General features: G+C 70.3%; 46 protein-coding genes and 2 tRNA genes. 13 read left to right on the forward strand and 35 right to left on the reverse strand.

The annotated features are described in order from the left end of the window. Nucleotides 1-370 precede the first annotated feature (370 nt). Both AB4039_RS24685 and AB4039_RS24690 read right to left on the reverse strand, forming a co-directional pair. On the reverse strand, nucleotides 371-1,150 hold the full coding sequence (locus AB4039_RS24685) for a TIGR03936 family radical SAM-associated protein (protein ID WP_266838992.1): 780 nt from the start codon (nucleotides 1,148-1,150) through the stop codon (nucleotides 371-373). A gap of 126 nt (nucleotides 1,151-1,276) precedes the next feature. Next, nucleotides 1,277-2,422, reverse strand: coding sequence for a hypothetical protein (locus tag AB4039_RS24690; protein ID WP_442271843.1), 1,146 nt, complete (start codon nucleotides 2,420-2,422; stop codon nucleotides 1,277-1,279). 214 nt (nucleotides 2,423-2,636) lie between these two features. Between AB4039_RS24690 and AB4039_RS24695 the strand changes: the two genes are divergently transcribed. Then, the gene (locus tag AB4039_RS24695) at nucleotides 2,637-4,211 is read left to right on the forward strand and encodes a recombinase family protein (RefSeq protein WP_442271844.1); all 1,575 of its coding nucleotides are present in this window, start codon (nucleotides 2,637-2,639) and stop codon (nucleotides 4,209-4,211) included. A 406-nt stretch (nucleotides 4,212-4,617) separates the two neighbouring features. Continuing rightward, entirely contained in the window at nucleotides 4,618-4,977 is a 360-nt protein-coding gene (locus tag AB4039_RS24700) for a hypothetical protein (RefSeq protein WP_351202927.1), read from the forward strand. 582 nt (nucleotides 4,978-5,559) lie between these two features. Here AB4039_RS24700 and AB4039_RS24705 read toward each other — a convergent pair. Beyond that, nucleotides 5,560-6,150, reverse strand: a complete 591-nt coding sequence (locus tag AB4039_RS24705; protein WP_442271845.1) for a hypothetical protein — start codon at nucleotides 6,148-6,150, stop codon at nucleotides 5,560-5,562. Between the two features lie 163 nt (nucleotides 6,151-6,313). On the opposite strand from AB4039_RS24705, the gene AB4039_RS24710 reads away from it, so the two are divergent. Further along, nucleotides 6,314-7,147 (forward strand): recombinase family protein, encoded by an 834-nt coding sequence (locus AB4039_RS24710; RefSeq protein WP_442271846.1) that lies wholly within the window; start codon nucleotides 6,314-6,316, stop codon nucleotides 7,145-7,147. A 50-nt stretch (nucleotides 7,148-7,197) separates the two neighbouring features. Here AB4039_RS24710 and AB4039_RS24715 read toward each other — a convergent pair whose 3' ends face one another. The 15 genes from AB4039_RS24715 to folC all read right to left on the reverse strand — a co-directional run bounded on the left by AB4039_RS24715 (nucleotide 7,198) and on the right by folC (nucleotide 23,279). Further along, nucleotides 7,198-7,674, reverse strand: coding sequence for a hypothetical protein (locus AB4039_RS24715; protein WP_442271847.1), 477 nt, complete (start codon nucleotides 7,672-7,674; stop codon nucleotides 7,198-7,200). An 80-nt stretch (nucleotides 7,675-7,754) separates the two neighbouring features. Further along, nucleotides 7,755-7,979: a DUF397 domain-containing protein gene (locus AB4039_RS24720; RefSeq protein WP_100107149.1), complete on the reverse strand. Its 225-nt coding sequence runs from the start codon at nucleotides 7,977-7,979 to the stop codon at nucleotides 7,755-7,757. A 268-nt stretch (nucleotides 7,980-8,247) separates the two neighbouring features. Further along, nucleotides 8,248-8,466 carry a hypothetical protein gene (locus AB4039_RS24725; protein WP_442271848.1) on the reverse strand — a complete coding sequence of 73 codons (219 nt, stop codon included), beginning with the start codon at nucleotides 8,464-8,466 and terminating at the stop codon, nucleotides 8,248-8,250. A gap of 285 nt (nucleotides 8,467-8,751) precedes the next feature. Beyond that, the gene (locus tag AB4039_RS24730; protein ID WP_442271849.1) at nucleotides 8,752-9,600 is read right to left on the reverse strand and encodes a helix-turn-helix domain-containing protein; all 849 of its coding nucleotides are present in this window, start codon (nucleotides 9,598-9,600) and stop codon (nucleotides 8,752-8,754) included. 18 nt (nucleotides 9,601-9,618) lie between these two features. Then, a complete protein-coding gene (locus AB4039_RS24735) occupies nucleotides 9,619-10,143 on the reverse strand; it encodes a DUF6879 family protein (protein ID WP_442271850.1) in 525 nt (174 codons plus the stop codon). Between the two features lie 567 nt (nucleotides 10,144-10,710). Next, on the reverse strand, nucleotides 10,711-12,636 hold the full coding sequence (locus AB4039_RS24740; RefSeq protein ID WP_442271851.1) for a TIGR03960 family B12-binding radical SAM protein: 1,926 nt from the start codon (nucleotides 12,634-12,636) through the stop codon (nucleotides 10,711-10,713). Between the two features lie 73 nt (nucleotides 12,637-12,709). Further along, the gene (locus AB4039_RS24745; RefSeq protein ID WP_266838998.1) at nucleotides 12,710-14,260 is read right to left on the reverse strand and encodes a CYTH and CHAD domain-containing protein; all 1,551 of its coding nucleotides are present in this window, start codon (nucleotides 14,258-14,260) and stop codon (nucleotides 12,710-12,712) included. A 78-nt stretch (nucleotides 14,261-14,338) separates the two neighbouring features. Next, entirely contained in the window at nucleotides 14,339-15,538 is a 1,200-nt protein-coding gene (rodA, locus tag AB4039_RS24750; RefSeq protein ID WP_266839000.1) for a rod shape-determining protein RodA, read from the reverse strand. A gap of 7 nt (nucleotides 15,539-15,545) precedes the next feature. Next, entirely contained in the window at nucleotides 15,546-17,723 is a 2,178-nt protein-coding gene (mrdA, locus tag AB4039_RS24755; RefSeq protein WP_266839002.1) for a penicillin-binding protein 2, read from the reverse strand. 13 nt (nucleotides 17,724-17,736) lie between these two features. Continuing rightward, nucleotides 17,737-18,441 carry a rod shape-determining protein MreD gene (gene mreD / locus AB4039_RS24760; RefSeq protein WP_266839003.1) on the reverse strand — a complete coding sequence of 235 codons (705 nt, stop codon included), beginning with the start codon at nucleotides 18,439-18,441 and terminating at the stop codon, nucleotides 17,737-17,739. Nucleotides 18,442-18,453: 12 nt separating this feature from the next. Next, a complete protein-coding gene (gene mreC / locus AB4039_RS24765; protein WP_266839004.1) occupies nucleotides 18,454-19,395 on the reverse strand; it encodes a rod shape-determining protein MreC in 942 nt (313 codons plus the stop codon). 167 nt (nucleotides 19,396-19,562) lie between these two features. Continuing rightward, nucleotides 19,563-20,582, reverse strand: a complete 1,020-nt coding sequence (locus tag AB4039_RS24770) for a rod shape-determining protein (protein WP_008738981.1) — start codon at nucleotides 20,580-20,582, stop codon at nucleotides 19,563-19,565. Nucleotides 20,583-20,901: 319 nt separating this feature from the next. Then, a complete protein-coding gene (gene ndk, locus AB4039_RS24775; protein WP_266839005.1) occupies nucleotides 20,902-21,312 on the reverse strand; it encodes a nucleoside-diphosphate kinase in 411 nt (136 codons plus the stop codon). 64 nt (nucleotides 21,313-21,376) lie between these two features. Next, nucleotides 21,377-21,733: a DUF4233 domain-containing protein gene (locus tag AB4039_RS24780; RefSeq protein WP_266839007.1), complete on the reverse strand. Its 357-nt coding sequence runs from the start codon at nucleotides 21,731-21,733 to the stop codon at nucleotides 21,377-21,379. Between the two features lie 7 nt (nucleotides 21,734-21,740). Next, entirely contained in the window at nucleotides 21,741-23,279 is a 1,539-nt protein-coding gene (gene folC / locus AB4039_RS24785) for a bifunctional tetrahydrofolate synthase/dihydrofolate synthase (protein WP_266839009.1), read from the reverse strand. Between the two features lie 117 nt (nucleotides 23,280-23,396). Between folC and AB4039_RS24790 the strand changes: the two genes are divergently transcribed. Continuing rightward, nucleotides 23,397-24,434, forward strand: a complete 1,038-nt coding sequence (locus AB4039_RS24790; RefSeq protein ID WP_442271852.1) for a rod shape-determining protein — start codon at nucleotides 23,397-23,399, stop codon at nucleotides 24,432-24,434. Nucleotides 24,435-24,508: 74 nt separating this feature from the next. Here the strand turns inward: AB4039_RS24790 and AB4039_RS24795 are convergent, their stop codons facing one another. Together AB4039_RS24795 and AB4039_RS24800 are read right to left on the reverse strand one after the other, a co-directional pair. Continuing rightward, entirely contained in the window at nucleotides 24,509-25,657 is a 1,149-nt protein-coding gene (locus tag AB4039_RS24795) for a sensor histidine kinase (protein ID WP_442271853.1), read from the reverse strand. A 210-nt stretch (nucleotides 25,658-25,867) separates the two neighbouring features. Next, nucleotides 25,868-28,489 (reverse strand): valine--tRNA ligase, encoded by a 2,622-nt coding sequence (locus AB4039_RS24800; protein WP_442271854.1) that lies wholly within the window; start codon nucleotides 28,487-28,489, stop codon nucleotides 25,868-25,870. Between the two features lie 98 nt (nucleotides 28,490-28,587). On the opposite strand from AB4039_RS24800, the gene AB4039_RS24805 reads away from it, so the two are divergent. Both AB4039_RS24805 and AB4039_RS24810 read left to right on the forward strand, forming a co-directional pair. After that, nucleotides 28,588-29,211, forward strand: coding sequence for a hypothetical protein (locus tag AB4039_RS24805; RefSeq protein WP_442271855.1), 624 nt, complete (start codon nucleotides 28,588-28,590; stop codon nucleotides 29,209-29,211). A gap of 96 nt (nucleotides 29,212-29,307) precedes the next feature. Beyond that, the gene (locus AB4039_RS24810) at nucleotides 29,308-30,249 is read left to right on the forward strand and encodes a hypothetical protein (protein ID WP_442271856.1); all 942 of its coding nucleotides are present in this window, start codon (nucleotides 29,308-29,310) and stop codon (nucleotides 30,247-30,249) included. A 54-nt stretch (nucleotides 30,250-30,303) separates the two neighbouring features. Here AB4039_RS24810 and AB4039_RS24815 read toward each other — a convergent pair whose 3' ends face one another. The 6 genes from AB4039_RS24815 to AB4039_RS24840 form a co-directional block, all read right to left on the reverse strand. After that, nucleotides 30,304-30,576 (reverse strand): hypothetical protein, encoded by a 273-nt coding sequence (locus AB4039_RS24815; protein ID WP_442271857.1) that lies wholly within the window; start codon nucleotides 30,574-30,576, stop codon nucleotides 30,304-30,306. A gap of 167 nt (nucleotides 30,577-30,743) precedes the next feature. Continuing rightward, complete coding sequence (gene clpX, locus AB4039_RS24820) at nucleotides 30,744-32,030, reverse strand: ATP-dependent Clp protease ATP-binding subunit ClpX (protein WP_031145485.1); 1,287 nt, start codon at nucleotides 32,028-32,030, stop codon at nucleotides 30,744-30,746. Between the two features lie 154 nt (nucleotides 32,031-32,184). Further along, on the reverse strand, nucleotides 32,185-32,865 hold the full coding sequence (locus tag AB4039_RS24825) for an ATP-dependent Clp protease proteolytic subunit (RefSeq protein WP_266839021.1): 681 nt from the start codon (nucleotides 32,863-32,865) through the stop codon (nucleotides 32,185-32,187). Nucleotides 32,866-32,938: 73 nt separating this feature from the next. Beyond that, complete coding sequence (locus tag AB4039_RS24830) at nucleotides 32,939-33,556, reverse strand: ATP-dependent Clp protease proteolytic subunit (protein WP_030229632.1); 618 nt, start codon at nucleotides 33,554-33,556, stop codon at nucleotides 32,939-32,941. Between the two features lie 291 nt (nucleotides 33,557-33,847). Next, nucleotides 33,848-35,236, reverse strand: coding sequence for a trigger factor (gene tig, locus AB4039_RS24835; RefSeq protein ID WP_266839022.1), 1,389 nt, complete (start codon nucleotides 35,234-35,236; stop codon nucleotides 33,848-33,850). 179 nt (nucleotides 35,237-35,415) lie between these two features. Then, nucleotides 35,416-35,492, reverse strand: a tRNA-Pro gene (locus AB4039_RS24840). 180 nt (nucleotides 35,493-35,672) lie between these two features. On the opposite strand from AB4039_RS24840, the gene AB4039_RS24845 reads away from it, so the two are divergent. After that, nucleotides 35,673-35,743 (forward strand) — tRNA-Gly (locus tag AB4039_RS24845). Between the two features lie 237 nt (nucleotides 35,744-35,980). Here AB4039_RS24845 and AB4039_RS24850 read toward each other — a convergent pair. The 4 genes from AB4039_RS24850 to AB4039_RS24865 all read right to left on the reverse strand — a co-directional run bounded on the left by AB4039_RS24850 (nucleotide 35,981) and on the right by AB4039_RS24865 (nucleotide 39,658). Further along, nucleotides 35,981-36,175: a hypothetical protein gene (locus AB4039_RS24850; RefSeq protein WP_030229627.1), complete on the reverse strand. Its 195-nt coding sequence runs from the start codon at nucleotides 36,173-36,175 to the stop codon at nucleotides 35,981-35,983. 176 nt (nucleotides 36,176-36,351) lie between these two features. Further along, on the reverse strand, nucleotides 36,352-36,807 hold the full coding sequence (locus AB4039_RS24855) for an HD domain-containing protein (RefSeq protein ID WP_266839024.1): 456 nt from the start codon (nucleotides 36,805-36,807) through the stop codon (nucleotides 36,352-36,354). Further along, a complete protein-coding gene (locus AB4039_RS24860) occupies nucleotides 36,804-38,198 on the reverse strand; it encodes a pyridoxal phosphate-dependent decarboxylase family protein (RefSeq protein ID WP_442271858.1) in 1,395 nt (464 codons plus the stop codon). Before AB4039_RS24860 ends, AB4039_RS24855 begins: the two co-directional genes overlap by 4 nt. Nucleotides 38,199-38,515: 317 nt before the next feature. Next, entirely contained in the window at nucleotides 38,516-39,658 is a 1,143-nt protein-coding gene (locus AB4039_RS24865; RefSeq protein WP_266839026.1) for a PP2C family protein-serine/threonine phosphatase, read from the reverse strand. Nucleotides 39,659-39,775: 117 nt separating this feature from the next. On the opposite strand from AB4039_RS24865, the gene AB4039_RS24870 reads away from it, so the two are divergent. Further along, entirely contained in the window at nucleotides 39,776-41,014 is a 1,239-nt protein-coding gene (locus AB4039_RS24870; protein ID WP_266839027.1) for a GNAT family N-acetyltransferase, read from the forward strand. 33 nt (nucleotides 41,015-41,047) lie between these two features. Here AB4039_RS24870 and AB4039_RS24875 read toward each other — a convergent pair whose 3' ends face one another. Together AB4039_RS24875 and AB4039_RS24880 are read right to left on the reverse strand one after the other, a co-directional pair. Further along, nucleotides 41,048-41,854, reverse strand: coding sequence for a DNA-formamidopyrimidine glycosylase family protein (locus AB4039_RS24875; protein WP_266839029.1), 807 nt, complete (start codon nucleotides 41,852-41,854; stop codon nucleotides 41,048-41,050). A 66-nt stretch (nucleotides 41,855-41,920) separates the two neighbouring features. Further along, nucleotides 41,921-42,409, reverse strand: a complete 489-nt coding sequence (locus tag AB4039_RS24880; RefSeq protein ID WP_266839030.1) for a ribose-5-phosphate isomerase — start codon at nucleotides 42,407-42,409, stop codon at nucleotides 41,921-41,923. Nucleotides 42,410-42,627: 218 nt separating this feature from the next. On the opposite strand from AB4039_RS24880, the gene AB4039_RS24885 reads away from it, so the two are divergent. Continuing rightward, nucleotides 42,628-44,088 (forward strand): amino acid permease, encoded by a 1,461-nt coding sequence (locus AB4039_RS24885; protein ID WP_442271859.1) that lies wholly within the window; start codon nucleotides 42,628-42,630, stop codon nucleotides 44,086-44,088. A gap of 76 nt (nucleotides 44,089-44,164) precedes the next feature. On the opposite strand, the gene AB4039_RS24890 is transcribed toward AB4039_RS24885, so the two are convergent. Then, entirely contained in the window at nucleotides 44,165-44,749 is a 585-nt protein-coding gene (locus AB4039_RS24890) for a biotin transporter BioY (protein ID WP_266839032.1), read from the reverse strand. Nucleotides 44,750-45,033: 284 nt separating this feature from the next. On the opposite strand from AB4039_RS24890, the gene AB4039_RS24895 reads away from it, so the two are divergent. Next, nucleotides 45,034-46,455: an amino acid permease gene (locus AB4039_RS24895; protein WP_442271860.1), complete on the forward strand. Its 1,422-nt coding sequence runs from the start codon at nucleotides 45,034-45,036 to the stop codon at nucleotides 46,453-46,455. A gap of 97 nt (nucleotides 46,456-46,552) precedes the next feature. On the opposite strand, the gene AB4039_RS24900 is transcribed toward AB4039_RS24895, so the two are convergent. Then, nucleotides 46,553-47,335 (reverse strand): SDR family oxidoreductase, encoded by a 783-nt coding sequence (locus tag AB4039_RS24900; RefSeq protein ID WP_266839035.1) that lies wholly within the window; start codon nucleotides 47,333-47,335, stop codon nucleotides 46,553-46,555. Nucleotides 47,336-47,526: 191 nt separating this feature from the next. On the opposite strand from AB4039_RS24900, the gene AB4039_RS24905 reads away from it, so the two are divergent. Then, complete coding sequence (locus tag AB4039_RS24905; RefSeq protein WP_442271861.1) at nucleotides 47,527-48,954, forward strand: amino acid permease; 1,428 nt, start codon at nucleotides 47,527-47,529, stop codon at nucleotides 48,952-48,954. 184 nt (nucleotides 48,955-49,138) lie between these two features. Next, nucleotides 49,139-49,795 (forward strand): superoxide dismutase, encoded by a 657-nt coding sequence (locus AB4039_RS24910; protein WP_266839038.1) that lies wholly within the window; start codon nucleotides 49,139-49,141, stop codon nucleotides 49,793-49,795. A 117-nt stretch (nucleotides 49,796-49,912) separates the two neighbouring features. Here AB4039_RS24910 and AB4039_RS24915 read toward each other — a convergent pair whose 3' ends face one another. Further along, entirely contained in the window at nucleotides 49,913-50,560 is a 648-nt protein-coding gene (locus AB4039_RS24915) for a mycothiol-dependent nitroreductase Rv2466c family protein (RefSeq protein ID WP_266839040.1), read from the reverse strand. 127 nt (nucleotides 50,561-50,687) lie between these two features. Here AB4039_RS24915 and pepN point away from each other — a divergent pair, with 127 nt between their 5' ends. Beyond that, on the forward strand, nucleotides 50,688-53,234 hold the full coding sequence (pepN, locus tag AB4039_RS24920; protein WP_266839041.1) for an aminopeptidase N: 2,547 nt from the start codon (nucleotides 50,688-50,690) through the stop codon (nucleotides 53,232-53,234). Nucleotides 53,235-53,258: the final 24 nt, after the last annotated feature.

Raw genomic sequence — 53,258 nt, forward strand, 5'->3', positions numbered from 1 at the left:
CCTCCGGGGCGGCGGCGGTGCCGCCGGGCGGGCCGGCCGGCCGGGAGGCGGCGCGGCGACGCCTGCGCGGGGGCAGGTTGTCGCTCGGGCTGCCGTTCTCGGCGGCGGGGGTGTTCTCGTTTTCGGTGTTGAGCATGCGGGCGGTTCTCCCGTCACGCTCCCGGGCGCCGCGGCTGACATCCGGTCCGGCACGGCTCCGCGCGGGGAGCGCGGAGCCGGCCTCCGGGGCGCGTTCGCCACACGGGAGCTGTAGTCCATGGCCGCCGGTTCCGTACGTCTTGTCCGTACGGCCTGGCGGAAGTCTTCAGGTCAGTGCGCTGCCCGACCCAGGTGGCTCCCGAGTGCCAGGGCGGCGCGACGACGACGATCCCTACGCGGCGGGACCTTCCGGCGCCTTCGCGTCGGCGGGCACGGCGGCCGTGGGTGGGGCGGCCGTGACAGCCTCGCGGTCGGGCGCGAGCGGGTCGGTCACCGTGCCGGACTCCTCGTCGAAGAGCCCCTGCGCCAGCCTGGTCACCGCAGCGGGGACCGGCGGCGCCAGGTCGGCCACAGCGTGGAGACCGGACAGGACGTCGTCGGGTCGCACGGCAGGTGTCAAATGCCGAACAACCAGCCGCAGTATCGCACAGGCATTGTCCAGCGGCCTATCAGCCTGGAGGGGAAGAGCTTCCAGGCTGACGACCGCGGCGCGGGTGTCGAAGGTGCGCACGCCGTTCTTGGTGCGGCGCTGCACCTCCACGGTCTCGGCGGTGAGGAAGGTCTCCACCGCCCGCTCGGCGTCGGCGGGGTCCACGCCCTCCAGGCGCAGCTCCCACACGGAGGCGGTCAGCCGGTCCGCGAGCCCGGAGGTGCGGGCTTCGACGGCGTCGATGATGTCGAGCCCGACCGGCATCGACTCGTCGAGGAGCTCACGGAGCTTCTCGGGGTCGCGGGGCGCGGCGAGCCCGATCTCCAGGTACTCGGCCTCGCTGCCGGTGCCGGTGGGCGCGGCGTTCGCGTACGAGACCCGGGGGTGCGGGGTGAAGCCGGCCGAGTACGCCATGGGTACCTCGGCGCGGCGCAGGGCGCGCTCGAAGGCGCGCTGGAAGTCTCGGTGGCTGGTGAACCGGAGGCGGCCACGCTTGGTGTAGCGCAGTCGGATGCGCTGCACCACCGGTGCGGGAGGCGGGCCTTCGGGCTGTCGCTTGCCCAGTGGTTCTTCTCCTTGTGCGGGGCGTCGCGGCTCGCGCGCCGCCCTGAGTGTCCGGGGGCCGGGCGGTCACGCCCCGCCTCCGGCTCACCCCTGCCGTTCGTGCAGGGAGATCTCGGGAGCGGGCGCGCTGCCTACGGCTGTCGTACTACCCAGAGTACGCGCCCGTGACCGCACCGGTTCCCGGGGCGGGGCACCGAACAGGGCGCGCCGCACCTCGGCACGGGCTTCGCGCACGGCGGCGCGGGCGGTGCGCCAGATTTCGCGGACGACGTGCCCGGCGGGGGTGGCGACCTGCCGGTAGGCCCAGGCACAGGGCCGCGCGACGCATCCGCGCCACAGGCGCACCAGTCCGCGCCCGAGAGCCCGGCTGATCCGGCCGGCGAGGTGCCATGCGCCGACGAGCAGCCGGCCGAGGGGTGCGAGCAGGTACGCGCACGCTCCCCGGCCCAGCGGTGCCAGCAGGTACCGGTACGCGGCGCCCGCGGCCGGCACGACGACGTACCGCCACAGCCGGGCCCACGGCCAGACGAACAGCGCCCGGAGCAGCCACACGAGCGCGACCCCGGTGGCGTGTGCCAGCCGGGCGCTTCCCCGCCCGACGGGCACGAGCGCGGAGCGCCACAGCCAGGCCCACGGCCAGACGAACAGAGCCATCCCCAGCGCCCATCCGACCAGGGTGATCCCCCTGGCCAGCGGCGCGAGCAGCCGCCGGCCCACCGCGCGCAGGGCCCGGCCGACCCCGTCCCCGAGCGGCCGCAGCAGGTGCGTCAGCAGCGCGGCGCCGACGGGGGCCAGCACCTGGCGCCACAGCGTCACCCAGGGCCACACGAACAGTGCCCGCGCGACGAGGGCGAGGCCCCGGCCCAGCGGGCGGAGCAGGTACGCGGCCACCGCGCTCCCCAGCCGGGCCAGCCACCGCCCGACGGGGCTCAGCACGTACCGCCACAGGCCCGTCCACGGCCAGACGAAGACCAGCATCAGCAGGGTCGCCGCGACCCGGCCGAGCCCGCGCAGCACCGGCCGCACCACGGCGTCGTGCAACCGGCGCAGCCCCCGCCCGGCCGGACCGAGGACGTGCCGGTTCAGCAGCCGGGCGACGGCGGCGAGCAGGTCCCAGACCACCCTCACGGGCAGCACCACGAGGACGGCCACGATCTTGACCGGGACCCGCAGGACCCCCACCAGACACCCGTCGCCGGCGCTCGCGGGCGGCGGCTTCTGCATTTCCATGCCGCTAAGGACACCAGACGGGCCGGACCCGTTGCGCCGCGCGCACATGCGCGTGCCCCCGCCGTTGACGGCGGGGGCACACGGACGCGGCCTCAGGCCGGGGTCACTTCACGACCGACAGCGGCAGCAGCTTCTGCCCCGTCGGAATCTGGATGTGGGTGTCGAGCTGCGGGCAGATGGACACAGGGCTACATCCATACATACGCTCCGGCCCATGAAGACGTATGCCGTCGAGACCGAGTGGACTGCCTCAGACCTGGCCCTCTTGGAGGACCTGAAGAAGGCGGAGGCTCTACTCCCTGCGGACGCTCCGCGCGCCCTGCTGTCCATCCGCCTGTCGGTTCTTACAGAGGACACGACGTCGCCGGTACGGCAGGAGCTGGACCTCCGCCTCCTGGCCAGAGAGAAGGGGTGCCGCGTCGTCGGCATCGCCTCTGATCTCAACGTGTCGGCAACGAAGGTTCCGCCGTGGAAGCGGAAGGAGCTGGGCGAGTGGCTCAACAACCGGGCCCCGGAGTTCGATGTCCTGCTCTTCTGGAAGCTCGACAGGTTCATCCGCCGCATGTCGGACCTCTCGACCATGATCGAGTGGTGCGAGCGGTACGGGAAGAACCTCGTGTCGAAGAACGACAGCATCGACCTCGAATCGACTGTCGGCCGGATGATGGTCACGCTCATCGGTGGTATCGCCGAGATCGAGGCGGCAAACACGTCGACACGGGTCGCGTCGCTGTGGGACTACACGCGGACTCAGGACGCGTGGTTCGTCGGCAAGCCTGCGTACGGTTTCGTCACCACGAAGGCGAACGGAAAGCCCTCCCTTGCCATCGAGCCGAACGCACACAAGGCACTGCACTGGGCTCGCCGCATGGCACTTCGGGGAGTGTCCGCCCGGCGCATGGCTCTGTGCCTCGTCCGCTCCGGGCTCGTGTCCCCAGGGCTCACTACCTCGACTCTCCTCCGGCGCCTCCGTAACCCAGCACTCATGGGCTACCGGGTGGAGGAGAACAAGAACGGCGGCGTACGCCGCTCGAAGCTGATACTCGGACACGACGGCAAGCCGATCAGGGTGGCCGATCCCATCTTCACCAAGGAGGAGTACGACGAACTCCAGGAGGCCATCGACCGGCGCGGCAAGAACCAACCCCAGCGCCAGACGCACGGCGCGACGCAGTTCCTCGGAGTCCTCACCTGTGTCGACTGCACGTCGAACATGACCGTGCACGTCACGACCAACAAGTTCGGCCAGTACCAGTACCTCCGGTGCCAGAAGTGCAAGAGCGGGGGGCTCGGCGCACCCGATCCACAGGGTGTGTACGACGTGCTCGTGAACGACGTACTGAGAGTCCTCGGCGACTTCCCCGTACAGGTTCGGGAGTACGCGCAGGGGGCGGAGGCTCGGGCCGAGGTGAAGCGACTCGAAGAGGCCATCGCCTACTACATGACGGGCCTTGAGCCGGGAGGCCGCTACACGAAGACGCGGTTCACTCAGGAGCAGGCGGAGAAGACGCTCGACAAGCTGACCGACGAGCTGAGCGCGATCGACCCCGAAAGCACGCAGGACCGCTGGACGCTCGTCCACAACGGGAAGACGTTCCGCGAAGTATGGGAGTCGGGAGGCATGGAAGCCATGGCCGAGGATCTGCGCCGCGTCGGCGTCACGTGCGAGGTGACTCGAACCAAGGTCAAGGGCGTGCGCGCTCCCTCCGTGCGCCTGCGGCTGAAGATCCCTCGCGATGTGCGCGAGCGTCTCGTCATCAAGAGCGACGAGTTCGCCGCCAAGCTCTGACGGACCCATGCCCCTGCCCTGTCTCGCCCGCCGCGCGCAGGGCGGGGGCTCCTCCGATCAGGTTGACGACCGAACAACCTGCCGTGTAAGAAGATCCTCCCGCTCCTTCGAGGAGCGGACACCGTAGCTCCCGCCGTGTGACGGCGGTAGAGCTGGCCACTCCGCGAAGGGGCCGCCATCCCAAGGGGCTGGCAGGGGAAGCCAAGGGCACCCCGAAGCGCAGGACGGTACTGCGCGACTTCCACTCACCCGCCGAGGTACAGCTACGCGCTGCCTTGGCCGCCGCCAGGAGGTCGCCGCCCTTGAACATCACCATCGAGATCGTCTGGACCTGTGAGGTCTGCGCCGCACCGCTCGTCGACGGAGAGGCTCACGACGACTGCGCCGGCATCGAAGCGACCGGCCGATGACTTCGAGCAGCATCGACTTCGGACAGGGCCGCACGTGGGGCGGTGTCTCCCAGCAGGAGTACCAGCGGATGGCCCGAGACCCCCGACACCCGCTCGCCTACCGCATCCACTTCGCGGCCCTCGGGTGGGCCGACCGCCACGGGCACGCCAGCTTCGGTCCCGGCAAGCTCGCCGCACTGTTGGGCAAGGAGGGCAAGCCCCTGTCCGATCAGAGCACGAACAACGCTCTGGCCCGCGCCAAGCAACTCGATCTCGTCTCTCCCCGGTCAGGGGCTGCTTGTCTGCTCCTCCCCTACTACCTGTTCCAGAAGAGGAAGGGCGCACCCGTACCGTGCCGCCTTCACCTTGACCGGTGACAGCTACATCGCTCACGTGTAGCCAGCACACGCCTCGCATGTACCGAGTCGGCATCTCACCTGCGGAAACGTTCGCATCCTCTCTTTTCTTTTTGGCCTCACAGTGCGGCCCCGAAGGGGCCGAAGGAAGCAAGGCACTTACGTACTTACATGTCAGCTGCGAAGGGAAGCCCGCGCGCAGCGCCCCAACCGCAAGCGCATCGGCGAAGAGGAAGGGCAGACGCGGCCTCCGGCCGCACAGGCGGAAGCAGGCTTGACGTAAGCGGCCCCGAAGGGGCCGACATCAGGAAGACCAGAGCGCTGGCCAAGCAGGGGCGCTACCGCCCCCCCCTACCCCAAGGCTGCAAGGCAAGGCGCTCGGGCAAGGGGCCGCTACGCGGCCACAACGCGAAGCAACAGACGACGAGCCTCGATGAGGCTCACTCTTGCGCAGTCTCTGGAGCGCCGGCCACGCCGGGCACAGCTCTCCTACCTGCATCTTCTCCGCCGTTGCCTCACTCCGCCGCCGCCCTGACGGGCTCTGAAACCGTGGCAGGATTTGAGCCGCCAAGACATGGCGGTCCCCACTTGCCCGCCAGGGGGTCATACCCCACCCCCGTTCGCCTCCTCGGGGGGCTCGGTCACCTGCTCTCTCCTCAGCTGCACAAGAAGGGAGCGACAGATCCAGTCGAAGACTCCGGAGCCCGCCCGATTCAACTCGTAGGCCAAGGTTTCCGCTTCTTCGTAGGAGATCTCGATGGAGGCCGCAGCCGTGCGCCTCTTGCTGACAAGCGCCCACGCTGCGCTGGGTAGCGGCTCAGTCTCCGGCACACGCTCCGGCGACCACATGCCGTGCACCAAGTGGTTCCGTCGGGCGAGCAAGGGCTTGAGGGTCGCAAGTGTGGAGCGGCACTCGGTGCGCTGCGCTTCCGTGATCTCCCGGTTGATCTTCACGAGCGCCGTACACGTATCGATCAGCTCATGCGCTCCAAGCCCCGCAGCCACAACCTCGGCGTACTTGCTGTCGATGAGGCAGGTCATCAGTTTGCGCAGGTAGTACTCCAGCGCAGCACTCTCCCTCGCCACCTCACCCACCAGGAGAGACATGCGCTGCTGTACCTCCTCCATCTCCTCGTCCGATCGCAGGATCGGAAACCCATCGAGATGGCTTGGCAGTACCGCTTCATCAGACATTACGAAGAGCGTACCGAAATGCGTCTCACAAACCTTCGTTTTCGGGACGGACGGACCACGCTTGGGGCATGTCCGTTTCGCCCACGCTCAGACGTCTCGAAACGCGTCCCGGAACCTTCCCTCGGAGCTGGCTTTCGGGACACGTTTGTGAGACGGTCTCGTCATGACCACGAACACCCCGGCCGCACAGGTCGAACGCCACGCCTGCCCGAAGTGCGATGCCCCTGCCGGTAGCCCCTGCCGCACGACCACGGGCAAGGTGGCAGCGAATTACCACACGGGCCGCTTCGCCCTGGTGCCCGCGCTCAAGGCGGAACTGACCGTGAAGACTCCGGCCGACCGAAACCCCGGTAAGGCGTGGACACAGGGCGCTCCTGTCACACAGGTACCCGACGCGATACCGGGTGCAGCGATCCGGCTGGGCTACGCACGGTGCTCCACCGTTGGACAGGAACTTCAGTCCCAGTTGGACATGCTTGCCCGTGCCGACTGCACCCGCGTCTTCTCGGAGAAGATCAGCACCCGTGTGAAGGAGCGGCCGGAGCTTGAGAAGGCGCTCGCCCTGGCCCGGGAGATCAAGGCAGCCGCACCGAATCAGCCGGTCATCCTGACCGTGGTCGAGATGAAGCGTCTTGCCCGCAGTGCGGCAGAGCTGATGACGCTGTCTTCCACCCTTCAGGCAGACGGCATCCAACTGGAACTCCTGTCCGGTCCGCTTCAGGGTGTGTACGACCCGAACGGGGCAGGTGCCATCGTGTTCGCCGTGCTCGCCGTCAGTGCAGAGGTGGAGCGGGAAGGCATACGAGAGAAGACGTTGGAGGGGTTGGAGGCTGCGGCCCGTAAGGGCAACGTCGGGGGGCGTCCCTCTGTCATGGATGACGACAAGCTCGCCGTAGCCCGTGCCCGGCACGCCAAGGGTGACAGCGTCACAGCCATCGCAAAGGCCCTGGGAATCGGTCGTGCCACGTTGTACCGCCACCTGGGAGAGAGCGCCTGAGACAGGCACACAGATGCAGGCAGGCCCTCGGCATACGCCGGGGGCCGCTGTCATGCGCGGGTCTGCCGGGCGGGGCAGGGCAGGTCGGGATCAGAGCGGTTCGGCGAGCACGTCACAAGGGCGACGGAGTGGAAGACAGCGCCCTTCAGGTAGTGGCCGAGGGACACGTCTCCTCCCCACGTCAGCCGCTCGACTGCACCCTTCACCAGGAGAACCAGTCTGGTCACTTCACGATCCTGCTCGGAGGCGAACCGGGGTGCGAACTCTGCGAGCTGGAGCCCCAGCCACTCGCCGGCCTCCTTGGGTTCCTCCCATGTCCCTCGGATCATCGAGGGCGGTTTCATCAGCCAGTGCGCCGTCTGGATCGGGGGCACGTCGGTCGCCGGGAACACGGCCACGGCTTCTCGGTACCGGTCGAGTACCTCCATCTCGCTGCTCGCGGTCGGGGCTTGTCCGGCCGGTCTACGGACGCTCTCCCTGTCGAACGTCTTCTTCTCCCCCACCCATGCGTAACCGTGGTGGTGCACCGCTGCTCCGTTCCGAGAGATGACGACGGCCCCGCCCGTCGGCGTGAGGGCAGGGCCGTCAGTTCAGGTGGTGCCGCGGATCAGGCGGAGAGGTCGAAGCGGGCGGGGTCGATACCCGCCGCGTCCAGCTCGGCCGTGGTGAAGCGCAGCGGCTCGGCGCCCGGGCGCTTGCTGTCACCCATGGCCCACGCGTCCGGCCCGATCTTCGCGAGGGTCACGCACGCCTCTCCGTCCGGGTGGGTACTGCCGCCGCACGCCTTCGAGAACTCGGCTCCCTCGATGGGGAGCCCGTACAGGTCGGTCATCGTTGTGCCCTTCCTGATCTGCTGACGGCCCAGACAGGGCCGTCCCCCGCCCGTAGCGGACGGAAGTCTTGGAGTGGCTGCCCCGGCTCCCTGAGTCCGGAGCGATGCCCTCACCGCTCAGGGCGGCACTCCGGTCAAGGAGCGGACCGGGGGAGAACCCGAACACGTCAGCTCAGACGGGACACGCCCTGTCCCTGTTCAAGCCTTGTCCGGTCGGGGGACCACCTGTCCCGCCGGGAGGGCGGCAGTGACAGGATTCTGTGAGAACTCAGGGCGCCGAGGGCACCCGCAGCGCCTCTGCGATCTGCTCGACCGCATCAGCGCGGATCATCCCGAGATGGACGTACGCCTGCCCGCTGTGCGTCACCACCGGCCGGACGCTGCTCCACGCGGACTCGGGAACTCCGAGCGCAGCGAGTGCCGCGCGTATGGCTTCCGTTGCGTCCGTCGCCTGCGTCCTGGCGTCCCTCCACGTCTGCATGTCCATCAGTGGCCGGTCCCGTGCATCCGAAGCAGGATGTTGCAGTCGGCAACCGTGGTGCTGTCACGCTCCATCCCGGCCGCCTTCCGGAGCTGCCCGAGCCGCGTGCACTCGGGGCAGCCGGGCACAGGGCGCTCCTCCCGGATCGGCAGCTCTACCGGCGCTTCCTGCCACCGCGTGGGTTCTGTCTTCGTCACCGTCGCGCCCTCCCTGTCGCTTCCGAGGTCGATGAGGAGACCGTAGGGAGCGGGGTTGTGAGGGGTCCACGCTGTTGCACGCGGTTGCACGGATTCACCCGAGGGCAGCGAGAGCCTTCGTGATCAGGGCGCGGGCTTCGGCCCCGCGCACGGCGGATCGGGACAGCTCGGAAAAGGCGCGAAGGTACGTACGGATCTCGCCGGGCGTGGTCAGGTTGATCTCTGCGGTGAGCGTCTCCACCGCCACCTGTCGATCGTCGAAGGCGTAGAAGGCTTCGAGCGGCCAGACGGTACGGCGGGCGCGGGCGGGGATGATGCCGAGGGATACGTTCGGCTGTCCCATCACCGAGAGCACGTGTTCAAGCTGGGCCGCCATGGCGGCATCGTCGCTCACCCGGTAGTAGAGAACCGTCTCTTCGAGCACCAGGGCGAACCGGTGATCCCCCTCCCGGATCACGCGGGACCGTTGGGTCCGAGCCTGCACGGCGTCGGCCACGTCGTCCCGGGTTCCTTGAAAGGCTGTGATGGACCGTAGAAGCCCTGTCGCGTAGCCGGGGGTCTGGAGCATCCCCGGCATGACGTTCGAGGCGTAGACGCGAAAGGAGCGGGTCCGCTGGTACAGCGGGACAGTCTGCTCATGAACTCGGCGCATCCCATCGCGATGGATCTGCCGCCACTCGACGTACATCGACTCTGCGTTTCGGGACGCAGCGATCAGATCAGCCGCGTGATCGTCAGCCCCGCAGGCAGCGCACCATGCACGGATGTCAGCATCCGAGGGTGGCGTCTTGCCCCGCGCGATCCGGGATGACTTCGACTTGTGCCAGCCACACCGAGCGGCCAGCTCATGCCCTGTCAGGCCAGCGTCTTGCATGAGGCCCTGCAAGCGGGCAGCCACAGCGGCTCGCGCCGCTTGGGCGCTGGAGAGTGGAGAGGAAGGCATGAGCTGACCGGTCAGGAATCAGACGGTGTACTTCTCGTGCGGGATGGCTCGCTCCCACACCGCTTCGAACGCCGACGCGCACAGCCCAACTGCGGCAAGGTCTTCCGTCTGGTCAGTGTGGACCCACCGGCCGAATCCGTCGAAGACGTTGAACTGGACAAGGCGGCCGTCGAACAACCAGAAGTCGTTACCTGGCAGGGCAAGGTCCGAGGCGTGGCGACGGGGCAGCCAACGGATCTGCTCCCCGGCAGCCACGTTCGTGAAGGTGCCCGAGTGCTCGAAGGCGATGTAATCACTGACGGGCTCCGAGACGATGCGGGCACGTCGGATGACCACACCCTTGGCCGTGACCTCCTGAACGAGGTCGAGCCACGGACGCCACCACGAACCCCGGTCCTCCGGGTCGAGCCGGCGCCCTTGCTTCCACGCGGCGAAGCCTTCGATCTCGTTCTCGACGCCGTACGTGTCGCGCATCTCAAGATGCACGGCTGACTCCTGCACTGACCTGATGAGGTCAGAGAAGTCAGTCAGACTCTGCGACACGGAGCGCCTCCCTGAGAAGCGGGATCATCCGCTTCGGAACCCTGATCACCGACTCGTGCCCGGGGATCGGCACATCCCGCGAGCTCTCGCCCGTGGTCCGCTCGTCTGCCGTCCACCCCTGGATCACAAGATCCTTCGACTCCTGGTCCACCCACACAGCGGGTGATCCGTGATCTCCGGACTCGGGATCTTTACCGACGAACCGTAAGGCCATGGTGTCCCTCCCTGTCGAGCGCGTTGCGCCTGGTTGCACGACCTTCACTCTGTCGGAACCTGCGGGTAAAGAGGGCATGTTCACCCCGATCCGACCCGATGCTGTCCGTCGGCGCCACGTAGAAGGCGCCCGGACCTTTACGGCCCGGACGCCTTTCGTCAGCTACACCCACTCGACCGCCGAGACGATGCCCGGATCTTGCCGAGGAGCAGGGAGCGGCGTGCGCCGCACAGGGCGGGAAGCCTGCTCGCGCTCCTTCGTCCCGAGCCCTCGAAGGATCGCGGTACGCTCCGCCTCGCTCATGCCAGCGAGCGTCTCAGCCATCCTCTGGACGGCATCGCCGCTGGTCACGGCTACTTCTTGACCTCAAGCGGGAGTAGCTTCTTACCCGTCGGTCCTACTTGTGGCCATGTGTCGAACTGCGGGCAGACGCCGCAGTCGAAGCAGGGGGTCCAGCGGCAGTCCTCGACCTCGGTCTCGTCGAGTGCGTCCTGCCAGTCCTCCCACAGCCAGTCCTTGTCGAGGCCGGAGTCCAGGTGGTCCCAGGGCAGGACCTCCTCGTAGGTGCGCTCACGGGTGGTGTACCAGGCGACGTCGACGCCGTAGGAGGGCAGCGTCTTCTCCGCGGCCTGCATCCAGCGGTCGTACGAGAAGTGCTCGCGCCAGCCGTCGAAGCGGCCGCCGGACTCGTACACGGCTCGGATGACGTCGCCGACGCGGCGGTCGCCGCGCGAGAGGAGGCCCTCGACGATGCCGGGCTTGCCGTCGTGGTAGCGGAAGCCGATGGAGCGGCCGTACTTCTTGTCGCCGCGGATCTTGTCGCGGAGCTTGCCGAGACGGGCGTCCGTCTCCTCCGCCGAGAGCTGCGGCGCCCACTGGAAGGGGGTGTGCGGCTTCGGCACGAACCCGCCGATCGAGACCGTGCAGCGGATGTCGTTCTGTCCGGAGACCTCGCGGCCCTTGGCGATGACGTTGACCGCCATGTCACCGATCTGGAGGACGTCCTCGTCGGTCTCGGTGGGCAGGCCGCACATGAAGTACAGCTTCACCTGGCGCCAGCCGTTGCCGTAGGCGGTGGCGACCGTGCGGATCAGGTCCTCTTCCGAGACCATCTTGTTGATGACCTTGCGCATGCGCTCGGAGCCGCCCTCGGGGGCGAAGGTGAGGCCGGAGCGGCGACCGTTGCGGGTCAGCTCGTTGGCCAGGTCCACGTTGAAGGCGTCGACGCGTGTCGACGGCAGGGACAGGCCCACCTTGTCGTCCGAGTAGCGGTCGGCGAGGCCCTTGGCGATGTCGGCGATCTCGGTGTGGTCCGCCGAGGAGAGGGAGAGGAGGCCGACCTCCTCGAAGCCGGTCGCCTTGAGGCCCTTCTCCACCATTTCGCCGATGCCGGTGATGCTTCGCTCCCGCACGGGGCGCGTGATCATGCCGGCCTGGCAGAAACGGCAGCCGCGGGTGCAGCCGCGGAAGATCTCCACGGACATGCGCTCGTGGACGGTCTCGGCGAGCGGGACCAGGGGCTGCTTGGGGTAGGGCCACTCGTCGAGGTCCATGACGGTGTGCTTGGACACGCGCCACGGCACGCCGGAGCGGTTCGGCACGACACGGCCGATGCGGCCGTCCTCCAGGTACTCCACGTCGTAGAAGCCCGGCACGTAGACGTTGCCGGTCTTCGCGAGGCGCAGCAGCACTTCCTCGCGTCCGCCCGGACGGCCTTCGGCCTTCCAGGTGCGGATGATCTCGGTCATGTCGAGGACGGCCTGCTCGCCGTCGCCGATGACGGCGCAGTCGATGAACTCCGCGATCGGCTCGGGGTTGAAGGCCGCGTGGCCGCCCGCGAGCACGATGGGGTGGTCGACCGTACGGTTCCTCGACTCCAGCGGGATGCCCGCCAGGTCGAGGGCCGTGAGCATGTTGGTGTAGCCCAGCTCCGTGGAGAAGGACAGGCCGAACACGTCGAAGTCGCCGACCGGGCGGTGGCTGTCGACGGTGAACTGCGGCACCTTGTGCTCGCGCATCAGCTCTTCGAGGTCGGGCCAGACCGAGTACGTGCGCTCGGCGAGGACGCCCTCGCGCTCGTTCAGCACCTCGTAGAGGATCATGACGCCCTGGTTGGGCAGCCCCACCTCGTACGCGTCCGGGTACATGAGCGCCCAGCGGACGTCACACGACTCCCAGGGCTTCACCGTGGAGTTGAGCTCACCACCGACGTACTGGATGGGCTTCTGCACATGCGGGAGCAGAGCTTCGAGCTGTGGGAAGACCGACTCGGACATCACGCGACTTTCGTGAAGCGGGCAGGGGGCGACTCTCAAGCGTACCCCGAGGGCCGGACCGCCCCCGCCCACGTGATCACGTGAGGGCGGCCCGCAGCGCGGGGTCGGCGGCCTCGGCCCAGACGGCCGGGAGCTCGCGTTCGCAGCGCGCGGTCACGCCTTCCTCGCGGCCGTACAGGACGCCCCAGGTGAAGGAGGGCTCGCCGGCGCCGGACGCCTGGAGGGCCAGCCGGTGCAGGGCCTCGCGGGCCACGACGCCGTCGCGGTGCTCGCCCAGCAGGGTCTGCACGGTCTTGGCGGCCTTGGCCAGGCGCCGGGCCGGTTTGCCGAGGGCGGGGGCGGCGGCCTCGGCCGCGTAGCGGGCGCGCTTGGCCGCCTTGCGGGCCTCGTGCAGGGCGGTGTCGCGTTCCTCACCCGGCTCCAGCTCCAGCGCCGCACCGACCCGGCGGGCGAGGCGGTCCCAGTCGCGGAGCACGGCCTTCGGCAGGACGCGCGCCGCCGGGCGGGTGGCGCGGGCGCGCAGGGGCGGGTCGGCCAGCAGGGCGTCGAGGGCGTCGAGGAGGGCCAGGTGGCGCGGGCTGTCGAGGGCCGCGACGGCGCGGCGGCGGGTGGTGGTGCGGCGGGCGGTGTTCCAGGTGCGCAGCCGGGACCGGACCGGGCCGTGGACCAGGGTGCGCGGGAGTTCCCCGAGGCCGGTGCGCAGCCGTTCCAGCAGGACCTCGCGGTCGCGGTCGGCGCCGAGCTCGGCGCCGAGGTGGCGCAGTTCCTCGCGGAGCGGGTCGGTGGCGGTGCGGTCGACGATCCGGCGGTAGGTGGCGAGCGCGCTGCGCAGCCGGCGGGTGGCGACGCGCATCTGGTGGACGGAGTCGGGCAGGTCCAGGCGGACGGCGGGGTCGAGGGCGACCAGGGCGTCGCGCTGTTCGCGCAGGTACGCCAGCAGGTGCGCGCCCGCCGTGCCCTCGGGCGGGCCTTCGGCGGCAGCGGCGGGGGCCGGGGCGGCGCCGGTCTCGGCGAGGGCGCGGGCGAGCTTCGAGGGGGCGTCGCTGACCCGGAGCCCGGCCTTGCGGAAGCGCTTCTCGACGGCGTCGAGGAGGGCGGGGTCCACTCCGTCGGCGAGTTCCACCTCGACCTCGGTCCAGGTGGCGACGGCGGTGCCCCGCTCGGCGCGCACGGCATCGGTGCTCAGCTCGGCTAGGAAGTCGCCCCGGGCATCGAGGAGGTGGCTCACGGCGCGTTCGGAGCCCAGCCTGACCTGCGGTTCGAGCCCGGAGTCGCGGACGCGGGAGCGGACGAGGGCGGTGAGGGCGCGGGGCGGGGTGTCGGCGAGGGGCGCGCGGATCTCGTCGCGGACTCCGGGGGCGACGGGCAGTTTCAGGTGCCAGCCGGCGTCCTGGCCGCCGGTGCGGCGCCGCAGGGTGAGCCCGGCGGCGGCGAGGCGCCGGTCGGGGGTGTCGTAGTAGACGGCGTCGAGGCGGACGGTGCCCTCGTCGCGGACCGCGGTGATCCCGGCGGTGCCGGTCAGGTCGGGGAGGCGTCCGCGGCCTCCGGTGCCGGCTTCGCCGCCCTGCGCGCCGTCGCCCTGCGTGAACTCGAATTTCCGCTCGATCTCGCGCTTGGTTTCCGCCATGAACCGAATCTAATGCGGAACGGGGTGCGGTGGGAGGCCGCCGCCCGCTCCGGCGGAAAGCGGCCCCTCACGGCGTGATCAGGCCGACATGGGGCGTTGGACCCGGATGGACTGGAGTAGTCCGATCGCCACCCAGACGGCGAACATCGATGATCCTCCGTAGGACACGAAGGGCAGCGGGAGCCCGGCCACGGGCATGATGCCGAGGGTCATCCCGATGTTCTCGAAGGCCTGGAAGGCGAACCAGGCGATGATCCCGGCGCACACGACGGTGCCGTAGAGCTCGGTGGTCTCGCGGGCGATGACGCAGGCCCGCCAGAGCACGACGCCGAGGAGGACCAGGATCAGTCCGGCGCCGAGGAATCCGAGCTCCTCCCCCGCCACGGTGAAGACGAAGTCGGTCTGCTGCTCCGGGACGAACTGGCCGGTGGTCTGCGAGCCCTTGAAGAGCCCGGAGCCGGTCAGGCCGCCGGAGCCGATCGCGATGCGGGCCTGGTTGGTGTTGTAGCCGACGCCCGCGGGGTCGAGCTCGGGGTTGGCGAAGGCCGCGAAGCGGTTGATCTGGTACTCGTCGAGGACGCCGAGCTGCCAGATCAGGACGGCCCCCGCGGCGCCGGAGGCGAGCAGGCCGACCACCCAGCGGTTGGAGGCGCCGGAGGCGAGCAGCACGCCGAGCACGATGACGACCATGACCATGACGGAGCCGAGGTCGGGCATCAGCATGACGATGCCCATGGGGGCGGCGGCCAGGCACAGCGCCTTCATCACGGTGCGGTGGTCGGGGTGGGCGAGGTCTCCCGCGTCCACCCGGGCGGCGAGCAGCATGGCCATGCCGAGGATGATCGTGATCTTCACGAACTCGGAGGGCTGGAGCGAGAAGCCGCCGCCGATCACGATCCACGCGTGGGCGCCGTTGATGGTGGCGCCGAGCGGGGTGAGCACGGCGATGATCAGGACCAGGGAGAGCCCGTACAGGAGGGGCACGACTCCGCGCAGGGTGCGGTGCCCGAGGGCGATGGTGCCGATCATCAGGACCAGGCCGATGCCGGTGTTCATGGCGTGGCGCAGGAGGAAGTAGTACGGGTCCCCCTGGTTCAGGGTGGTGCGGTTGCGGGTCGCGGACCACACCAGCAGGGAGCCGAGGGCGGACAGCGCGAGCGCGGACAGCAGGATCGGCCAGTCGAGCCGGCGCAGGACGGAGTCCCGCGCGGTCAGCTTGGCCACGGGTCCGCGCTCGGGCGCGTAGCGGGAGACGGAGAACTTGTTGGCGGTCTGCATCGGGGCCTCAGTCCTGCCGGTGGGCGGGCGGGGCCGGCGGTCCGGCGAGCGCGGGCGGGGCGGAGTCCTCCGGGGACGGCGGCACGTACGGCCGCACCTCGGGGGCGTCGATGGAGCCGTCGGGCTGCACCTTGGGCAGCTCGGCCTCGGGCTTGAGCAGCAGGGCCTTCTTGGGGTCCTGCTTGCCGGCCATGTCGAGGCCGTAGATCGCGTTGTAGACGTTGCGGACGGCGGGACCGGAGGCACCGGAGCCGGTGCCGCCCTGGGAGATCGTCATCACGATCGTGTAGTCCTCGGTGTACGTGGCGAACCAGGAGGTCGTCTGCTTGCCGTAGACCTCGGCGGTGCCGGTCTTGGCGTGCATCGGGATCTCCTTCTGCGGCCAGCCGCCGAAACGCCAGGCGGCGGTGCCGCGGGTGGCGACGCCCTCCAGCGCTTCTCCTATCTTCGACCGGGTCTCCTCGGTCATGGGCAGCTTGCCGTGGGCCTTCGGCTTGATCTCCTCGACCTTCTTGCCGTCGGCGCTGATGATCGCCTTGCCGATGGTCGGGTTCCACAGGGTGCCGCCGTTGGAGATGGCGGCGTAGATGGTGGCCATCTGGATCGGCGTGACGAGCGTGTCCCCCTGTCCGATGGAGTAGTTGACGGCGTCACCGGCGCGCATGAGGTTGCCTTCGAGGCAGTTCTCGTAGGAGAGCAGCTCGACGTAGGTGCCGCCCTTCTTGCCGGTCTTGCACCACTGGTCCTTGTTGGCCTCCCAGAACTTCTGCTTCCACTCGCGGTCGGGGACCCGGCCCTTCTCCTCGCCCGGCAGGTCCACGCCGGTCTCGGCGCCGAGACCGAACTGGTGGGCGGTCTTGTAGAAGATCTGCGCCGGGTTCTTCACCGGGTGCAGCCCGCCGTCCTTCAGCCACTGCTGGTGGCCGAGGGCGTAGAAGACGGTGTCGCAGGAGACCTCCAGCGCCCGCCCGAGGGTGATGTTGCCGTGGCCCTGGGACTCGAAGTTCTTGAAGACCTGGCCGCCGATGGAGTACGAGCTGGGGCAGGGGTAGTCGCCGTCGAACTTGTACCCGGCGTTGACCGCGGCCGCGGTCGGGATGACCTTGAAGATGGAGCCCGGGGCCGCCTGGCCCTGGATCGCCCGGTTCATCAGCGGGACGTTGGACTCCTTGGCGGTGAGCTTGGCGTAGTCCTTGCCGGAGATGCCGCCGACCCACACGTTGGGGTCGTACGTCGGGTTGGAGGCCATGGCCACGACCCGGCCGGTCTTGGACTCCAGGACGATGATGGCGCCGGCGTCGGCCTTGTAGGGGACGCCGGTGTTGCGGTCGATCTGCTTGCGCGCCTCGACCATGGCCGCGTTGAGCTCGTACTCGGCGACCCCCTGGACGCGGGCGTCGATGCTGGTGACCAGGTTGGCGCCGGGGACGGCGGGGTCGTTGGCGGCCTGGCCGATGACCCGGCCGAGGTTGTCCACCTCGTAGCGGGTGACGCCGGACTTGCCGCGCAGCGCCTTGTCGTAGGTGCGCTCCAGGCCGAAGCGGCCGACCTGGTCCGAGCGCAGGAACGGCGAGTTGGTGTTCTTCGCCTTGACGATCTCGTCGTCGGTGACCGGGGAGAGGTAGCCGAGGACCTGGCCGGTGTTGGCGCCGCCGGGGGCCGGGTAGCGGCGTACGGCGGTGGGTTCGGCGGTGATGCCGGGGAAGTCCTCGGGGCGTTCGCGGATCTGGAGGGCCTGCTGGGTGGTGGCCTCCAGGGTCACCGGGATGGGCTGGTAGGGGGAACCGTTCCAGCAGGGCTGGGGGGTCTTGGAGTCGCAGAGGCGGACCTTGTCCATGACGTCCTGCGGCTTCATGTCGAGCACCCCGGCGAGGTGGGTCAGGACGTCCTTGCCCTTGTCCTTTATCTTCATCAGCTCGGTGCGGCTGGCGGAGACGACCAGACGGGTCTCGTTGTCGGCCAGCGGCACGCCGCGCGCGTCCAGGATGGAGCCGCGGACGGCCGGCTGGACCACCTGCTGGACGTGGTTGTTCTTGGCCTCGTCGGAGTACTCCTGGCCGTTGCGGATCTGGAGGTACCAGAGCCGGCCGCCCAGCGTGAGCAGCAGGGAGAAGACGAGCACCTGCAGGATGACGAGCCGGATCTGCACCCGGTGGGTGCGTCCGGTCTCCGGAATGTTGGTCACGACTGCTCCCCCGTCACAGCTTCTTGACGCTCTTCACGCCCTTGACACCCTTGACGCCCTTTATGCGGCCGGCCCGGTTGGCGCGGCCGCGCGCGGTCTTCAGCCGCAGGCCGCCGCGCTGGCTGCCGATGCGCAGCCCCGTGCCGCCGGCCAGCCAGCCGGAGGCGACGTCCTTGCCCTGCGGCGGACCGCCGTTGGCCTCGACGGCCATCGGGTCGTTCTCGGCACGGCGGGCGAGCGCCATGAGGAACGGCACCGTGAAGGGCGCGAGGAGCAGGTCGTACAGGGTGGCGGTGAACAGCAGGCCGGCCAGGCCGACGTGCCGGGCTGCGGTGTCGCCGACGAGGGCGCCGACGCTCGCGTAGAGCAGGGTGGAGGACATCGCGGCGGCGACGACGGTGAGCATCGGGCCCCAGGCGGAGCGGAACCGCCCGGTGTCGGGGCGGACGAGGCCCACGAGGTAGCCGATGAGACACAGGACGAGGGCGTAGCGGCCGGCGGCGTGGTCGGCCGGCGGGGCCAGGTCGGCGAGCAGGCCGGCGCCGAAGCCGATGAGGGCTCCGCCGACGGGCCCGTAGACCAGGGCGAGGGCGACCACGGTCAGCAGGACGAGGTCGGGGACGGCCCCGGGCAGCTGGAGCCGCCCGAGGACGCAGACCTGGATGACGAGGGCCACGGCGACGAGCGTGCCCGAGAGCAGGATCCGGTTGAAACGCATGGTGATCGGCTCCTACTCGTCGGCCGGCTTGACGGACGCGCCGGCGGACGGGGTGACCGTGACCGTGACCGTCGGCGTGGGCTTGGGGGCCTCGGGCTTGGGGGGCAGGACGGCGTCGCGGGGGTCCTCGCGCGGGGGCATGACGACGACGCCGACGATGTCCAGGCGGGAGAAGCCGACGAACGGCCTCACCCACACGGTGCGGGTCAGGTCCCCGCGGGAGGGGTCGACCTTGACGACCTCTCCGATGGGGACGCCGGGTACGAAGGGCTTGTTGCCCCGGGAGCCGAAGGTGACGAGCCGGTCGCCCGGGTTCACCTTGGCCTTGCCGTTGAGCATCTGGACGGAGAGGGCGCGGTCTCCCTGACCGGTGGCGAAGCCGAGCTCCCCGGTCTTCTCCAGCCGGGTGCCGACGGTGAAGTCGGGGTCGTTGGCGAGCACCACGGTGGCGGTGTCGGGGCCGACGGTGGCGACGCGGCCGACGAGTCCGTCCCCGTTCAGGACGGTCATGTCGCGCTCGATGCCGTCCTTGCTGCCCGCGTCGATGGTGACGGTCCAGGAGAAGCCCTGGGCCGCTCCTATGGCGATGACTTCGGCGCCCTTGATGCCGTACTGTCCGGCGCCGGCCCGCTTGAGCATCTCGTCGAGCTCGTGGATGCGGCTGCGGGTCTGGTCGTCACTGCCCAGCTTGGCCTTGAGCGCGGTGTTCTCGCGCTCAAGCGTCGCGATGCGGCTGTGGCGCCCGCCGGAGTCGCGTACGGCCCCTATGGCGTTGGCGACCGGATCCACCGCGGTCGCCATACCCTCTTCGACGGGGCCGAAGACCGCTGCGGCGGCCTGCCGGGCCCCGTCGACCGGCGACTCCTCTCCCGCCCTGATGTCCACCGTGATCAAAGCGAACGCGATGGCGATCAGCAGCACCAGGAGCAGCCGGCTCTCTCGTGTGTCCCTCACGTGCGGAGGCCGTGCCTTCCTCGTAGAAACCCATGCGGCGGAGCCGCTCCGGTGGAGCCGGGGCACCCACCGGACTGTGCCTGTATATCAACGATCCGCCGCACCGGCGCGGTAGCACCCGTACGGCGGATCCTTGTGTTCCGCTTGCCCCGTTCGCGGGGATTCGATCACCGCCGGGGCTGGGCGTCCAGAACCTGCTGGAGGGCCTCGAACTCCTCGACGCACTTGCCGGAGCCCAGGGCCACGGAGTCGAGCGGGTCCTCGGCGATGTGGATCGGCATGCCCGTCTCGCGGCGCAGGCGCTCGTCGAGCCCGCGCAGCAGGGCGCCTCCGCCGGTGAGGACGATGCCGCGGTCCATGATGTCGCCGGAGAGCTCCGGCGGACACTTGTCGAGGGTGGTCTTGACGGCGTCGACGATGGCGTTGACGGGCTCCTCGATGGCCTTGCGGACCTCGGCGGCCGAGATGACCACGGTCTTCGGCAGCCCGGAGACGAGGTCGCGGCCGCGGATCTCGGTGTGCTCGTCCTTGTCGAGGTCGTACGCCGACCCGATGGTGATCTTGATCTGCTCGGCGGTGCGCTCGCCGAGGAGGAGCGAGTACTCCTTCTTGATGTGCTGGATGATCGCGTTGTCCAGCTCGTCGCCGGCCACCCGGATGGACTGCGCGGTGACGATTCCGCCGAGGGAGATGACGGCGACCTCGGTGGTGCCGCCGCCGATGTCCACGACCATGTTGCCGGTGGCCTCGTGGACGGGCAGGCCCGAGCCGATGGCGGCGGCCATGGGCTCTTCGATGATGTGCACCTGGCGGGCGCCGGCCTGCGTGGACGCCTCGATGACGGCGCGTCGCTCCACTCCGGTGATGCCGGAGGGCACGCAGACCACCACGCGCGGACGGGCCAGGTACCGGCGCTTGTGGATCTTGAGGATGAAGTACCGGAGCATCCGCTCGGTGATCTCGAAGTCGGCGATCACGCCGTCCTTGAGGGGCCGTACGGCGACGATGTTGCCGGGCGTCCGGCCGATCATCTTCTTCGCCTCGGAGCCGACCGCCAGGATGCCACCGGTGTTCGTGTTGATGGCGACCACGGACGGCTCGTTCAGGACGATTCCCCGGCCCCTCACGTACACCAGCGTGTTGGCGGTCCCGAGGTCGATCGCCATGTCACGGCCGATGAACGACATGTTGTTCCCCTTGTTCCCCATGAGGAGCGTCTGGCCTTCCAGTTGATAGCGGCTGCTGTCAGGGTCGGCGAGGTGGGTGTGTGGGTGGAGGCCCCATCGTAGTGCCGCAAGTGCGGAGTCCGCGCGACGGGACTCCGGCAATCCCGCCGGAACGGATACCCGCCCCCTTAGTGGTGACGTCGTGTCCTGTCCAGGCGTTCCCGGTTGCCACCCGCAATACCGAAGGGCGACCGAAATTACTTCGGTCGCCCCAGGTCATGAGCGCTATTTGGCTGATGTCTCGTCAGGAAAGAGTGACCCGGAAGGCCGCCCGCACCCCTCAGAGGGAAGGGAAGAAGAGCTTCAGCTCGCGCTCCGCGGACTCCTCGGAATCCGAGGCGTGGACCAGGTTCTCCCGGGTGACGGTGCCGAAGTCGCCCCGGATGGAACCGGGCGCCGCGGCGATCGGGTCGGTGGGTCCGGCCAGCTGGCGGACACCCTCGATCACGCGTTCCCCTTCGACGACCAGGGCGACGACCGGACCGCTGGACATGAAGCCCATGAGCGGCTCGTAGAACGGCTTGCCCTTGTGCTCGCCGTAGTGGGTCTCCAGGGTCGCCTCGTCCAGCGTGCGCAGCTCCAGCGCGGGAATGGTCCAGCCGGCCTTCCGCTCGATGCGGCCGATGATCTCGCCGATCAGGCCGCGCCTGACGGCATCCGGCTTGAGCAGGACGAGCGTGCGCTGGGTCATGTGAGAACTCCTTGCGGCATACGGGTGCGGTAGGGCGAATCTACAGGGCCGTTACGGGGACCCGTCACGCAGCGTCAGGGGCAGCGCTCTCGGCCTGCGCGGCCCAGCGCGCCTTGATCGCGTCGATCCGCCGGCCGTAGTGCACCGAGCACCACCACAGGCCCGCGAAGACCGCGCCCAGGAAGAACATGGTGGGCACCACGAAACCGCTCGCGATCAGCCCGATCTGCAGCGCCCAGCCCAGCTGGACGGCGCCGGGGCGCGACAGCATCCCGCACAGCAGCACCGACAGCAGCATGGTCACGCCGCAGACCGTCCACACCTGGGCCTGCGTCAGGTCCGGGTTCTTCATGGCCACCAGGCCCGCGAAGCCGACGATGAAGAATTCACCGATCAGCGTGCTCGCGCAGAGCGTGCGCATCGATCCCTCAGCCCCTCTTGAACAGCAGGCGGGCCTCGCCCACCGTGATCACGGAACCGGTCACCAGGACCCCGGCCCCACCGTATTCGGCCTCTTCCTCCGCCAGGGTGACGGCCGCCTCCAGGGCGTCGTCCAGCCGCGGCTCCACCTGCACCCGGTCCGCTCCGAAGACCTCGACCGCGATGGCCGCCAGCTCGTCCGCGCCCATCGCCCGGTGGCTGGTGTTCTCGGTGACGACGACCTCCGCGAAGATCGGCTCGAAGGCCTCGAAGACGCCCCTGACGTCCTTGCCCTCGCTCGCCGCCACCACGCCGATCAGCCGGCTGAAGCCGAAGGCCTCGGTGACCGCCTCCGCGGTCACCTGCGCGCCCGCGGGGTTGTGCGCGGCGTCCAGGATCACCGTGGGGCTGCGGCGCACGACCTCCATGCGACCCGGCGAGGTCACCGAGGCGAAGGCGCGGCGCACGGTGTCGGCGTCCAGCTCCCGCGCGTGCTCCCCGCCGACCCCGAAGAAGGCCTCGACGGCGGCCAGCGCCACCGCCGCGTTGTGCGCCATGTGGGCGCCGTACAGCGGCAGGAAGATGCCGTCGTACTCACCGCCCACCCCGCGCAGGGTCAGCATCTGACCGCCGACCGCCACCTCACGGGCGACGACTCCGAACTCCATGCCCTCGCGGGCCACGGTCGCGTCGACCTCGACGGCCTTCTTCAGCAGCACCTGCGCCGCGTCCACCGGCTGCTGGGCCAGGATCACGGTGGCGTCCTGCTTGATGACGCCGCCCTTCTCCTGGGCGATCTCGCCGGGCGTGGAGCCGAGCCGGTCCGTGTGGTCGAGGCTGATCGGGGTGATCACGGCGACCGAGCCGTCGATCACGTTGGTGGCGTCCCAGCTGCCGCCCATCCCGACCTCGACGACGGCCACGTCCACGGGCGCGTCCGCGAAGGCCGCGTACGCCATGCCCGTGAGCACCTCGAAGAACGACAGCCGGTACTCCTCGGCCGCGTCGACCATCTCCACGTACGGCTTGATGTCGTGGTACGTCTCGACGAAGCGCTCGGCGTCGATCGGCGCCCCGTCCAGGCTGATCCGCTCCGTGATCGACTGCACGTGCGGGCTGGTGTAGCGGCCGGTGCGCAGGTCGAAGGCGTTCAGCAGGGCCTCGATCATCCGGGCCGTGCTGGTCTTGCCGTTCGTGCCGGTCACGTGGATGGACGGGTACGCGCGCTGCGGCTCGCCCAGGACGTCCATCAGCGCGGCGATCCGGCTGACCGACGGCTCCAGCTTGGTCTCACCCCAGCGCGTGGCGAGCTCCTGCTCCACCTCCAGGAGCGCCTTCGCCACCTCCGGGTCCTCGGGGCGGGAGGGCACCGGGTCACCGGTGGGCGGCCCGGCCTGGGCGCGCAGGGTGCGGCTGCCGGCCTCGATCACCGACAGGTCGGGGTCGCGGTCGGACTCTTCCGCCACTATCTGGTCGAACTCGTCGAAGGAGTCGTCGAGGTGGTCGACGCCGTCACGGTCGTGGCTCTCGGGCTGCTGCTCACTCACGCACCCAGTCTACGGACGAGGGCCCCCGGGACTTTCGGCCCGGCCGTTTCGGGACCTTCGGCGACGAAAGCGACCGGATCGTTATGCAAGCCTTGCGGACAGGAGATTGGGGAACAAATGCCGCAGGCCAGCGCCAACAAGACAGCTTCCAGCCGCGACATAGGGATGGATCTGGGGACCGCCAACACCCTCGTCTACGCGCGCGGGCACGGAATCGTCCTCAATGAGCCGTCCGTGGTCGCGGTCAAGGCGGGCACGACCACGGCCCTCGCCGTCGGCGCCGAGGCCAAGGAGACCATCGGCCGCACCCCGGGCTCCATCACCGCGATCCGCCCCCTCAAGGACGGGGTGATCTGCGACTACGAGGTCGCCGAGGAGATGATCCGGCACTTCGTCCGCAAGGCCGTCCCCGGCCGTCGCCCGCGCACCCGGATGGTCATCTGCGTCCCGTCCGGGGTGACCCCGGTCGAGCGGCGGGCCATCATCCACGCCTCCACCCGGGCCGGCGCGAGGAAGGTCCACCTGATCGAGGAACCGATGGCGGCCGCGATCGGCGCCGGACTGCCCGTCGCCGAGGCGCGCGGCTCGATGGTCGTGGACATCGGCGGCGGCACCTCCGAGGTCGCCGTCATCTCGCTCGGCGGGATCGTCACCTCGCGGTCCCTGCGCGTCGGCGGGGACCGGCTGGACACGGCGATCACCGACTACGTCCGCAAGGAGCACGCGCTGCTCATCGGCGAGCGCACCGCCGAGGACATCAAGATCGGCATCGGCTCGGCCTGGCCCGTCCCGGAGCGGCCCGAGCTGGAGACCCGCACCTTCACCGTGCGCGGCCGCGAGAAGGTCGGCGGCATGCCCAAGACCCTGGAGCTGGGCGCCGCGGACGTCCGCTCCGCCCTCGACGAGCCGATCGAGGCGATCATCGCCGCCGTCCGCGCCACCCTGGAGGAGTGCCCGCCCGAGCTCTCGGGCGACGTGATGCAGCACGGCATCGTCCTCACCGGCGGTGGCGCCCTCCTGCCCGGCCTCGACCTGCGCATCGCCTCCGCCACGGGCATCCCGGTCTTCGTCGCGGACGCCCCGCTGGACTGCGTAGCCCTCGGCTCGGGCAAGTGCGTCGAGGAGCTGGACACCCTCGGCAGCCTGTTCACCTAGGCCGTCCCTTCCGGATCCTGTCGGTCAGGCCCGCGTCGTCCGGTGCCTGCCAGGCAGGATCCGGAAGAGACCGCTCAGCCGCGCGGGAGCGTCGCCACGACCTCGTACGCGTCCTCGCCGCGGGTCGCCGTCAGGGTTCCGCCCAGGCTGCGGACGCGCTCGGACATGCTCGCCGTGCCCGAGCCCGCCGAGACCGGGGCCCTGCCCGGGGTACGGGCCGGGAGGCCGTTGCTGACCGCTATCCGCAACTGCGGCCCGTCCACCCGGATCACCACCTCGATGGTCTCGCCGTGCGCGTGCTTGGCCGCGTTCGTCAGGCACTCCTGCACCACCCGGTAGACCGCCGCCTGCCGCAGCGGCGACAGCGCGTGCGCGTCCGGGTCCATGGCCAGACGCACCGGCGAACCGGCCCGGCCGCTCTCGCGCGCCAGCTCCTCCAGCCCGTCCACACCGGGGGTCGCGGCCCGTTCCCCGCGCTGCACGATGATCTCGTTGAGCACCAGGTGGGCCCGCCGCGCCGTGTCCGCCAGCTCCTCGAAGTCCTTCGCGTACGAGGTCTCGCGCGCCCGCATCGACAGCACCTCGGAGCGCACCGTGAGCAGGGTCAGCTCCCGGCCGACGAAGTCGTGGACGTCCCGGGCCACGGAGGTGCGCTCCTGCTGGACGGCGCCCTGCACCGCCGCCTCCGCCCGGCGCGCCTGGAGCTCGTTGACCAGGTCGTGCCGGTACGCGGCGATGCCCACGGCCGAGGCGAGGACCCCGATCGGCACCACCAGGCTGAGGAAGGCGCTGAGGGTCTCCGCCCTCGGCTCGGGCCAGCCCGGAAGGCTGAACACCGCGAGCGCGAAGGCGACGTAGCCCAGGGTGGCCAGGATCCCGGCCCGCCGTCCCCGGTAGCGGCCGACGGAGTACAGCGCGAACTGGATCAGCGTCAGCTCGTGCAGCCAGCCGATGAACAGCAGCGCGGTGACGAACGACGCCCAGGGCAGCCGGCGCCGCACCAGCAGCGTCGCGCAGCCCGCGGTGAGCACGACGGCCGCCTGCGGCCCGCTGAGGGAGTTGTCGGCGGCGGCCAGGCCCGGCAGGTCCAGTGCCGTCAGGGCCAGACAGCCCAGGGCCGTCAGGACGTCCTGTGCCCGCGGTGAGGCGGCCCAGCCCTCGGTGAGCCGGCGGCAGGAGGCCGCGGCCCGGTGGAACGCCGAGGCGGCGGGCTTGACGTGCATGCCCCCCATCATCCGTGGTCCGCGTCCCGGATCGGATCCACGAGACGGACATATGAAGTGATATGCGGCACTCTGGACGCCTTCGGGCAGGGCCGGACGGCCCGTCCGCCCGAGACCTTCCGCCCCGGTCCCGGCGCTCCTCGGACCCCGTCTCCCCAAAACGCGGGAAGACCCCCGCACCGATGGCGCGGGGGTCTTCGTGGTCCGTGCCTACGCGGCGGGCAGCGCGTCCAGCTGCGCCTGGATCCGGGCGATGTCGGCCTCGGCCTTGGCCAGCCGGCCCTTGATCTTGTCCACGACGTTGTCCGGGGCCTTGGCCAGGAAGGCCTCGTTCCCGAGCTTCGCCTCGGCCTGCTGCTTCTCCTTCTCGGCGGCGCCCAGGTCCTTGCTCAGGCGCTTGCGCTCGGCCGCCACGTCGATGGTGCCGGACAGGTCCAGCGCGACGGTGGCGCCGGCGACCGGGAGGGTCGCGGTGGCGTTGAAGTCCTCGCCCTCCGGCTGGAGGCGCAGCAGCTGCCGGATCGCGGCCTCGTGCGCGGCCAGCGCCGTACCGGCCAGGTCCAGGCGGGCCGGGACCTTCTGGCCCGGCTGCAGGCCCTGGTCGGCGCGGAAGCGGCGGACCTCGGTGACGACGGCCTGGAGGTTCTCGATCTCCGTCTCGGCGGCCTCGTCACGGAAGCCGCTGTCCTCGGGCCACCGGGCGACGACGAGGGACTCGCCGCCGGTCAGGGTGGTCCACAGGGTCTCGGTGACGAACGGGACCACCGGGTGCAGGAGGCGCAGGGTGGTGTCCAGGACCTCGCCGAGCACCCGGCCGGAGACCTCGGCGCCCTCGCCGCCCGCGAAGAACGTGGTCTTCGACAGCTCGACGTACCAGTCGAAGACCTCGTCCCACGCGAAGTGGTAGAGGGCCTCGCTGAGCTTCGAGAACTGGAAGTCCTCGTAGTACGCGTCGACCTGCGCGACCGTCTTGTTCAGGCGGGACAGGATCCAGCGGTCGGTCGCCGACATCTTCTCGACCGGGGGCAGGTCGCCCTCGACCGTGGCCCCGTTCATGAGCGCGAAGCGGGTGGCGTTCCAGATCTTGTTGGCGAAGTTGCGGGAGGCCTGGACCCAGTCCTCGCCGATCGGGACGTCGGTGCCGGGGTTGGCGCCCTTGGCCAGGGTGAAACGGACGGCGTCGGAGCCGTACTTGTCCATCCAGTCCAGCGGGTCGACGACGTTGCCGAAGGACTTCGACATCTTCTTGCCGCGCTCGTCGCGGACGAGGCCGGTCAGGGCGATCGTCTTGAAGGGGACCTCGCCGTCCATGGCGTAGAGGCCGAACATCATCATCCGGGCGACCCAGAAGAAGATGATGTCGTGGCCGGTGAGCAGGACGTCGGTGGAGTAGAACTTCTCCAGGTCCGGGGTCTTCTCCGGCCAGCCGAGCGTGGAGAACGGCCACAGGCCGGAGGAGAACCAGGTGTCGAGGACGTCGGTGTCCTGGGTCCAGCCCTCACCCGTGGGCGCCTCGTCGTCGGGGCCGAGGCAGACGACCTCGCCCTCCGGGCCGTACCAGACCGGGATGCGGTGGCCCCACCACAGCTGGCGCGAGATGCACCAGTCGTTGAGGTTGTCGACCCAGTCGAAGTAGCGCTTCTCCATCTCCTTCGGGTGGATCTTGACCCGGTCGTCGCGGACCGCGTCACCGGCGGCCTTGGCCAGCGTCTCGACCTTGACCCACCACTGGAGGGACAGGCGGGGCTCGACGGTGGTGGAGCAGCGCGAGCAGTGCCCGACGGAGTGCAGGTAGGGACGCTTCTCGGCGACGATCCGGCCCTGCTCGCGCAGGGCGCCGACGACCGCGGAGCGCGCCTCGAAGCGGTCCAGGCCGAGGAAGGGGCCGTGGACGGTGATGACGCCGCGCTCGTCCATGATCGTCATGTTCGGCAGGCCGTGGCGCTGCCCGATGGCGAAGTCGTTCGGGTCGTGGGCGGGCGTCACCTTGACGCAGCCGGTGCCGAACTCCGGGTCGACGTGCGTGTCCGCGACGACCGGGATGGAGCGGTCGGTGAGGGGCAGCTTGATGAGCTTGCCGACCAGGTGCTTGTAGCGCTCGTCGTCCGGGTGGACGGCGATGGCCGTGTCACCGAGCATCGTCTCGGCGCGGGTGGTGGCGACGACGAGGGTGTCCTCGCCCTCCCCGTACGTGATGGAGACGAGCTCGCCCGCGTCCTCCTGGTACTCCACCTCGATGTCGGAGATGGCCGTCAGACAGCGGGGGCACCAGTTGATGATGCGCTCGGCGCGGTAGATCAGCCCGTCGTCGAAGAGCTTCTTGAAGATCGTCTGGACGGCCTTGGACAGCCCCTCGTCCATGGTGAACCGCTCGCGGCTCCAGTCGACGCCGTCACCCAGCCGCCGCATCTGGCCGAGGATCTTGCCGCCGTACTCTTCCTTCCACTGCCAGACCCGCTCGACGAACTCCTCGCGGCCCAGGTCGTGGCGGGACTTGCCCTCCTCGGCGAGCTGCTGCTCGACCTTGTTCTGGGTGGCGATGCCGGCGTGGTCCATGCCGGGCAGCCACAGCGACTCGTACCCCTGCATCCGCTTGCGGCGGGTCAGGGCGTCCATGAGCGTGTGCTGGAAGGCGTGGCCCAGGTGCAGGGAGCCGGTGACGTTCGGCGGCGGGATGACGATGGTGTACGCGGGCTTCTCGCTCGCCGCATCGGCGGTGAAGTAGCCACGCTCCACCCAGCGCTCGTAGAGCTTCCCCTCTACCTCGGCCGGCGCGTACTGGGTCGGCAGTTCGGAGTTGGGGGCACTGGGTGTCTGCGTGTTCTCGGTCACGGGGCACAGGATACGGCGGGTGCCGCCCGCGTCACGAATCGATACCGCAGCGGTCCGTCCCGTTGACCTTGATGGCCCCGGACCCGTCTGATGCGCCCATGAACGAGATCACCCGGCCGCCCCTCCCCTATCAGCCGGTACCGCAGGCACCGCGCAAGCGCAGGCTCGTCCTGCGGACGGTGGTGACCGTGCTCGCCGTCGGCGCGGGGGTGTTCTTCGGCAGGATGGCCGTGAACGCGGTCCTCGGCGCCCCCGACGACTCCGGCCGCTACCGGCTGACCCCGCCCGCCACCTTCCAGGGCCTGACCCTGCAGGACTCCGGGCCGCGGGTGGACGCCATCAAGGAGGGGCAGGGGACCCGCAAGCCGGGCACCGAGCCGGTGGCCGTGGTCTACGCCGATCAGAGCGGCACCGCGCAGCTGGTGGTCAGCGGGGCGTCCGGCGCCTTCACGGACGAGGACCCCGGGGCCGAACTCAYCAAGAGCCTCCACGCCATGGGCGTCAACGGGGCGACCACCCAGGATTCCGGCACGCCCGCGGGCGGGGCGATGCGCTGCGGCACCCTCACGACCGGGGCGGGACCGCTGACGCTGTGCACGTGGGCCGACCACAGTTCCCTGGTGACGGTCACCGTCCCGGTGGAGAACAAGCCGGTCGCCTTCGAGGCACTGGCCGGGCAGACCCGCGCCCTGCGCGCGGCGATGGAGGTCCCGAAGGCGTAGTGGTTCCGTAACGGCCGGGACCCCGATGCCCTGGTCGAACGATCCTTCCGCAAGGATGTGTGAAACAGATAAGCAAACCTCACAGGGGGACGCGGGATGAGTTACAACCAGCCAGGTCCGTACGGGCAGCAGCCGCAGCAGCCGGGCCCCTACGGGCAGCAGCCCCCGCCGCCGCCCGGCCCGTACGGCCAGCCCGCCCCCCAGCCGGGCTACGGCTACCCCCAGCAGGCCCCGCCCCCGCCGCCGGCCTTCCCCCAGCAGGGCGGCTACCAGCAGCCCCCGCAACCGCCGCAGCCCGCGTACGGCTACCAGCAGCCCCCGCAGCAGGGGTACATGCCCCCGCCGCAGCCCCCGAAGAAGTCCAAGGCCGGCCCGGTCATCGCGGTGGTCCTGGTCGTGGCCGTGATCGGCGCGGGCGGCTGGTGGTTCCTCGGCGGCGGCTCGGGCGGCTCGGTCTCGGACGCCACGAAGGGCTACAAGCTGGTGGCCCCGGAGTCGGTTGGCGAGTTCCAGAAGAACCCGAAGTACCAAGAGCAGCCCATCAGCGACAAGGACAAGCAGGAAGCCGAAGCCGCCGGCATCAAGAACCCCACTCAGGTGGGCATGAGCTACCAGTCCGGCGACCCCAAGAACCCGCTGACCATCAAGGGCCTCACGTTCAGCGGTCTCTATGGTGAACTCGCCGACCCGGAGAAGTCGGTGGACGCCTACTTCGCCTTGTTCAAGATGAACGCCGCTCAGAAGAACGACAAGATGACGGTCGAGCTCGTCGGCAGCCCCAAGTCGATCACCCCGGCCGGTTTCAAGGGCGCCGTCCTCAAGTGCCAGGAGATCAAGTCCATCCCGAAGGACCCGGCGACGACCAAGGGGATCAAAGAATTCACGCTGCCCGTCTGCATCTGGGGTGACTACAGCACCCTGAGCGCCGTCAGCGCCAACGACGCTGCCTCTCTCCTCGCCGGCAAGCCCGGCTACACCCTGGAGCAGACCGCGGACCTCGCCGCGAAGCTGTACAACACGGCCCGCGTCAAGGCCTGATCAAATCGGCGGCCGGCCGCGCGCACATCACCGCGCTGGCCGGCCTCAGCCGCATCAGCTTTGTGCTGCGTAGCACGCATCACCTGCATCACCGGGCCTGACCCCGATGTTGACCAGGGCCCAATAGCAACCGGGGTAGGCTGCCGGGTTGAAGTCGGCGCCCAGTTTGCACGCAGCCTCCACCTTCGGGCCGATGTTGTAGCCCGCTTGGTGCAGGGAGTACTGACAATCGCCCTGATCGGCCGAGGCGGGCGAAGCCACCACCATGGGCAGTGCAGCGGCGACGAACATCGCCGACAGGAGTCCTACTGCGCGCTTCTTCTTCATGTCCGTTCCCCTCCACGCATGACCATGTCGAGATGCAGTCGATCAAGGAAGCGGCACTCACGCCAGGCAGAATGGAATCCTTGTCCGATTAACGGTGAAGGTGGACTTGAAACGAAGAGGGGCGCCCCGGAAGTTCAAGGCGCCCCTCTTCGTCAACTAGCGACCGGCTACGCCGACTTCTCGTGTGGGCCCTGGTCCTTCGGGACGATGCGGGGGACCAGCGTCGGGTTGACGTTGGAGCGGACCACGTCCGAGGTGATGACCACGCGGGCCACGTCCTTGCGGGACGGGACCTCGTACATCACCGACATCAGGACCTCTTCCATGATGGCGCGCAGGCCGCGCGCGCCCGTCTGGCGGAGGATCGCCTGGTCCGCGATGGCTTCGAGGGCCTCGCGCTCGAAGTCCAGCTCCACGCCGTCGAGTTCGAACAGGCGCTGGTACTGCTTCACCAGGGCGTTGCGCGGCTCCACCAGGATCTGGAGGAGCGCCTCGCGGTCCAGGTTGTGCACCGAGGTCAGGACGGGCAGGCGGCCGATGAACTCGGGGATCATCCCGAACTTCACCAGGTCCTCCGGCATGACCTCCTGGAACTGGTCGCTCGCCTCGATCTCCCGCTTCGAGCGGATCGTCGCCCCGAAGCCGATGCCCTTGGCGCCGGCCCGCGACTCGATGATCTTCTCCAGGCCGGCGAAGGCGCCGCCCACGATGAAGAGCACGTTCGTCGTGTCGATCTGGATGAACTCCTGGTGCGGGTGCTTGCGTCCGCCCTGCGGCGGGACGGAGGCCGTCGTGCCTTCCAGGATCTTCAGTAGGGCCTGCTGCACGCCCTCGCCGCTGACGTCGCGCGTGATCGACGGGTTCTCGCTCTTGCGGGCGACCTTGTCGATCTCGTCGATGTAGATGATCCCGGTCTCGGCCTTCTTGACGTCGTAGTCCGCCGCCTGGATCAGCTTCAGCAGGATGTTCTCGACGTCCTCGCCGACGTACCCGGCCTCCGTCAGCGCCGTCGCGTCCGCGATGGCGAACGGGACGTTGAGCATGCGGGCGAGCGTCTGCGCGAGCAGGGTCTTGCCGGAGCCGGTGGGGCCGAGCAGCAGGATGTTGGACTTCGCGAGTTCGATCGCGTCGTCACGGCCCTGCGCGCCGCCGTTCTCGCCGGCCTGGACCCGCTTGTAGTGGTTGTAGACCGCTACCGAGAGCGCCTTCTTCGCCGGCTCCTGGCCGACGACGTAGCTCTCCAGGAACTCGTAGATCTCACGGGGCTTGGGGAGTTCCTCCCACCGGACCTCCGAGGTTTCCGCGAGTTCCTCTTCGATGATCTCGTTGCAGAGGTCGATGCACTCGTCGCAGATGTACACACCGGGTCCTGCGATGAGCTTCTTCACCTGCTTCTGGCTCTTTCCGCAGAACGAGCACTTGAGCAGATCGCCGCCGTCACCGATGCGTGCCACGAGGTGCTTCCCCTTCGCCTGGGAGACGCTTGGTTCAGCGACTCCTGGTGCCTCATATCCGACGGTACCTTGCCGGGGGCCCCGAGCGGGGCCCCCTTGACGTGGTTCACATCGCCCAATGCGACGACGCGCCCACGTCAACTGACGGCAAGGATCAGACCGCGCTGCTCTTGCGGGTGGAGACGATCTGGTCGATCAGGCCGTACGCGAGCGCGTCCTCGGCCGTCAGGATCTTGTCGCGCTCGATGTCCTCGCGGATCTTCTCGATCGGCGTGGTCGAGTGCTTGGCCAGCATGCTCTCCAGCTGGTCGCGCATGCGCAGGATCTCGTTGGCCGCGATCTCCAGGTCGGAGAGCTGCTCACGGCCGGTGCCGCCCGAAGGCTGGTGGATCAGCACGCGGGCGTTCGGCAGCGCCATGCGCTTGCCGGGGGTACCGGCGGCCAGCAGGACCGCGGCGGCGGAGGCCGCCTGGCCCATGCAGACCGTCTGGATGTCCGGCTTCACGAACTGCATCGTGTCGTAGATCGCCGTCAGCGCGGTGAAGGAACCACCGGGGCTGTTGATGTAGATCGAGATGTCGCGGTCCGGGTCCATCGACTCCAGGCACAGCAGCTGCGCCATGACGTCGTTGGCGGAGGCGTCGTCGATCTGCACGCCGAGGAAGATGACGCGCTCCTCGAAGAGCTTCGCGTACGGGTCGTACTCGCGCACGCCCTGCGAGGTGCGCTCGACGAAGCGCGGGATGACGTAGCGGTTGTCCACCTGCGGGCCGGAGTAGAGGCCGCTCGCGGAGAAGTTCGCGGAGAAGTTGTTCTGCATCTGGGTGTTCACCATCCTGGTGGCGTTCTGCGGGCTGAGGGTGCCTGGGCGGGCGGGCGGTACGGCGGGCCGTACCGCGGGGCCGGGATCAGGCCCCGGTGCCGCCGCCGCCGGGGACCAGGGAGGCGGCCGAGATGATCTCGTCGATCAGGCCGTACGCCTTGGCCTCCTCCGCCGTGAACCAGCGGTCGCGGTCGCCGTCGCGGATGATCGCCTCCACGGTCTGGCCCGAGTGGTGCGCGGTGATCTCAGCCATGCGCTGCTTGGTGCGCAGCAGGTACTGGGCCTGGATCTTGATGTCCGAGGCGGTGCCACCGATGCCGGCGGAGCCCTGGTGCATCAGGATGTCGGTGTTCGGCAGGGAGAAGCGCTTGCCGGCGGTGCCGCCGGTGAGCAGGAACTGGCCCATGGAGGCCGCCATTCCCATGCCGATGGTGACGACGTCGTTCGGGATGTACTGCATGGTGTCGTAGACCGCCATGCCCGCCGTCACGGAGCCACCGGGGCTGTTGATGTACAGGTAGATGTCCTTCTCCGGCTCGGCGGCCAGGAGGAGGAGCTGCGCCGTGATCTTGTTCGCGATGTCGTCGTCGACCTGCTGGCCGAGGAAGATGATGCGCTCGCCGAGCAGCCGGTTGTAGACATGGTCGCCGAGGCCGCCACCGATGGACGGCTCACCCGCGGCGTAAGGCTTCAGATTCGTCACGTATCCACCTGCTCGTCTCCGACGGCCACATGCCGTCTCAGCGTCTCGTTCTGGGGCGCGGACCTACCGGTGGGGCGATGCCCGCCGGCTTCGGGTACTCCCGTGCCCTCGTATTCATGGACCCTAACGCGCAGGTAGGACAACGCCATCCCGCTTCCCGAACTGTTCGCTCGGAGCGCAAGGTGACCGGGCCCCACGAGGAGGGTCACGAAGGGACGGCGAAGGGTCCGGACGCGACCGCGTCCGGACCCTCGCCACTACTGCTCCACGGGCTGGGCCCGGGGGTGTTGCTTAGGCCTCTTCGGCCTTCACCTCGGTGTCACCGTCGACGGCGTCCTCGACGACCTCGACGGCGGCCTCGGTCTCGTCCTCGTCGGAGAGGTCGATGACCTCACCGTTGGTGTCGACGACCTTGGCCTTCTCGACGACGACCGCGAGGGCCTTGCCGCGGGCGACCTCGCCGACGAGCATCGGCACCTGGCCACCCTCGACGACGGCCTGGGCGAACTGGTCCGGGGACATGCCGGAGGACTGCGCGCGGCGCATGAGGTGCTCGGTGAGCTCCTCCTGGTTGACGCCCAGCTTCTCCTTGTTGACCAGGGCGTCCAGGAGGAACTGGGTCTTGATGCCCTTGACGGCCTGCTCGGCGGTCTCGGCGTCGAACTCCTCGACCGTCTTGCCCTGGATCTCCAGGAACTTCTCCAGGTTCAGGCCCATCTGGCCGAGCTGGTGGTGCTCCAGGTTGTGCTTGCGGGTCTGGACCTCGTCCGCGAGCAGCTTCTCGGGGACGGGGATCTCCGCGAGCTCCAGGAACTTCTCCAGCACGCGCTCCTGGGCCTGGGTGGCCTGGTCGTACTGCTTCATGTTCTCCAGGCGCTTGCGGCTGTCCGCCTTGAGCTCCTCAAGGGTGTCGAACTCGCTCGCCATCTGGGCGAACTCGTCGTCCAGCTCCGGCAGCTCGCGGGCGGAGACCTTGGTGACCTTGACGGTGACCTCGGCGTCCTTGCCCTCGGCGGAGCCGCCCTTCAGCTGGGAGGTGAAGGTGGCCTCGCCACCGGCCTCCAGGCCCTTGACGGCCTCGTCGATGCCGTCGAGGAGCTCGCCCGAGCCGATGGTGTAGGAGACGTCGCTGGCGACACCGTCCTCCAGCACCTCTCCGTCGACCTTGGCCTCCAGGTCGATGGTGACGACGTCGCCGTCCTGGGCGGCGCGCTCGACGTCCTTGGTGGACGCGAAGCGGCCGCGCAGCTGCTCGACCGACTTCTCGACGTCCTCGTCGGAGACCTCGATGGCGTCGACCTCGACCTCGATGCCGGAGTAGTCCGGGATCTCGATCTCGGGGCGCACGTCGACCTCGGCGGTGAAGGCGAGCAGCTCGCCGTCCTTCAGCTCCGTGATGTCGACCTCGGGCTGGCCCAGCGGGTTCAGGTCGGCCTCGTTGACCGCCTCGGTGTAGAACTTCGGGAGGGCGTCGTTGACGGCCTCCTCCAGCACCGCACCGCGGCCGAAGCGCTGGTCGATGACGCGCGCGGGGATCTTGCCCTTGCGGAAGCCCTTCACCGTGACCTGCTGGTTGATCTTCTTGTACGCCGCGTCGAGGCTGTCCTTGAGCTCCTCGAAGGGCACCTCAACAGTGAGCCGAACCCGAGTCGGGTTCAGGGTCTCCACGGCGCTCTTCACGGTTCGGTCTCCTTGTGGCTGACTGCTTGGGGTTCTGCCGGAACGCTGCGATTCAGCGGTTCGACGGATTCGGCCCGGTACATCAGACACACGGGCACGCAGCTTGCATAGTAACCGCAAGCGGCAATCAGCCCACAACGCGATCTTCGATACGTGATCTTGGTGCAGGCGGTACTGGATGGTCGGGGTGGCCGGATTCGAACCGACGACCTTCCGCTCCCAAAGCGGACGCGCTACCAAGCTGCGCCACACCCCGTCGGTGCGACACGTAGGGTACATGCCCGGAGACCCTCTGATGCGCCCGGTTTTCCGGGGGCCGCACGCGCGCGCGGCTCCGACGCCGGACAAGGCGACGGGAAAGGGGTGTGCGCTCACCCTGTGCGACCCGCTAGGATGCTGTCCGTGCCACGGTCCCCGGACCTACGGCGCGCATGGTGCGGGTGTAGCTCAATGGTAGAGCCCTAGTCTTCCAAACTAGCTACGCGGGTTCGATTCCCGTCACCCGCTCTGAAACGCAAAGGGCCAGGTCAGAGGAGATTCCCTCGACCTGGCCCTTTCGCCGTTCCCGGGGCGGCGATCGGCGCGGCGCGGGTGGCGCTGCGGCCCGAGCGCGTCGTCAACTCCCTTGTGCCGGCACCCGTCGGCGCGGCGAGCGTGGTGGCGGCGTGTCGGAGGTCGGCCGGGAGGGCCGGAGCGTCCGTGCCCGAGGCGCCCGGCGTGACGAGCGGGGCCCCGCGTGTCCCGCTAGAGCTTGATCCCCGCGATGGTGTCGGCGAGGGAGTTCAGGAAGCGGTTGACGTCCGGGGCGATGGAGCTGGACGCGAGGAAGAAGCCGAAGAGGACCGCGACGATCGCGGGGCCGGCCTTCATGTGCTTGCCGCGGATCAGGATCACCAGGATGACCGCCAACAGAACCACCACTGACAGCGAAATGGCCACTACTGATCACACCTTCGGTCGTCCCCTGGCCGGCCCGGGGCGTACGGCCGCGCACACCCCCACATGCACCATCCTCCCACCAACCGGGCCCGGCTACCCGTCCCGTGACGAATCGCCATCGCCTCTTTCCCGCCAAGCAGAGCCGCACTCGGCATATTTCGGGCATGGGGTACGGGTCACGGGGTGGTGATGCCGAGGAGGGAACGGACGTACGCGTACTTCGCGGTCAGCCGGTCCCGGGTGGGGGCGTCCAGCACGGAGAGGCGTACGGGGTCGGCGTTGTGCGCGAGGTCGGCCTCCTTGACCAGGGCCGCGCCGGGGGTGGCGAGGATGCGGGCCGCGTACTCCTCCACCGGCTCCCCGGGGCGCTTGGTGAGGGCCAGCACCATGGCCTTGACCTCCTGCGGGACGGGCGTGGCGGCGAGCTCGGCGGGGGTGAGGGCCTCGTCCTCGACGGCGTCGTGGAGCCAGGCCGCCGCCTGCTGCGCCGGGGTGCCGCCGCGCAGGCGGACGCCCTCGGCCACGGCCGCGAGGTGCTCGGCGTAGGGCCGGCCGGCCTTGTCGGTCTGGCCCTCGTGCGCCCCGCGGGCGAGGGCTTCGACCTCCAGGAGGGTCAACGGTTGCTGCGTCATGCGATCCCCTTCGCTGCCGTTCGGAGGGCCTGGGCGGCCCGGCGCACATCCGCCTGCGTGGTACGCCAGTTGGAGAACGCGGCGCGCAGGGCGGGGGTTCCCCCGTACACGGTGGGGGTGACGAAGACCTCGGCGCCGGCGGCCTCGCGCAGGGCGGTCAGGCGTTCGGGGGTGGGGGCGGTGGCGAGGGTGAAGCAGACGACGTTGAGGCGGACCGGGGCGAGCAGGCGCAGGGCCGGTTCCCGTTCCACTTCCTCGGCGAGGGCGCGGGCGCAGTCGACGTCGCGTTCGACGATCTCGCGGTGGCCCGCGCGGCCGTAGGCGCGGAGCGTGAACCAGGCGGCCAGCGCCCGCAGCCGGTGGGAGTTCTCGGGGGTGAGGTGGACGAGGTCGGGGTCGTCGCCGAGGGGGCCGAGGTAGGCCGCGGAGTTCTGGAAGACGCGGGTCTGCAGGTCGCGGCGGCGGGTGAACTGGACGGCGCTGTCGTAGGGGACGTTGAGCCACTTGTGCAGGTCGACGCAGACGGAGTCGGAGGCGTCGAGGCCGGCGGTGAGGTGGGCGTGGCGCGGGGAGAGGGCGGCGAAGGCGCCGAAGGCGGCGTCGGTGTGCAGCCAGAAGTCGTGGCGGGGGCGCAGGGCGTCGAGGGCGGGGAGGTCGTCGAAGTCGACGGTGTTGACGGTGCCGGCGTTGGCGACGACCACGGCCGGGCCGGAGCCGTCGGCGAGCGCGCGGTCGAGGGCGGCGGGGTCGACGGCCTCCCGGCCGGGGAGCGTGGGGACCCGTACGAGGCTCGCCCGGCCGAGACCCAGGACGGAGAGGGCCTTGGCGATGGAGGAGTGCGGGGCGCCGGACAGGACGCGGACGGGCCCGAGGGCCGCCGCGCCGTCCTCGGCCGGGGAGACGCCGAGGCGCTCGCCGAGCCATTCGCGGGCGATGGCCAGGCCGACGGTGTTGGACATGGTGGCGCCGCTGACGAAGGTGCCGGTGTGGGCGTCGGACAGGCCGAAGAGGCCGCGCAGCCAGCCGGTGGTCTCGCGTTCGAGGTGCTGGCCCGCGCCGTCGAAGGCGGAGTTGGAGTTCTGGTCGTGGGCGGCGGTCAGCCAGTCGCCGGCGAGGGCGGCGGGGGTGGCTCCGCCGGTGACGAAGCCGAGGTAGCGGGGGCCGGCGGAGGCCGAGAACCGGGGGGCCCAGCGGGACCGGAAGGCCTCCAGGACCGCTTCGGTGCCGCTGCCCTGCTCGGGCAGCGGCTCGGGGGCGGGCGGGGCGGCGGCCCCGGCGGCCGGTACGACGGGCCGCGCGTCGAGCCCGGCGAGGGCCTCGGTGGCGGCGCGGCGGGTGGCGTCGAGGAGGTCGGGCAGACGGGCCAGATCGGCGGCGAGGGTGCGGTCCATGGCGGCACGGTAGGCCTCCGGCGGCGGCGGGGAACGGGCCAATCCCCCTCGATTGGCCCGCCCGGCCGAGCGGGGCCGGGCGGGCCGGGCCGGAAAGCGAGCGCGCCGCAGACGGCCGCGGAGGCCGCCCAGGCCCCCGCGGGCCCGCAGCGGCGCCCCGCGCAACGGGCGGGGCCGGCCGGGCGGGGGGCCGGAATCCAGGAGGGCGCGCGGGGGCCCGGTCAGGCCGGGCAGGCGGGCCCGGCCGGGTCAGAGCGCGGGCGGGCGGGCCCGGACCCCGTCACGAGGCCGAGGGCCGGCCGGGTGGCAGGGGCCCGTCAGGGGGAGCGGCGGATGAGGAGGAGGGCGCGGTCGTCGTTGACGTCCTTGGCCACCTTCTCGATCAGGTGCCACGCCGCTCCCTCCCACCCCGCGGCGACGTAGCGGTCGGCCTCGCCGGTGAGGCGGTCGATGCCCTCGCTGATCTCTCGCTCCGCGGTCTCGACGAGCCCGTCGGTGAACAGCATCAGGACGTCGCCCCGCCGCAGGTTGCCCCGGGCCGGGGTGAACTCCGCGCCGTCGTAGACGCCGAGCAGCGGTCCTTCCCCGGTGACCTCCCGCCAGCGGCCGGTGCCGGCGGAGAGCTGGAGGGCGGGGAGGTGGCCGGCGGAGAGCAGTTCGTAGTCGCCGGTCTCCAGGTCCAGGACGAGGTGGATGGAGGTGGCGAAGCCCTCGTCCCAGTCCTGGCGCAGCAGGTAGCCGTTGGCGGCGGGGAGGAAGTCCCGGTGCGGGAGGGCGCCGAGGAGGCCGCCGAAGGCTCCGCTGAGCAGGAGGGCGCGCGAGCCCGCCTCCATGCCCTTGCCGGAGACGTCGGTGAGGACGATCTCCAGGGTGCGGCCGCCGTTGGTGCGGGCGGCGACCACGAAGTCGCCGGAGAAGGACTGGCCCCCGGCCGGCCGCAGGGCCATCTCGCGGTGCCAGCCGCGCGGCAGGGCGGGCAGCTTGCTCTGGACCCGGATCCGTTCGCGCAGGTCGAAGAGCATGGTGCCGCCGCGCCGCCAGGGCACGCCGACGCGGCTGCGGAACTGGGCGATGACCAGCCCGAAGAAGCCGCAGGCGGCGACCACCAGGACGGTTCCCGGGGTGACCCGGGCGGGCCCCTGGGTGTACGGGCCGAGCACCAGGGCCTCGACGATCAGGGCGGTCGCGGAGGCGGCGTAGAGGGCGAGCAGGCTCGCGGGCCGCAGCAGCAGGCCGCCGGCCACGATGGGCAGGACCAGGGCCGACGGGGAGAACCAGACCGGCAGCATCATGGTGCCGCAGGCGATGGCGGGGACGGTCAGCAGGAGCCCGGCGAAGGCGAGCCAGTCGGAGGCGTCGCCGCGGAAGTAGTCGACGGCGGATTTGCGCAGCGCTGTGCGCGCCCGGTGCCACAGCATGCGCGTCCGGGCCATGAACGTCTCCACACGTGCTCCGGCCATTGCATCGGGACCCTATCCATCCTGGCTGTGCCCGCGCAGGGGTACCCCCGGACCGCGGGCCCTTCGACGGTCGAAAACACTTCGACCGCGACGGAATGCCCTGGTAAGGATGACCGCATGGCTCTGGAGATGCGCGTTTTGTCAATGGATGACTGGGACGTCTGGTTCGATCATCTGGAACTGGCGTTCGGCGGCGTGCCCGAATCCCCGCAGCACCGGAAGACCTTCCGGTCCCTGACCGAGCCGGAACGTTCACTCGGCGTGTGGGACGGCGAGGACTGCGTCGGATCGGCTTCGGCCTTCAGCTTCCGGCTCTCGGTGCCGGGCGGCGGCGCGCCGGTTCCGGCGGCCGGCGTGACGATGGTGGGCGTCGCCCCGACGCACCGCCGCCGCGGGGTGCTCACCTCGCTGATGCGGCGCCAATTGGACGACATCCGTGCGGGTGGCGAGCCGATCGCCGTGCTGACGGCCTCGGATCCGGCGATCTACGGACGTTTCGGCTACGGCACCGCCGCCTACGCCCTCTCCGTGGACGTCGACACGACCCGGGTGCGGCTCTCCGTGCCCCCGGGGACGGACGACGTACGGCTGCGCCTGGTCGACCCGGAGAAGGCCCTGCCCGACTGCGAGCGGGTCTACGCCCGGCTGGTCGCCCGGCGTCCCGGCATGCCGGCCCGGCAGCCCGGCTGGGACCTCAAGACGCTGCTCGACCCGGAGGGGCACCGGGGCGGGTCCTCGCCGCTGAAGTGCGCGGTGGCCGAGGGCGCGGACGGCGAGGTCGTCGGGTACGCCCGTTACCGGGTCACGCCGGACTGGGAGCAGACCGGCTCGGACGGCAAGGTCCAGGTCCAGGACGTGGACGCGCTGCACCCGGCGGCGTACGCGGCGCTGTGGCGCTACCTCTTCGGGATCGACCTCACCTGGAGCGTGCGCGCGTTCGGGCGGCCGGTGGACGATCCGCTGCTGCACCTGGTCAGCGACATCCGGCGGATCCGGACGCGGCAGCGGGACTCGCTGCACGTGCGGCTGGTGGACCTGCCGGCGGCGCTCGGTGCGCGGGCCTACGGGGCCCCGCTGGACGTGGTCCTGGACGTCGAGGACGCCTTCTGCCCGTGGAACGCGGGGCGGTGGCGGCTGACGGCGGACGCGGACGGTGCGGCGCTGTGCGAGCGGACCGAGGACGGGGCGGACCTGGCGCTGTCGGTCCGGGAGCTGGGCTCGGCGTACCTCGGCGGGATCACCCTGGCCTCGCTGGCGGCGGCGGGCCTGGTGCGCGAGCTGCGTCCGGGCGCCCTGACGCGGGCTTCCCGCGCCTTCGCCGGGGACGTCGCGCCCTGGCTCCCGCACGGCTTCTAGGTCCGCCGCGGCGGAAAGGGAGGCCGCGGGCGGTCAGCGGGACTGGCAGCCGGGGCACCAGAAGAGGTTGCGGGCGGCGAGGCCGGCGGTGCGGATCTCGCTCCCGCAGACGTGGCAGGGCATGGCGGCGCGCCGGTAGACGTACACCTCGCCGCCGTGGTCGTCCACGCGCGGCGGGCGGCCCATCGCCTCGGGCAGGTGCTCGTCGCGGACGGTGTCGATCCGGTTGTTCCGCACGCCCTCGCGCATCAGCGCCACGAGGTCGCTCCAGATCGCGTCCCACTCGCTCCGCGCGAGGTCCTTGCCGAGCCGGTACGGGTCGATGCCGTGCCGGAAGAGGACCTCGGCGCGGTAGACGTTGCCGACGCCCGCGACGACCTTCTGGTCCATGAGCAGGGCGGCGACGGTGGTGCGGGAGCGGGAGATCCGCTTCCAGGCGCGGTCCGGGTCGTCGGCCGGGCGCAGCGGGTCGGGGCCGAGCCGGTCGTGTATCGCCTTCTTCTCGCCCTCGGCGACGATGGCGCACGCGGTGGGGCCGCGCAGGTCGGCGTAGTGCTCCTCGTTCAGCAGCCGCAGCCGGACCGTGTCGGTGGCCGGCGGGGCCGGGGCGGGGCCGAAGCCGAGCTTGCCGAAGAGGCCGAGATGGATGTGGATCCAGGCGTCGCCGAGTTCCAGGAAGAGGTGCTTGCCGTGGGCCTCGGCGCTCTCCAGCTCGCGCCCGTCGAGGAGGGCCGCGCTCTCGGCGAACCGGCCCTGGGGGCTGCTGACCCGGACCGTCCGGGCGGCGAAGCGCTCGGTGTGGTCCTGGGCGAGGCGGTGGATCGTATGCCCCTCGGGCACGGCACTGCTCCTACGTCCGGGTGGGTCGCGGGGGGCGGCGGCGCGACGGCTCACCGATGAACCTGCCTACTGGTCCTGCGGGTGGTGGGCGGGGATCGGGGGGAGCTCGCCGGTCTGCTCGTAGGCGGTGAGCATGTCGATGCGGCGGGTGTGGCGCTCCGCCCCGGAGTACGGGGTCTTCAGGAAGGCGTCGATGAAGGCGACGACCTCGTCCTGGGTGTGCATGCGGCCGCCGACGGAGATGACGTTGGCGTTGTTGTGCTCGCGGCCCAGCTCGGCCGTCTGGACGCTCCAGGCCAGGATGGCGCGGATGCCCTTGACCTTGTTGGCGGCGATCTGCTCGCCGTTGCCGGAGCCGCCGATCACGATGCCGAGGCTGTCCTCGTCCGCGGCGGTCCGCTCGGCGGCGCGGAGGCAGAAGGGCGGGTAGTCGTCCACCTCGTCGTAGATGTGGGGCCCGCAGTCGACGGGCTCGTGGCCGTTGTTCTTGAGCCAGTCCACCAGGTGGTTCTTGAGCTCAAAGCCGGCATGGTCGGATCCGAGATACACGCGCATGGGTCGAGTGTGGCACGAGGGCTCTCGAAGATCCGCAGAGGGTGTCGCGTATGTCACTTCTAAACCTCAAGTAAACCCAAAGAACCCAGACGGGACGGGTCGGGACCTTGATCCCGACTTCCGGGCCTCAGGCAACTATCGGAGGAAAGTCTTCCGCACTGGCCGGAAATCGGGTTTGAATGCCGCAACTCGAAACCCGAGAACCTAAGGAATCGTCCATGAGCACCACGACGACCCTTCAGAAGGCAGGCGACCCGACCGGTGAACCCGGATCCGCCAAGCCCTCCGACGGTCTGAAGGCCGGTCTCAAGAACCGGCACCTGTCCATGATCGCCATTGGCGGCGTCATCGGCGCCGGCCTCTTCGTCGGCTCCGGCGGAGGCATCGCCAAGGCCGGTCCGGCCATCCTCCTGTCCTACCTGCTCGTCGGCGCCATGGTCGTCTTCGTCATGCGGATGCTGGGCGAGATGGCCGCCGCGAGCCCGAACTCGGGCTCCTTCTCCGCCTACGCCGACCGGGCGCTGGGCCGCTGGGCCGGTTTCTCCATCGGCTGGCTCTACTGGTTCTTCTGGGTCGTCGTACTGGCCGTCGAGGCCACCGCGGGCGCGAAGATCCTCGAAGGCTGGGTCCCGGCCGTCCCGCAGTGGGGCTGGGCCCTGATCGTCATGGCGGTCCTGACCGTCACGAACCTCGGCTCGGTCGCCTCCTACGGCGAGTTCGAATTCTGGTTCGCGGGCATCAAGGTCGTCGCCATCGGCGCCTTCGTGATCGTCGGCATGCTCGCCGTCTTCGGCGTGCTGCCGGGCTCGGACAACCCGGGCGCGGGCTTCGCACACCTGACGGACGCCGGCGGGTTCATGCCGAACGGCTGGGGCTCGGTCCTCACGGGCGTGCTGATGGTCGTCTTCTCCTTCATGGGCAGCGAGATCGTCACCCTCGCCGCCGGCGAGTCCGAGGACCCGCGCCGCGCCGTCACGAAGGCCACCAACTCGGTGATCTGGCGCATCGGCGTCTTCTACCTGGGCTCGATCTTCATCGTCCTCACGCTGCTGCCGTGGAACGACAAGTCGATCGTCGACAAGGGCTCCTACGTCGCCGCCCTGGACTCGATCGGCATCGCGCACGCCGGCCAGATCATGAACGTGATCGTCCTGACGGCCGTCCTGTCCTGCCTGAACTCGGGCCTGTACACCGCCTCGCGCATGGCCTTCTCGCTCGGTGAGCGCGGCGACGCGCCCAAGGCCTTCGCCAAGGTCAGCAAGCGGGGCGTGCCGGTGACCGCGATCCTCGGCTCGGTCGTCTTCGGCTTCGCCGCGGTCTACTTCAACTACACCTCCCCCGACACGGTCTTCAGCTTCCTGCTGAACTCCTCGGGTGCGATCGCGCTCTTCGTGTGGCTGGTGATCTGCCTGACCCAGCTGCGGATGCGCGGGATCCTGATGCGCGAGGCGCCGGAGAAGGTGACGGTGAAGATGTGGCTCTTCCCGTACCTGACCTGGGCCACCGCCGCGATGATCACCTTCGTCCTGGGCTACATGGTCTACGACAAGGACAACCGTGAGACCGTCATGCTCTCGCTGCTGGTCGCCGCCGTCGTCGTGGTGATCGGCGTGCTCCGCTCGGCGCTGCGCCGCAAGGGCGGCGTCGAAGCCGTCGCCGACGCCGCCGTCGACGCCTAGCCCTCCCGGCACGCACAAGCAGCCCCGGACCGCGCTCGCGGTCCGGGGCTGCCGTGCAGTGGAGCGGGTACGGGGCTCAGCCCCGGCGGCCCGCCAGCTTCCAGGCGGCCGGCAGGGCGCCCATGGCGAGCGCGGCCTTGAGGGCGTCGCCGATCAGGAACGGGACCAGACCCGCCGCGACGGCGGCGCTCAGGGACATGCCGGTGGCGGCCATCAGGTACGGCACGCCGACCGCGTAGATGACGGCCGAGCCCAGCACCATGGTGCCCGCGGTGCGCAGCACCGAGCGGTCGGCCCCGCGCCGCGCGAGCGCGCCGACGACGGTGGCGGCGAGCAGCATGCCGAGCACGTAGCCGAAGGAGGCACCGCCCGCGCCGGAGGTGCCGCCCGCGAACCACGGCACGCCGGCCATGCCGACCAGGGCGTACAGGGCCAGCGAGAGGAAGCCGCGGCGGGCACCGAAGGCGGCGCCCACGAGCAGGGCGGCGAAGGTCTGGCCGGTGACCGGTACGGGCGAGCCGGGAACGGGAACCGAGATCTGCGCGGCGAGGCCGGTGAGCGCGGCTCCGCCGACGACGAGCGCGATGTCGCGGACACGGCTCGCGGGCAGCAGGTCGGCGAGGACGGCGCCGGGCCGGAAGGAGACGGAAGCAGTGCTCATCGGGGGGCTCCGCGGGGTGGTGATCGACAGGACACCGTGAGGCTACGGCGGGCCGTGGCGCCGCCCCACCGCCGGGCGGGACAAAGGCATACTCCCCGGTTTGGTGGAGACCGGACAAAGCCCCGCCCCTACACCCGAGTCGGAGTGATCCTCGTCACGGGCCAGATTCGACCACACGTCCTTTTTGCTCCTGCGGGTGTCCTCCGGCAAGACTGTAGGTTCCCGCCAATCCCCTGTGCAGCCGCCAGCGCCGCTTGGCCGATCGAGAGTACGAGCATCTCCTCATGCGCGACCACCTGCCCGACCCGAACGTCACCGCGGGCGACCTGCCCCCGGAACCCCTCAGCCACAGCCTCAAGCAGCGCCACCTGACCATGCTGGGCCTCGGCGGCGTGATCGGCGCCGGGCTCTTCGTCGGCTCCGGCGCCGGCATCGGCATCGCCGGACCCGCGATCATCTGCTCCTACCTGCTCGCGGGCGTCCTCGCGATGCTGGTGATGCGGGCGCTCGGCGAGATGTCGGCCGCGATGCCCGCCTCCGGTTCCTTCTCCGTGTACGCGGAGAAGGCCCTGGGACGCTGGGCCGGCTTCTCGGCCGGCTGGCTCTACTGGTTCCTGCTGGTCGTCGTGCTCGCCGTGGAGGCGACCGGCGCCGCGAAGATCGCGAACGGCTGGGTGCCCTCGGTCGACCAGTGGGTGTGGGTGCTGATCTTCATGGTGGTCTTCACCGTGAGCAACCTGGCGGCCGTGAAGAACTTCGGTGAGTTCGAGTTCTGGTTCGCGGCCCTCAAGGTCGGGGCCATCGTCCTGTTCCTGGTCCTGGGCACCCTGGCGATCTTCGGCCTGCTCCCCGACACGGATCCCGTGGGCACGGCCAACCTGACCGGCCGCGGCGGCTTCTTCCCGGCCGGCTTCGGCGGGGTGGTCGCCGGCATGCTCGCGGTGATCTTCGCCTTCGGCGGCCTGGAGGTCGTCACGATCGCGGCCGCCGAGTCGGACGACCCGGCCCGCTCGGTGGCCCGCGCGGTGCGCAGCGCGGTGTGGCGCATCCTCTTCTTCTACGTCGGCTCGATGCTGGTCATCGTGACCCTGCTGCCGTGGGACTCGCTGAAGCCGGGCGAGAGCCCGTACGTCGCGGTGCTGGACTCCATCGGGATCCCGGCCGCCGGGCAGATCATGAACATCGTGGTGTTCGTGGCGCTGCTGTCGGCGCTGAACGCCAACCTCTACGGCTCATCGCGCATGGTGTTCTCCCTGGCCGAGCGCGGCGAGGCGCCGCGGGCCCTGCTGAAGGTGTCCGGCGGCGGGGTGCCGCGCCGGGCGGTGTTCGCCTCGGTGGCCTTCGGTTTCGTGTCCGTCGTGCTGAACCTGCTGTGGCCGGACACGGTGTTCCTGTACATGCTCAACGCGGTCGGCGCGGTGCTGCTGTTCGTGTGGGCGCTGATCGCGGTCTCGCAGCTGCGGCTGCGCCGGATCCTGGAGCGGGAGATGCCGGAGCGGCTGACGCTTCGGATGTGGCTGTTCCCGTACCTGACGTGGGCGGCGCTGCTGGGGATGGCGGCGGTGCTGGTGCTGATGCTGTTCGACGACTCGGYGCGGCCGCAGCTGCTGTGGTCCTCGGGTGCGGCGGCCGCGGTGCTGCTGGTGGCGTGGCTGCGTGAGGTGCGCGAGCGCCGGGCCGGGACGGTGGCGGCCGACGGGGCGTAGCCCTGCGCGCGTAGGCCCGTACGCCCGTACGCCCGTACGCGCTGGGACGAGCGGATACCAGGACCCCCGTGCGTGGCGCGGGGGTCCTGGGCGTCCTTCAGGTGCGCAGGTAGGAGGCCCCGTTGACGTCGAGGACGGTGCCGGAGCTCCAGAGCGCCGCCGGGGAGGCCAGGTAGAGCACGGCGGAGGCGATCTCGGCGGGGTCCGCGACCCGGCCGAAGGGGCTCTGGGCGCGGATCGCCTCGCCCTCGGGGCCCTCCAGGCGGCCGGCGACCCGTTCGGTGGCGACGAACCCGGGGGCGACGGAGGCCACCGCGATGCCGTGCGGGGCCAGGGAGACGGCCAGGGACTGGCCCAGCGCGTGGAGCGCGGCCTTGGTGGCTCCGTAGGCGGGGTGGTCGGGTTCGCCGCGGAACGCGCCGCGGGAGCCGACGTTGACGATGCGGCCCTCCCGGCCGGCTCCGATCATGCGGTGGGCGACGCGGTGGCTCAGGTGGGCCGCGCCGAGGAGGTTCACGTCGACGGTGCGCCGCCAGGCCTGCTGCCAGTCCTCCCAGGAGGTGTCCGCCAGGGGGTGACCGACCATCACGGCGGCGTTGTTGACCAGTACGTCCACCCCGCCCAGCGCCGCGTCGGCCGCGTCCGCCAGCTCGGCGACGCGGGCCGGGTCCGCGAGGTCCGCGGCGAGCAGCGCGTGCCCTTCCCCCTCCAGTGCGGCGAGGGTCTCCTCGGCGTCCGCCCCGCGGGCGGAGCAGTGCACGGCGACCCGGTCGCCCTGCGCGGCGAAGGCGGCGGCGATCGCCCGCCCGATGCCCCGGGAGGCGCCGGTGACGAGGACGCCCCGGCCGGTGGCGGGCAGTGGTGTCGCGGTCCGGTCCATGGTGCGGCCCCTCTCGGCGCGTTGCCGGGCGCGGCCCGCCCGGTCTGCCGCGAGCGTACGGACGTGATCACGATCGGTGAACCGCTCGTCCGCATACCGGACGCAGAACGTCCGGTGAGCGGACACTCGGCACACTGGGGCCCTTCGCACCAACCCCCCGCACACGCCGCACACCGGACAGGCACACCCCCATGAGCCAGAGCAGCACCCTCGCGCCGCCCCCAGGGCAGCAGGCCCCCGCCGGATCCCCCCTGGGCAACGGCCTCAAGCAGCGCCACCTCTCGATGATCGCCCTCGGCGGGGTCATCGGCGCCGGGCTCTTCGTGGGCTCGGGCGCCGGCATCGCGGCGGCGGGGCCCTCGATCGTGCTCGCCTACGCCGCCTCCGGGCTGCTGGTGATGTTCGTGATGCGGATGCTCGGCGAGATGTCCGCCGCCAACCCCGCCTCCGGCTCCTTCTCGGTGCACGCCGACCGGGCGATCGGCCCCTGGGCCGGCTTCACCGCGGGCTGGATGTTCTGGATCCTGCTGTGCGTGGGCGTGGCCATCGAGGCGATCGGCGCGGCGCACATCATGACGGGCTGGTTCCCCGGCACCCCTTCGTGGATGTGGGTGCTCGTCTTCATGGCCGTCTTCTGCGGCAGCAACCTGGGCGCCGTCTCGCGATTCGGCGAGTTCGAGTTCTGGTTCGCCGCCCTGAAGATCGGGGCCATCGCCCTCTTCCTGGGCCTGGGCACCCTCGCCGTCCTGGGCCTGCTGCCCGGCACCTCCTCCCCGGGGGCCGCCAACCTGGTCCGCGACGGCGGCCTCCTGCCCAACGGGGTCGACGGCCTGCTGGTCGGCCTGCTCGCCTCGGTCGTCGCGTACGGCGGACTGGAGACGGTGACCATCGCCGCCGCCGAGTCCGACGACCCGGTCAAGGGCGTGGCCAAGGCCGTGAAGACCACCATGTGGCGGATCGCGGTCGTCTACGTCGGCTCGATGCTGATGATCGTGACCCTGCTGCCCTGGAACGACCCCGCGGTCACCGCGGTCGGCCCCTACGCCGCCACCCTGGACCACCTGGGCATCCCGGCCGCCGGCGAGATCATGAACGTGGTCATCCTGATCGCCCTGCTCTCCGCGATGAACGCCAACATCTACGGCTCCTCACGCATGGCCCACTCCCTCGTCGCCCGGGGCCAGGGCCCCAGGGCGCTGGGCAAGGCCACCGGCGGGGTGCCGCGCCGGGCGGTGCTCGCCTCCTGCGGCTTCGGGTTCGTCACCGTCCTGCTCTCGTACTGGTACCCGGACACCCTGTTCGCCTGGCTGCTGAACATGGTCGGCGGGGTCATCCTCATCGTCTGGGGCTTCATCGCGGTCTCCCAGTCCGTGCTGCGCCGGCGCCTGGAGCGGGAGGCTCCCGAGCGGCTGGTCGTGAAGATGTGGGGCTTCCCGTACCTGACCTGGGTGGCGCTGGCCGGTGTCGCCGGGGTGCTGGTGCTGATGACCCTGGGCGAGGACACCCGGGTACAGGTCCTGTTCACCGGCGGGCTGACCCTGGCCCTGGCCGCGACCGGGTACGCCGTGCAGCGCCGGACCGCCGCCCGCGAGGGCTCCCCGAGCTCCGTTCCGATGTGACACCCCCGTCGGACGGCACGTCAGAGGCCGGGCTCATGCGATCGCATGAGCCCGGCCTCCGGCGTTCCGGAGGTCCGCTCAAGAGAGGCGACCCTTACTCGAAGCTCGGAATAGATACTGCTAGCGTGCAGTTGCGCATTAATTGCAATAAGCGATTGGCACGCCGAGGGGACCGGACACACGCATGGCCATCTACACGCTTCCTGAGCTTCCTTACGACTACGCGGCGCTGGAGCCGGTGATCAATCCGCAGATCATCGAGCTCCACCACGACAAGCACCACGCGGCCTACGTCGCGGGCGCCAACACCACGCTGGAGCAGCTGGAGGAGGCGCGCGACAAGGAGAACTGGGGCGCCCTCAACGGCCTGGAGAAGAACCTCGCGTTCCACCTCTCCGGCCACATCCTGCACAGCATCTACTGGCACAACATGGCCAGCCCGAAGACCGGCGAGGGCGGCGGCGAGCCCACCGCGGCCGACGGCCTGGGCGACCTGGCGGACGCGATCACCGAGTCCTTCGGCTCCTTCGCGAAGTTCAAGAAGCAGCTGACCTTCGCGTCCTCCGCGACGCAGGGTTCGGGCTGGGGCGTGCTCGCGTACGAGCCGGTCAGCGGCCGGCTGGTCGTCGAGCAGGTCTACGACCACCAGGGCAACGTGGGCGTCGCCAGCACGCCGATCCTGGTCTTCGACGCCTGGGAGCACGCCTTCTACCTCCAGTACAAGAACCAGAAGGTGGACTTCATCGAGGCGATGTGGAACGTCGTCAACTGGCAGGACGTGGCCGGGCGCTACGCCGACGCCAAGGCGAACACCCCGCTGCTGATCCCCGCCAAGGGCTGATCACCCCCGCAAGCCCGTCCGCCTCGTGATCGTCTTCTCAGCCTTCGCGTGCGGGCGTGTCCAGCAGAAGACCCCCGCGAGGACGTGACTCGCGGGGGTCTTCCGTGTACGCCGGGACTACTCGAAGGACGGGCCCCGGGTACGGGTCCGCTTGAGCTCGAAGAAGCCCGGGATGGAGGCCACGAGCAGGGTGCCGTCCCACAGGCGCGCGGCGTCCTCGCCGCGCGGGGCCGGGGTGACGACCGGCCCGAAGAAGGCCACGTCCTTGCCGTCGGCGCCGGGCACGGAGATCACCGGGGTGCCGACCTCCTGGCCGACGCGCTCGATGCCGTCCTCGTGGGAGGCGCGCAGCTCCGCGTCGAAGGTGTCCTTCAGGCCGAACGCGGCGAGCTCCGCCGGCAGACCGACCTCGGCCAGCGCCTCGGCGATCACCTCGGGGGTGTTCCCGCGGCCCTCGTTGTGGATGCGGGTACCGAGCGCCGTGTAGAGCTTGCCGGTGATCTCCTTGCCGAACTTCTGCTCGGCGGCGGTCACCACCCGCACGGGGATCCAGGCCTGGGGGCCGAGCATCTCGCGGTAGGCCTCGGGCAGCTCGTCGAGCTTGTTCTCGTTGAGCACGCCCAGGCTCATCACGTGCCAGCGGACCTCGATGTCGCGGAGCTTCTCGACCTCCAGCACCCAGCGCGACGTCATCCACGCCCAGGGGCAGAGCGGGTCGAACCAGAAGTCGACGGGGGTCTTCTCGCGCACCTGCGTGTCGGCCATGTCTCTCCTCAAGTCAGCCAAAGCGTTGCTCGCCGGCCATCCCCCTGGCCAACCGGGCCGGGCCCGCGCTCATTCCCCCGTGGGAGGATTCGAACCGAAGACCACGATCACGCACGAAGGAGTGCACGTGCCCGGAGAGAACCTGTCCCGAGACGAGGCCCGCGAGCGGGCCGGACTGCTGTCCGTCGACGGGTACGAGGTGGCCCTCGATCTGAGGTCCGCCGTGGAGGAGGCCGAACCGGCCGAAGGCCCCCGGACCTTCCGCTCGGTGACCACCATCCGCTTCCGGGCCGCGACGCCGGGCGCCTCCTCCTTCGCGGACCTGATCGCCCCCTCGGTCAACTCCGTCACGCTCAACGGCCGCGCCCTCGACCCGGCCGCCGTCTTCGACGGGTCCCGGATCGCCCTGGAGGGGCTCGCCTCCGAGAACGTCCTGGTCGTGGACGCGAACTGCGCGTACAGCCGGACCGGCGAGGGCATGCACCGCTTCGTGGACCCGGAGGACGGCGAGGTCTACCTCTACACGCAGTACGAGCCGGCGGACGCCCGCCGGGTGTACGCCAACTTCGAGCAGCCCGACCTGAAGGCCCCCTACCGCTTCGAGGTCACCGCCCCCGAGGCCTGGCAGGTGTGGAGCAACGGCGCGGAGGAGTCCCGCGAGGGGCAGGTCCGGCGCTTCGCCGAGACCGCGCCCATCTCCACGTACATCACCTGCGTGGTCGCCGGGCCCTACCACTGCGTGACGGACACCTACACCCGCGGGGACCTGACGATCCCGCTCGGCGCCATGTGCCGCAAGGGGCTGGCGAAGCACTTCGACGCCGAGGACGTCTTCCTCGTCACCAAGCAGGGCTTCGACCTCTTCCACGAGATCTTCGACTACCCGTACCCCTTCGGGAAGTACGACCAGGCCTTCGTCCCGGAGTACAACCTGGGCGCGATGGAGAACCCGGGGATGGTGACCTTCCGCGAGGAGTACATCTTCCGCGGGAAGGTCACCCAGGCGTCCTACGAGCGGCGCGCGAACGTCATCCTGCACGAGATGGCGCACATGTGGTTCGGCGACCTGGTCACCATGAAGTGGTGGGACGACCTGTGGCTGAAGGAGTCCTTCGCGGACTTCATGGGATCCTTCGGGCTCGTCGAGGCCACCCGCTTCGACCAGGCGTGGGTCACCTTCGCCAACAGCCGCAAGGCGTGGGCGTACCGGGCCGACCAGCTCCCCTCCACCCACCCGGTCACGGCCGACATCCGTGACCTGGAGGACGCCAAGCTGAACTTCGACGGGATCACGTACGCCAAGGGCGCCGCGGTCCTCAAGCAGCTCGTGGCGTACGTGGGCCGGGAGGCGTTCCTGGACGGCGCGCAGCGCTACTTCAAGGCCCACGCCTACGGCAACACCACCCTGGACGACCTGCTGTCGGTGCTCGGGGAGGTCTCCGGGCGGGACATGGCCGAGTGGTCGCGGGCCTGGCTCCAGACGGCCGGCGTGAACGCGCTCACCCCGGTGGTCACCACGGACGCGGACGGCCGGATCACCGAACTGGCGGTGCTCCAGGAGGGTGACGAGCTGCGCCCCCACCGGGTCTGCGTCGGCCTGTACCGGATCGAGGCGGGCGCGCTGGTGCGCTACGCGCGGGCCGAGGCGGACGTGGCCGGGGTGCGGACGGCGGTCGCGGAACTGGCCGGGCTGGACCGTCCCGACCTGGTCCTGGTCAACGACGAGGACCTCACCTACTGCAAGATCCGCTTCGACGAGGCCTCCCTGGAGACGCTCCGCGGCCACCTCGGCGACCTCACGGACCCGCTGGCGCGAGCCCTTTGCTGGTCGGCGCTGTGGAACCTGACGCGCGACGCGCTGATGCCGGCCCGGGACTTCCTCGCGCTGTTCCTCGCCCACGCCGGCCGGGAGACCGACGTCGGCGTGCTCCAGATGCTGCACGGGCAGGCGCTGAGCGCGGTCACCCACTACGCGGCGGACGGGCGGCGCGAGCAGAGCGGCCGGGACCTGGCGGCGGGTGCCCTGCGCGAGCTGCGGCTGGCCGAGCCGGGGTCGGAGCACCAGCTGACCTGGGCCCGGTTCTTCGCGGCGAGCGCGGCGACCGAGGGCGACTTCCAGCTGCTGCTGGGCCTGCTCGACGGGACGGCCCGGATCGACGGGCTGGACGTCGACCAGGAGCTGCGCTGGGACTTCCTGCTGCCGCTGGCGGCGCACGGGTCGGTGGACGAGGGCGTGCTCGGCGCGGAACTCGCCCGCGACGACACGGCGTCGGGCAAGCGGCACCAGGTGCGGTGCCTGGCGGCGCGGCCGTCGGCGGCCGTCAAGGACCAGGCGTGGGCGGCGGTCGTCGAATCGGACGCGCTGTCGAACGCGCTGGTCGAGGCCACCATCGACGGAATGCAGCAGCCCTCGCGGCGCGACCTGCTCGCCCCGTACGCCGACCGGTACTTCGAGGTGATCGAGCGGATCTGGGCGCAGCGCTCGATCCAGATCGGGATCCACGTGGTGAAGGGGCTCTACCCCATGCTGCAGGACTCCGCGGCCACGGTCGCGGCGACCGACGCCTGGCTGGCCGGTCATCCGGAGGCGGCGCCCGCGCTGCGGCGGCTGGTCCTGGAGTCCCGCGACGACCTGGCCCGCGCCCTGCGCGCCCAGGCCCGCGACGGCGCCTGACCCCGGCCGTCGGCGGGGCCGGGC

The sequence above is a fragment of the Streptomyces sp. M-16 genome (genome assembly GCF_052114405.1).
GTDB lineage: Bacteria > Actinomycetota > Actinomycetes > Streptomycetales > Streptomycetaceae > Streptomyces.

Bases quoted from the DNA above. Each gene is read 5' to 3' on its own strand.
- AB4039_RS24910 (WP_266839038.1), top strand. From the start codon at position 49,139: ATGGCCATCTACACGCTTCCTGAGCTTCCTTACGACTACGCGGCGCTG.
- AB4039_RS24780 (WP_266839007.1), bottom strand. From the start codon at position 21,733: ATGCGCACGCTCTGCGCGAGCACGCTGATCGGTGAATTCTTCATCGTC.
- AB4039_RS24795 (WP_442271853.1), bottom strand. From the start codon at position 25,657: ATGCACGTCAAGCCCGCCGCCTCGGCGTTCCACCGGGCCGCGGCCTCC.
- AB4039_RS24815 (WP_442271857.1), bottom strand. From the start codon at position 30,576: ATGAAGAAGAAGCGCGCAGTAGGACTCCTGTCGGCGATGTTCGTCGCC.
- AB4039_RS24725 (WP_442271848.1), bottom strand. From the start codon at position 8,466: ATGGACATGCAGACGTGGAGGGACGCCAGGACGCAGGCGACGGACGCA.
- AB4039_RS24860 (WP_442271858.1), bottom strand. From the start codon at position 38,198: ATGGACCGCACCCTCGCCGCCGATCTGGCCCGTCTGCCCGACCTCCTC.
- AB4039_RS24790 (WP_442271852.1), top strand. From the start codon at position 23,397: ATGCCGCAGGCCAGCGCCAACAAGACAGCTTCCAGCCGCGACATAGGG.
- AB4039_RS24720 (WP_100107149.1), bottom strand. From the start codon at position 7,979: ATGACCGACCTGTACGGGCTCCCCATCGAGGGAGCCGAGTTCTCGAAG.
- AB4039_RS24745 (WP_266838998.1), bottom strand. From the start codon at position 14,260: ATGGCGGAAACCAAGCGCGAGATCGAGCGGAAATTCGAGTTCACGCAG.
- AB4039_RS24870 (WP_266839027.1), top strand. From the start codon at position 39,776: ATGGCTCTGGAGATGCGCGTTTTGTCAATGGATGACTGGGACGTCTGG.
- AB4039_RS24900 (WP_266839035.1), bottom strand. From the start codon at position 47,335: ATGGACCGGACCGCGACACCACTGCCCGCCACCGGCCGGGGCGTCCTC.
- AB4039_RS24710 (WP_442271846.1), top strand. From the start codon at position 6,314: ATGACCACGAACACCCCGGCCGCACAGGTCGAACGCCACGCCTGCCCG.
- mreD (WP_266839003.1), bottom strand. From the start codon at position 18,441: ATGCGTTTCAACCGGATCCTGCTCTCGGGCACGCTCGTCGCCGTGGCC.
- AB4039_RS24730 (WP_442271849.1), bottom strand. From the start codon at position 9,600: ATGCCTTCCTCTCCACTCTCCAGCGCCCAAGCGGCGCGAGCCGCTGTG.
- AB4039_RS24810 (WP_442271856.1), top strand. From the start codon at position 29,308: ATGAGTTACAACCAGCCAGGTCCGTACGGGCAGCAGCCGCAGCAGCCG.
- AB4039_RS24905 (WP_442271861.1), top strand. From the start codon at position 47,527: ATGAGCCAGAGCAGCACCCTCGCGCCGCCCCCAGGGCAGCAGGCCCCC.
- AB4039_RS24700 (WP_351202927.1), top strand. From the start codon at position 4,618: ATGACTTCGAGCAGCATCGACTTCGGACAGGGCCGCACGTGGGGCGGT.
- AB4039_RS24770 (WP_008738981.1), bottom strand. From the start codon at position 20,582: ATGTCGTTCATCGGCCGTGACATGGCGATCGACCTCGGGACCGCCAAC.
- AB4039_RS24855 (WP_266839024.1), bottom strand. From the start codon at position 36,807: ATGACGCAGCAACCGTTGACCCTCCTGGAGGTCGAAGCCCTCGCCCGC.
- AB4039_RS24825 (WP_266839021.1), bottom strand. From the start codon at position 32,865: ATGGTGAACACCCAGATGCAGAACAACTTCTCCGCGAACTTCTCCGCG.
- AB4039_RS24885 (WP_442271859.1), top strand. From the start codon at position 42,628: ATGAGCACCACGACGACCCTTCAGAAGGCAGGCGACCCGACCGGTGAA.
- rodA (WP_266839000.1), bottom strand. From the start codon at position 15,538: ATGCAGACCGCCAACAAGTTCTCCGTCTCCCGCTACGCGCCCGAGCGC.
- AB4039_RS24915 (WP_266839040.1), bottom strand. From the start codon at position 50,560: ATGGCCGACACGCAGGTGCGCGAGAAGACCCCCGTCGACTTCTGGTTC.
- AB4039_RS24695 (WP_442271844.1), top strand. From the start codon at position 2,637: ATGAAGACGTATGCCGTCGAGACCGAGTGGACTGCCTCAGACCTGGCC.
- ndk (WP_266839005.1), bottom strand. From the start codon at position 21,312: ATGACCCAGCGCACGCTCGTCCTGCTCAAGCCGGATGCCGTCAGGCGC.
- AB4039_RS24705 (WP_442271845.1), bottom strand. From the start codon at position 6,150: ATGTCTGATGAAGCGGTACTGCCAAGCCATCTCGATGGGTTTCCGATC.
- AB4039_RS24890 (WP_266839032.1), bottom strand. From the start codon at position 44,749: ATGAGCACTGCTTCCGTCTCCTTCCGGCCCGGCGCCGTCCTCGCCGAC.
- AB4039_RS24880 (WP_266839030.1), bottom strand. From the start codon at position 42,409: ATGCGCGTGTATCTCGGATCCGACCATGCCGGCTTTGAGCTCAAGAAC.
- AB4039_RS24865 (WP_266839026.1), bottom strand. From the start codon at position 39,658: ATGGCCGGAGCACGTGTGGAGACGTTCATGGCCCGGACGCGCATGCTG.
- AB4039_RS24690 (WP_442271843.1), bottom strand. From the start codon at position 2,422: ATGGAAATGCAGAAGCCGCCGCCCGCGAGCGCCGGCGACGGGTGTCTG.